The sequence below is a fragment of the Colwellia sp. E150_009 genome (assembly GCF_053543955.1).
The window spans coordinates 1-57,671 of sequence record NZ_JBHFOM010000002.1 but is presented as its reverse complement, the minus strand read 5'-3'; the positions used below and the strand labels follow the sequence as shown (position 1 = coordinate 57,671).

General features: G+C 36.4%; 44 protein-coding genes and 1 pseudogene (1 of these 45 running past the window's edge). 35 read left to right on the top strand and 10 right to left on the bottom strand.

Going from position 1 to position 57,671, the window contains the following annotated elements:
- Positions 1-417: the 5' portion of a methylglyoxal synthase gene (locus ACE1OF_RS01435; RefSeq protein WP_448892184.1), read on the bottom strand. 42 nt of this gene lie to the left of the window's left edge; only the first 417 of its 459 coding nucleotides appear in the window; its start codon is at positions 415-417; its stop codon lies off the left edge, out of view.
- Positions 418-436: 19 nt separating this feature from the next.
- On the bottom strand, positions 437-1,405 hold the full coding sequence (locus tag ACE1OF_RS01430; protein WP_448892182.1) for an AEC family transporter: 969 nt from the start codon (positions 1,403-1,405) through the stop codon (positions 437-439).
- 347 nt (positions 1,406-1,752) lie between these two features.
- On the opposite strand from ACE1OF_RS01430, the gene ACE1OF_RS01425 reads away from it, so the two are divergent.
- The 5 genes from ACE1OF_RS01425 (at position 1,753) to ACE1OF_RS01405 (ending at position 8,927) form a co-directional block, all read left to right on the top strand.
- Positions 1,753-2,934: a thiamine pyrophosphate-dependent dehydrogenase E1 component subunit alpha gene (locus tag ACE1OF_RS01425; protein WP_448892180.1), complete on the top strand. Its 1,182-nt coding sequence runs from the start codon at positions 1,753-1,755 to the stop codon at positions 2,932-2,934.
- Between the two features lie 2 nt (positions 2,935-2,936).
- Positions 2,937-3,914, top strand: a complete 978-nt coding sequence (locus ACE1OF_RS01420; RefSeq protein ID WP_448892178.1) for an alpha-ketoacid dehydrogenase subunit beta — start codon at positions 2,937-2,939, stop codon at positions 3,912-3,914.
- Between the two features lie 66 nt (positions 3,915-3,980).
- Positions 3,981-5,651, top strand: a complete 1,671-nt coding sequence (locus ACE1OF_RS01415) for a dihydrolipoyllysine-residue acetyltransferase (RefSeq protein WP_448892176.1) — start codon at positions 3,981-3,983, stop codon at positions 5,649-5,651.
- 353 nt (positions 5,652-6,004) lie between these two features.
- Positions 6,005-6,889, top strand: a complete 885-nt coding sequence (locus tag ACE1OF_RS01410) for an alpha/beta hydrolase family protein (protein WP_448892175.1) — start codon at positions 6,005-6,007, stop codon at positions 6,887-6,889.
- 139 nt (positions 6,890-7,028) lie between these two features.
- Positions 7,029-8,927, top strand: a complete 1,899-nt coding sequence (locus ACE1OF_RS01405; RefSeq protein ID WP_448892173.1) for a protein kinase domain-containing protein — start codon at positions 7,029-7,031, stop codon at positions 8,925-8,927.
- Between the two features lie 63 nt (positions 8,928-8,990).
- Here ACE1OF_RS01405 and ACE1OF_RS01400 read toward each other — a convergent pair whose 3' ends face one another.
- The 5 genes and pseudogenes from ACE1OF_RS01400 to ACE1OF_RS01380 all read right to left on the bottom strand — a co-directional run bounded on the left by ACE1OF_RS01400 (position 8,991) and on the right by ACE1OF_RS01380 (position 16,503).
- Positions 8,991-11,447, bottom strand: a complete 2,457-nt coding sequence (locus ACE1OF_RS01400) for a TonB-dependent receptor plug domain-containing protein (RefSeq protein WP_448892171.1) — start codon at positions 11,445-11,447, stop codon at positions 8,991-8,993.
- A gap of 196 nt (positions 11,448-11,643) precedes the next feature.
- Positions 11,644-12,716, bottom strand: a pseudogene (locus ACE1OF_RS01395) (patatin-like phospholipase family protein).
- Between the two features lie 212 nt (positions 12,717-12,928).
- On the bottom strand, positions 12,929-14,272 hold the full coding sequence (locus ACE1OF_RS01390) for an anti-phage deoxyguanosine triphosphatase (protein WP_448892169.1): 1,344 nt from the start codon (positions 14,270-14,272) through the stop codon (positions 12,929-12,931).
- A 180-nt stretch (positions 14,273-14,452) separates the two neighbouring features.
- Positions 14,453-15,397, bottom strand: a complete 945-nt coding sequence (locus ACE1OF_RS01385) for an alpha/beta fold hydrolase (RefSeq protein WP_448892167.1) — start codon at positions 15,395-15,397, stop codon at positions 14,453-14,455.
- Positions 15,398-15,477: 80 nt separating this feature from the next.
- Positions 15,478-16,503: a hypothetical protein gene (locus ACE1OF_RS01380; protein ID WP_448892165.1), complete on the bottom strand. Its 1,026-nt coding sequence runs from the start codon at positions 16,501-16,503 to the stop codon at positions 15,478-15,480.
- Between the two features lie 175 nt (positions 16,504-16,678).
- On the opposite strand from ACE1OF_RS01380, the gene ACE1OF_RS01375 reads away from it, so the two are divergent.
- The 13 genes from ACE1OF_RS01375 to ACE1OF_RS01315 all read left to right on the top strand — a co-directional run bounded on the left by ACE1OF_RS01375 (position 16,679) and on the right by ACE1OF_RS01315 (position 34,169).
- Positions 16,679-18,298: a carboxylesterase/lipase family protein gene (locus tag ACE1OF_RS01375; protein ID WP_448892163.1), complete on the top strand. Its 1,620-nt coding sequence runs from the start codon at positions 16,679-16,681 to the stop codon at positions 18,296-18,298.
- 621 nt (positions 18,299-18,919) lie between these two features.
- Positions 18,920-21,175, top strand: a complete 2,256-nt coding sequence (locus ACE1OF_RS01370) for a TonB-dependent receptor (RefSeq protein WP_448892161.1) — start codon at positions 18,920-18,922, stop codon at positions 21,173-21,175.
- Between the two features lie 273 nt (positions 21,176-21,448).
- Positions 21,449-21,991, top strand: coding sequence for a TetR/AcrR family transcriptional regulator (locus tag ACE1OF_RS01365; protein ID WP_448892159.1), 543 nt, complete (start codon positions 21,449-21,451; stop codon positions 21,989-21,991).
- Between the two features lie 78 nt (positions 21,992-22,069).
- Positions 22,070-23,794 (top strand): class I adenylate-forming enzyme family protein, encoded by a 1,725-nt coding sequence (locus ACE1OF_RS01360; protein WP_448892157.1) that lies wholly within the window; start codon positions 22,070-22,072, stop codon positions 23,792-23,794.
- Between the two features lie 31 nt (positions 23,795-23,825).
- A complete protein-coding gene (locus tag ACE1OF_RS01355) occupies positions 23,826-24,287 on the top strand; it encodes a MaoC family dehydratase (RefSeq protein WP_448892155.1) in 462 nt (153 codons plus the stop codon).
- 23 nt (positions 24,288-24,310) lie between these two features.
- Positions 24,311-25,207 (top strand): SDR family NAD(P)-dependent oxidoreductase, encoded by an 897-nt coding sequence (locus ACE1OF_RS01350; RefSeq protein WP_448892153.1) that lies wholly within the window; start codon positions 24,311-24,313, stop codon positions 25,205-25,207.
- A gap of 59 nt (positions 25,208-25,266) precedes the next feature.
- Positions 25,267-26,451, top strand: coding sequence for an acetyl-CoA C-acyltransferase (locus ACE1OF_RS01345; protein ID WP_448892151.1), 1,185 nt, complete (start codon positions 25,267-25,269; stop codon positions 26,449-26,451).
- Between the two features lie 74 nt (positions 26,452-26,525).
- Entirely contained in the window at positions 26,526-27,932 is a 1,407-nt protein-coding gene (locus ACE1OF_RS01340; RefSeq protein WP_448892149.1) for a DUF1254 domain-containing protein, read from the top strand.
- A gap of 61 nt (positions 27,933-27,993) precedes the next feature.
- Positions 27,994-29,184: an acyl-CoA dehydrogenase family protein gene (locus ACE1OF_RS01335; protein WP_448892147.1), complete on the top strand. Its 1,191-nt coding sequence runs from the start codon at positions 27,994-27,996 to the stop codon at positions 29,182-29,184.
- Positions 29,185-29,195: 11 nt separating this feature from the next.
- Positions 29,196-30,344, top strand: a complete 1,149-nt coding sequence (locus tag ACE1OF_RS01330; protein WP_448892145.1) for an acyl-CoA dehydrogenase family protein — start codon at positions 29,196-29,198, stop codon at positions 30,342-30,344.
- 85 nt (positions 30,345-30,429) lie between these two features.
- Positions 30,430-32,601 carry a 3-hydroxyacyl-CoA dehydrogenase NAD-binding domain-containing protein gene (locus ACE1OF_RS01325; protein ID WP_448892143.1) on the top strand — a complete coding sequence of 724 codons (2,172 nt, stop codon included), beginning with the start codon at positions 30,430-30,432 and terminating at the stop codon, positions 32,599-32,601.
- A gap of 58 nt (positions 32,602-32,659) precedes the next feature.
- Positions 32,660-33,157 carry a hypothetical protein gene (locus tag ACE1OF_RS01320; protein ID WP_448892141.1) on the top strand — a complete coding sequence of 166 codons (498 nt, stop codon included), beginning with the start codon at positions 32,660-32,662 and terminating at the stop codon, positions 33,155-33,157.
- Positions 33,158-33,398: 241 nt separating this feature from the next.
- Entirely contained in the window at positions 33,399-34,169 is a 771-nt protein-coding gene (locus ACE1OF_RS01315) for a substrate-binding periplasmic protein (protein WP_448892139.1), read from the top strand.
- Here the strand turns inward: ACE1OF_RS01315 and cmoB are convergent.
- On the bottom strand, positions 34,166-35,131 hold the full coding sequence (gene cmoB, locus ACE1OF_RS01310) for a tRNA 5-methoxyuridine(34)/uridine 5-oxyacetic acid(34) synthase CmoB (RefSeq protein ID WP_448892137.1): 966 nt from the start codon (positions 35,129-35,131) through the stop codon (positions 34,166-34,168). The genes ACE1OF_RS01315 and cmoB overlap by 4 nt on opposite strands.
- Before the next feature lie 89 nt (positions 35,132-35,220).
- Entirely contained in the window at positions 35,221-35,970 is a 750-nt protein-coding gene (gene cmoA, locus ACE1OF_RS01305) for a carboxy-S-adenosyl-L-methionine synthase CmoA (RefSeq protein ID WP_448892135.1), read from the bottom strand.
- A 468-nt stretch (positions 35,971-36,438) separates the two neighbouring features.
- Here cmoA and ACE1OF_RS01300 point away from each other — a divergent pair, with 468 nt between their 5' ends.
- From ACE1OF_RS01300 to ruvB, 11 genes are all read left to right on the top strand, one after another.
- The gene (locus ACE1OF_RS01300; protein ID WP_448892133.1) at positions 36,439-37,482 is read left to right on the top strand and encodes a porin; all 1,044 of its coding nucleotides are present in this window, start codon (positions 36,439-36,441) and stop codon (positions 37,480-37,482) included.
- A 61-nt stretch (positions 37,483-37,543) separates the two neighbouring features.
- A complete protein-coding gene (locus ACE1OF_RS01295) occupies positions 37,544-38,530 on the top strand; it encodes a TRAP transporter substrate-binding protein (protein WP_448892131.1) in 987 nt (328 codons plus the stop codon).
- Positions 38,531-38,629: 99 nt separating this feature from the next.
- On the top strand, positions 38,630-39,271 hold the full coding sequence (locus ACE1OF_RS01290) for a TRAP transporter small permease (protein ID WP_448892129.1): 642 nt from the start codon (positions 38,630-38,632) through the stop codon (positions 39,269-39,271).
- Positions 39,268-40,665: a TRAP transporter large permease gene (locus tag ACE1OF_RS01285; protein WP_448892127.1), complete on the top strand. Its 1,398-nt coding sequence runs from the start codon at positions 39,268-39,270 to the stop codon at positions 40,663-40,665. The genes ACE1OF_RS01290 and ACE1OF_RS01285 overlap by 4 nt, the downstream gene beginning before the upstream one ends.
- A gap of 90 nt (positions 40,666-40,755) precedes the next feature.
- The gene (locus ACE1OF_RS01280; protein ID WP_448892126.1) at positions 40,756-42,660 is read left to right on the top strand and encodes a sensor histidine kinase; all 1,905 of its coding nucleotides are present in this window, start codon (positions 40,756-40,758) and stop codon (positions 42,658-42,660) included.
- Positions 42,661-42,663: 3 nt separating this feature from the next.
- On the top strand, positions 42,664-44,022 hold the full coding sequence (locus ACE1OF_RS01275) for a sigma-54-dependent transcriptional regulator (protein ID WP_448892124.1): 1,359 nt from the start codon (positions 42,664-42,666) through the stop codon (positions 44,020-44,022).
- Positions 44,023-44,129: 107 nt separating this feature from the next.
- Positions 44,130-45,338, top strand: coding sequence for an MFS transporter (locus ACE1OF_RS01270; RefSeq protein ID WP_448892122.1), 1,209 nt, complete (start codon positions 44,130-44,132; stop codon positions 45,336-45,338).
- A 129-nt stretch (positions 45,339-45,467) separates the two neighbouring features.
- Positions 45,468-47,252, top strand: coding sequence for an aspartate--tRNA ligase (gene aspS / locus ACE1OF_RS01265; RefSeq protein WP_448892120.1), 1,785 nt, complete (start codon positions 45,468-45,470; stop codon positions 47,250-47,252).
- A gap of 86 nt (positions 47,253-47,338) precedes the next feature.
- Complete coding sequence (ruvC, locus tag ACE1OF_RS01260; protein WP_448892118.1) at positions 47,339-47,866, top strand: crossover junction endodeoxyribonuclease RuvC; 528 nt, start codon at positions 47,339-47,341, stop codon at positions 47,864-47,866.
- A gap of 90 nt (positions 47,867-47,956) precedes the next feature.
- Positions 47,957-48,595 carry a Holliday junction branch migration protein RuvA gene (gene ruvA, locus ACE1OF_RS01255; protein ID WP_448892116.1) on the top strand — a complete coding sequence of 213 codons (639 nt, stop codon included), beginning with the start codon at positions 47,957-47,959 and terminating at the stop codon, positions 48,593-48,595.
- A 15-nt stretch (positions 48,596-48,610) separates the two neighbouring features.
- A complete protein-coding gene (gene ruvB / locus ACE1OF_RS01250; RefSeq protein WP_448892114.1) occupies positions 48,611-49,621 on the top strand; it encodes a Holliday junction branch migration DNA helicase RuvB in 1,011 nt (336 codons plus the stop codon).
- Between the two features lie 6 nt (positions 49,622-49,627).
- Here ruvB and ACE1OF_RS01245 read toward each other — a convergent pair whose 3' ends face one another.
- Entirely contained in the window at positions 49,628-50,137 is a 510-nt protein-coding gene (locus ACE1OF_RS01245) for a DUF2062 domain-containing protein (RefSeq protein ID WP_448892113.1), read from the bottom strand.
- Positions 50,138-50,268: 131 nt separating this feature from the next.
- On the opposite strand from ACE1OF_RS01245, the gene ACE1OF_RS01240 reads away from it, so the two are divergent.
- The 6 genes from ACE1OF_RS01240 (at position 50,269) to tehB (ending at position 57,513) form a co-directional block, all read left to right on the top strand.
- Positions 50,269-52,764 (top strand): DNA internalization-related competence protein ComEC/Rec2, encoded by a 2,496-nt coding sequence (locus ACE1OF_RS01240; protein WP_448892111.1) that lies wholly within the window; start codon positions 50,269-50,271, stop codon positions 52,762-52,764.
- A gap of 84 nt (positions 52,765-52,848) precedes the next feature.
- Entirely contained in the window at positions 52,849-54,612 is a 1,764-nt protein-coding gene (gene msbA / locus ACE1OF_RS01235; RefSeq protein WP_448892109.1) for a lipid A export permease/ATP-binding protein MsbA, read from the top strand.
- A 39-nt stretch (positions 54,613-54,651) separates the two neighbouring features.
- Positions 54,652-55,674 (top strand): tetraacyldisaccharide 4'-kinase, encoded by a 1,023-nt coding sequence (lpxK, locus tag ACE1OF_RS01230; RefSeq protein ID WP_448892107.1) that lies wholly within the window; start codon positions 54,652-54,654, stop codon positions 55,672-55,674.
- Between the two features lie 57 nt (positions 55,675-55,731).
- A complete protein-coding gene (locus ACE1OF_RS01225) occupies positions 55,732-55,947 on the top strand; it encodes a Trm112 family protein (RefSeq protein ID WP_448892105.1) in 216 nt (71 codons plus the stop codon).
- Positions 55,948-55,950: 3 nt separating this feature from the next.
- A complete protein-coding gene (gene kdsB / locus ACE1OF_RS01220) occupies positions 55,951-56,790 on the top strand; it encodes a 3-deoxy-manno-octulosonate cytidylyltransferase (RefSeq protein WP_448892103.1) in 840 nt (279 codons plus the stop codon).
- Positions 56,791-56,946: 156 nt separating this feature from the next.
- A complete protein-coding gene (gene tehB / locus ACE1OF_RS01215) occupies positions 56,947-57,513 on the top strand; it encodes a tellurite resistance methyltransferase TehB (RefSeq protein ID WP_448892102.1) in 567 nt (188 codons plus the stop codon).
- The last annotated feature ends 158 nt before the right edge of the window (positions 57,514-57,671 follow it).

Genomic DNA, 57,671 nt, shown 5'->3' with positions numbered 1-57,671 from the left:
ACGAGCATGATAAGCTTGGTTTAAATGGCATGAATCTAAGATAAAGTCAGCTGTTGCTATGTTGGTTGCAATGGGAATATTCCAAACAGCAGCTAAGCGTAGTAACGCTTTAACATCTGGATCATGTGGCGCAGCATTCATTGGGTCCCAAAAAAAGATCAAAATATCTATTTTCCCCTCGGCTATTTTTGCGCCAAGTTGTTGATCTCCCCCCATAGGGCCTGACAGTAAACTTTCAATAGAAAGGTTTAATTTATTCGACAATAATGTTCCCGTAGTACCCGTTGCATAAAGCTGATGTTCTTTTAACATATCAACTCTCATTAAAGCCCAATTTAACAACGACTCTTTCATGTGATCATGAGCAACAAGCGCAATTCGCTTATTTTGAGGTAATTCACGGGTAGTATATTCCATTTGTATTCCTAACTAATGATTAAAATGCAATTGTCTTGGTTGAAACTAAAATAGCAAAACCAATGGTAACAGTGAAAAGTGACAATAAGGTTGAAAGTATAATTATTTTAGCTGCTAAGTCACTATTTCCGCGCATTGATTGTACCATAATTAAGCTAGCAGTTGCTGTTGGTGACGCAGTTAATAAAAAGAGTACTCCAGCAGCGGTGGGATCAATAGGTATAAAAAATAATAAAATAACTAGTACAACAGGGCTGATAACAATTTTCCACACGCTCGCCACAAAAGCTGTTTTTATATTTTGTTTTATTTGTAAAAAATTCAAAGAGCCACCAATAGCAATAAGTGCTAAAGGTAAGGTCATTTGGGCAATGTATTGATTACTTTGAATAATAATCTCAGGGGTGGAAAAATTAAGTAAATTTGCCAGCAACCCTGCCATTATGCCAATAATCAATGGGTTTTTTATAATGTCTACTAGGTTTTTTTTTAGTGATGCGCCTTGGTTGTGCAAACTATTATTCAAGGTATAAATAGATAACAAGTTATACATAATAATAGTTATAGCAGTTGGTATGGTGGCAATAGCGATACCTTTTTCAGGGTACGCATTAGCACAAAATGCTAAGCCGACAATAATTAAATTACCCCTAAATGCTCCTTGAACAAACACGCCTTTGTCTCGTTTTTCCATAATAAATTTACCTGCACTTAAGCTACTAAGAAAATACACCAATAGTGTGGTAATAGTTATCACTGTAATATTTGAAAGGTTAATGAGGTGTTTAAAGTCATGTGCGGCAGTGCTGGTAAATAAAATAACAGGTAAACCAATATTGAAAATAAATTTAGACGACACATGAATAAATGCGTCATTAATAAACTTTATGTGACATAACCATGCCCCTAAACTAATTAAAATAAAAATGGGGGCGGTTATTATCAATGCGGCAGGTAATAATGCAAAAATACCTTGGTTATAATCCATTGCTTGGTAAGTCTATATAATTTGTTATTGTGCCAAGTTTATAAGGCTCATTACATAACTGTAAACATTTTTGCTCACTTATTGCAAAAATGTCCCAATATCATTGTGCAATAATCTTGTTTATCAGTTTACGTAAAGGTAAAGTTTTGCGCGAATGTTATGCATTATTGTCTATACTTCTAATGTATATAAGTGTTTTAAGTTATCTAAATTAACGTAATTAAATAATAAGTAATAGGCATCCACCTTGTGTTGTTTTCGTTAGCTAACGACAGTGAATCGTTCAGTCATACAGCGTAAATACACAGTAGGCACACAATAAGCGTAAAATACAATAAGAGAATGTTATGAGTAGTGAACTTTATAATAATGGGCCGGTAGTTCATAAACCTACCTTTATTGATGGCACTAGTGTTGAAATTCCTGAGCTAAAAATCTTAAAGCAAGACGGCAGTGTTTATGAAAACAGTGACATGCCAATGATAGATCAGGCGCTTGCGGTTAAAGTATATGAAACGTTTGCATTTCATCGCGTGTTAGATGAACGCATGGTGTCATCTCAACGCCAAGGTCGGTTAAGTTTTTATATGGCAGCTTTAGGTGAAGAAGCCGCCAGTGTTGGTGGTGCGGCAGGTTTACAGCCACAAGATATGATTATGAGCCAATACCGCGAACAAGGTGCATTAATGTTTCGTGGTTTTAGTCTTGAAAATTTTATGAACCAAATGTTTTCTAATGAAAATGATTTAGGTAAAGGGCGTCAAATGCCTATTCATTACGGTTCGAGTGAACTGAATTACATGACGGTATCTTCACCTTTAGGTACCCAAATTCCGCAAGCAACAGGTTATGCTTACGGCCAAAAATTACAAGGTTTAGATGCGGTAACGTTATGTTACTTTGGTGAAGGTGCGGCTTCAGAAGGTGATTTTCATGCGGGTTTAAATATGGCTGCGGTGCAGCAAGCACCAGTGATTTTTTTCTGTCGCAATAATGGTTACGCTATTTCTACGCCGTCAGATGAGCAATTTAAAGGAAATGGTATTGCGTCGCGTGGTGTGGGTTATGGTATTAAAACCCTCCGGGTTGACGGTAATGATATTTTAGCAGTTATAAAAGCGACTCAAACCGCACGTACTTATGCGTTAAAAGAAAACGCACCTGTGTTGATTGAGGCGATGTCGTACCGTTTAGGGGCGCATTCTACGTCTGACGATCCTTCAGGCTATCGTACCCGCGAAGAAGAAGAAAAATGGCAGGAAAATGACCCTATTTTACGTATGAAAAACTGGATGTTAGCACAAAATTGGTGGGATGAAGCGAAAGATAAAGTGTTATTTGAAGGCTTAAGAGAAAAAGTCTTAGCTGCGGTGAAAGAAGCTGAAAAAATGAATAAGCCGCATATCGACACTTTAATAAGCGATGTTTACGATGTGCCAACAAAACAATTAGAAGCGCAGTTAGCGCAAGTGAAACTACACGTAAATAAATACCCAGAAGCCTATCCATTTACTGCGGGGAAATTCTAGTTATGGCACAAATGAATATGTTACAGGCGATTAATAATGCGCTTGATATTGCGATGAGCGAAGATGATAGCACCTTATGTTTTGGTGAAGATGTGGGGCATTTTGGCGGTGTATTTCGTGCAACCTCGGGTTTGCAAGATAAATATGGCAAGGCACGCTGTTTTAATACGCCATTGGTTGAGCAAGGTATTATCGGGTTTGCTAATGGGTTAGCAACACAAGGTTCTCGTCCCATTGCTGAAATTCAATTTGCTGATTATATTTTTCCCGCTTTTGACCAAATTGTGAATGAAGCAGCTAAGTTCCGTTATCGCAGTGGTAATGAATTTGATGTAGGTAAACTGACTATTCGTTCACCTTATGGTGGTGGTATTGCGGGTGGTTTATATCATAGCCAATCACCCGAAGCATATTTTGCCCATACGCCAGGGTTAAAAGTGGTTATTCCTCGTAATCCATACCAAGCAAAGGGCTTGTTATTGGCATCAATTCGAGATGACAACCCTGTTATATTTTTTGAGCCAAAACGTTTATATCGGGCGTCGGTTGGTGAAGTGCCAGAAGAAGATTATCAGTTGCCAATAGGTAAAGCTGAAGTTGTGCAAACGGGTACCGACATTACGTTGCTTGCTTGGGGGGCGCAGATGGAAATTTTACAAAAAGCGGCTGACTTGGCGACAAACGATGGTATTTCATGTGAGGTAATTGATCTACGCAGTATATTACCTTGGGATATTGAAACTATAGCGAATTCAGTGATTAAAACGGGCCGTTTGTTAGTTACGCAAGAAGCGCCATTAACGGCGGGCTTTGCCAGTGAAATAGCCGCAACGATTCAGCAAGAATGCTTTTTGCATTTAGAATCTCCCATTGAGCGTGTATGTGGTTTAGACACACCATATCCCTTAGCGCTTGAAAAAGAATATGTTGCCGACCATTTAAAAATTTATGAAGCCATTAAGCGCAGCATAAATTATTAATTTACTAATAGCTTTCTAACGGTTTGTTAATTTACGGGCTGTTTATGAAAAAATGTAGGAAAAAATATGAGTATTGATTTTATTTTACCCGATATTGGTGAAGGTATTGTTGAATGTGAGCTAGTTGAATGGCTGGTAAAAGAAGGTGATAGCATTGTTGAAGATCAACCTATTGCTGATGTAATGACAGATAAAGCATTAGTGCAAATTCCTGCCATGCATTCTGGTGTTATTGAAAAGTTATATTATAAACAGGGTGATATTGCTAAAGTGCATGCGCCGCTTTTCTCTATGATTACTAATGATGCGCAGCCGAACGCTGATTTGAACCAAAACACGAATACTGTTGAGGTTAAAGCGTCTGACTCTATACCTGAAGCAGCTCATATTGCTAAGCAAGTTCCAGTAACTAGCGGTGGTGCGATTGATTTTATTTTACCTGATATTGGTGAAGGCATTGTTGAATGTGAGTTGGTTGAATGGCTAGTGAAAGAAGGTGATAGCATTGTTGAAGATCAACCTATTGCTGATGTAATGACCGATAAGGCGTTAGTACAAATTCCAGCAATGCATTCTGGGGTGGTAGAAAAGTTATTCTATAAACAGGGTGAAATTGCGAAGGTACATGCACCGCTTTTTTCTATGGTAGTTGAGGGAGTTGCATCGAGCAGTGAAGCACGTGTGACAGCAGTTGAAGCGCCTAGCGCGATGGCTAACACAGTAGCAAGCCAGAAGGGGGGGGAGCCAGCAGCTAAGTCTGATGAAGCTAAACTTGTAGTATCTAGCAAATCGTCGACGGTGAAAAAAGCGCTTAGTAACTCAAATAGTGTTGAGCCCGCTCAAGCAGCAACTAAGGGTAAAGCTATTGCTAGCCCCGCGGTGCGTCGAGTAGCACGCGAGCTAAACGTTAATATTAGCGAAGTTGTTGGATCGGGTAAAAAAGGCCGTGTTTATAAAGATGATGTGCTAGCCTTTGAGCAAGAAGCTAACCATATTCCTAGCGCCGTATCAGCTGTATCAAGTGTTGTACCAGCAAGTTATGTTGAGAAAATTAAGGGGATTAAAGCGGTAATGGCTAAAGCCATGGTTGAGTCGGTTAGTACCATTCCTCATTTCACTTACTGTGAAGAAATTGACATGACGGAGTTAATTAAATTACGTTTAGAGTTAAAAGCACTTTATGCAACGCAAGATATTAAATTAACTATGATGCCATTTTTTATGAAAGCTATCTCGCTGGCATTAAAAGAATTTCCTGTAATTAATAGCCAAGTAAATGATGATTGTACTGAGTTAACGTATTTTAACGATCACAATATTGGCATGGCGGTCGATTCAAAAATTGGTTTGTTAGTGCCTAATATTAAGCAGGTACAAACTAAGTCTATTTTGGATTTAGCGGCGGATATTACCCGTTTAACTAATGATGCGCGAAGTGGCCGTGTGCAAAGTAGTGATTTAAAAGGTGGCACTATTACTATCTCTAATATTGGTGCTATTGGCGGTACTGTGGCTACACCCATTATTAATAAGCCTGAGTCGGCTATTGTCGCATTAGGTAAATTACAAACTTTACCAAGGTTTAATGATAAAGGAGAAGTGGAAGCTCGTAGCATTATGCAGGTTAGTTGGTCTGGTGATCATCGTGTTATTGATGGTGGAAGTATTGCCCGCTTTTGTAACTTGTGGAAATCGTTCCTTGAAAAACCAAGTAATATGTTAGTTCATATGAGCTAAGTCATATAAACTATTAACTTGAACAGCATATAGGTTAGCGTAACAGGTATTAAAACTTGTAACGCAAACTTGCTAAGCTAGGTTAAGTACTACTATTTCTTGAAACTGGTGCTGACACCGGTAATACCAGTTTCATTAATTAAGTGATCTATTTTATACGTAGAAAAAATTGCCAAATACAAGGCATTTATTGCAACAACTAGTTGTTCTAATTATTAAATAAATAACAATGTAGTTGGTGATTTTAGCAAGTAGAAATGATCACATAGTTAGTGAGATTAGTATAAGTATCATTTAAGAAAATATGAAAAACTTTCCTGACTTAAATAATCACATTTCATATAAGGTTAACGATGAGAACACAAATTAATTCCCTGATTTTTGCTTTTTGTACTTTGTTTAGTGTCTTTTTTAGTACGCTGATGTTATCGAATGATGTTTTTGCCAAAGCGCAAGGGGAACATCCTGCAGGTATAACCGAATTAACCATTGAGTCGTCAGGCCAACGTATGTCGGGCATTATTTATACGGCGGCGGGTGAAGGGGTGCATCCTACCATGGTGTTGTTACATGGTTATCCTGGTAATGAAAAGAATTTAGATGTTGCTCAGGCAATGCGCAGAGAAGGTTGGAATGTGATTTTTTTCCACTATCGTGGTGCGTGGGGAAGTGAAGGCGAATTTTCTTTTCAAAATGCAGAAGCGGATGTTCAAGCCGTTTTACACTATATTATGGACAGTAACGTAGCTAAAAAATTGGCGATAGATACCCATAAAATTTCAATTGTTGGTCATAGTATGGGGGGCCATATGGCCTTGGCAGGTATTTTAGACAACCCCAATGTTAGCTGTGCGGTAAGTTACGATGGCGCGAATATGGGTAAAGGATTACTAAGTGACCCTGCAATCATAAAAATGTGGTCTGATTACAGTGATCAATTGTTTATGTTAAATGGCTGGTCTGGTAAAAAAATGCTTACAGAAGTTAGTGAGCATGGTGAAGCGCTAGATTTAGTTAGTCGAGTGGATTCAATTAACGGTCGACCTGTGTTTATTATTGCAGCTAATAGTGATGTTATCCCCTTAGCTACACAAATCATACCGTTAGTTTCTGCTTTAAAAGCGACAAAAAATAGCAAAATTTCTTATTTATTAATTGAAGATGATCATAGTTTTTCATCATCACGTTTGCAGTTAATATCAGCAACTGCATCATTTTTAAATACTAATTGTAGATAGTGATACTGTTGATAATAAAATTTTTGAAAATTATACGGTTAACTTGAGTGTGTTTTTTGTCAGTTAATTATTTTTCAGTATCAATAACAGGTAATATGTTTATTTAGTTAAACCGTACTTTTGAAATAGGCTTTAATTTGTGACAGAAAACTTATCTGAAAAATGTACAGAGAAAAAACTTCAGCATTTTTATATTGCTGAAGAACAGTCTATTTATCTACTTAACCATAAAGATGCGACCAAATTAAAAAAATGGGTAGAGCTTTGTCAGCAACAACTTAAGCAGCTTGGTTACAGTAATATTGCGTTATTAGGTAAGGGGGCATACGGTTTTGTGTTTTCAGCCGTGAATATGTCTGGAGAAGATGTTGTTTTTAAATTTTCCCGTTCAAACCTACCGCAGCATGTGCAAGACAGGCTAAGTGAAGAAGCTGAAATTCAAAGCCAGTTACATCATCCCAAAATCCCTACTGTTATTGATTATCAGAAAATAAAACGACAATCTATATTGCAAATGAGCCGAGCACCCGGAATCGACTTAGAACAACTCTCACATCAAAAAGGCCCGTTGGCACCTGAATTAGTGGTAAGTATTGCTATTCAGTTGGCTGACATTTTATTGTATTTACGTGATACTCACTCTCTTCAACAAAGTCATCAGCAGGGACAATCTCATGGGAAGCCATACGTGCACGGTGATATTAAACCCTCTAATGTTGTTTTTGACGAGAAAACGGGTTTAGTACAACTGATTGATTGGGGATCATCGGTTGTCGCTCAGCTTGATGTTCATGGGCAAACCACCAGTAATAATGTGATGGATTTAATGAGCAGTGATTTACAGCATACTAACGCTCGGTTAGGCGATGTATATTTTATTGGCCCAGAACAAATTGAAGGTGGTTTATCTTCGCCTCGGTTTGATGAGCAAGGTTTAGCGGCTACCTTGTACGCCATTGCTTCTGGGCAATCGTGCCGATACGGTACTAAAGTTATTGCACCTACCGCGTTAGGTTTACCAAAAATGTTAGCAAATGTGCTAACAGTGATGTTAGGTGATGATCAGCAAAAACGTTATCAAGCTGGTGATTATTTTTTCAATAACTTGTCTTATTTGAAACAGTTGGTATTGTCAGACAAGCCAACGGTAATCAATAGCGTGTCTCTTATTCCTGTATGGGTTAAGCAGAAACCATCAGGAAAAGAAGGAGAAATAGACACCGTTGTTTATGGCTCACGTAAATCATTTCTTAGGGAAGAATCAGACGCTGATCAGTTAAGTGATATTGATGATGTGCAGTTAGAAAAATATTATAAAAATTATTTAATGGGCATGGGCGATACCGAGAAAGCATTTATTGCGGCATTAAGTCGTTTGGGAAATTTTCCTGTGGTTGGTGGTTTAGCTATTCGATGGGCAAAAGAGGGAGTATATATTGATTCTAATTTGACACTGTTTGACCCTACACTAAAAACATCGTTTGTGAGTGCTGTGAATAATATGATTCATCTAGCTCAGGGAATTTTCCGAATTGGTGTATTTAAAAGTTGTTTGTTTAATGCCCGTAATACGCTGCATGTTGAACGAAAAAGCCCTAGTTTGCCTTTTGTTGCTAAACCTAAGCAAGCGATTCTGTTTGAAGTAAGTGATGTGGCTGATATAGATGATATTACTAAGTTACATTCTTATTTTGAAGATGGTAAAGACCCAGATGAATATTTATATTTGCCTGATGAAATGATGGCAGTTTTAGCTCGTTTGAATTTGATTCATCATACGGGGTGTATTATTTTTGAGGTGTTACCAACACATTTAAAAATACACAGTTATTTAATGTTGCTTAATCACGATAAAGAAACTGAGTTTAGACAATGTTTAGCTGAGCTTTTAGCCTTATTACCCAAAATTGATGGTATTGGTATTTCAGGGTTTATGAAACTTCCTTATAAAGATACGCGTTTCTTTGAACATATTAGTAGCTTACCTGAGCGTTTTTATCCGAAAAATCCTAAATTAACAGCAGAGTATCAAACATAAAAAAGCCAACTAAATAATAGCTGGCTTTTGGGAATATTATTGCTTATTAACTTAAGTAGTTAATTAAAAACGATAGGTTGCTCTTAAGTAATATTCGCGCCCAGCAAGTGAGAACGGAAAACTTGTCCAACCATATTTAAAACCAAGCTCATTAAATGGTGCGCCGTTAGAACCCCATTCATCTGGGTATTCATCAGTTAGGTTTAAAATACCACCGTTAATGTCTAATTCATCATTTACATGCCATTGTGCGGTTACATCAAATAAACTTTTTGCGCTCCATGTATTTGGTAATGTTCCGTACGATGCTGTGCTTACTTCACCGTAATGGGTCATTCTACCTGTTACTGTCCATGTATCTAAATCAACCATTGCAGACAGTGTTACTCTGTCTTGCGGTTGGCCTTTTTCTATTAACAACGTTTGAGCAGCATCATAGATAATTGCATTTGGCACAATAGATGAAGACGTATTGATGTTGCTCACTTCAGTGTCGTTATGGTGATAAGAAAGTTCATAAACAATATTGGCAAAATCTTCAACTTCTTGCGTATATTGGTTTACCCAGTCTAAACCAAACGTTTCTGTATCAATAGCGTTTGTAAACAATGAAACATTTTTAACACCATCTAAAGCGCCACCAGCGTTAGCATGACGGTCAAAGAAGGCATCTATGTCGCTGTTAATGCCACGTTGAATATTGCCAGAGTAGGCAATACGGTCATCAATATTTATTTGGTAAACATCAAGAGTCGTTGAGTAATTGCCGTTGCTGTAAACCAAACCTACAGATATGTTAGTTGATTCTTCTTCTTTTAAACTTTTGAATTCAAGTTCTTGTGCAAGCGAATCATCAGGGCGTAAAGTAACTAAATCAGCTAATTCACCGTTATCAAGAGAAATAGAACGTTGGGTAAAGTTTGCTTGTTGCATACCTGGCGCTCTATAACCTGTTGAAGCTGAACCACGTACAGAGAAGTTATCAGTAATACTTAAATGTGCTGATATTTTTCCAATAAGTGTGCTGCCAAAATCATCATAATTTTCATAACGTACAGCAGCTGCTACTAATAAGTTTTCAGTTAAAAATGCTTCGGTATCTAAGTAAAAAGCAAAGCTATCTCTATCTTTATCTGTTGCCATTGCTGGGCTATAACCTTGGAAGCCTTGCATACCCGGAGTGGTAATGTCACCGCCAGAGCATGATGTCATTAATGGGTCACCTGTTGGATTAACTGATTCTGCACAAAGGGTGTCGCCACGGGCATAGGTTACTTCATCCCCCGCTTTTTGTTCGAAGCTGTCTATTCTAAATTCGTAACCAATAGCAACAGAAACTTCTTCGTATAGACCTAAATCAAGTGAGGTTACTGCGTCTAAATTAAAGGTGGTTTGCGTGAAAACTAAGGCACCATCATAAGCTGATGTTGGGCTATCAGGACCATAGCTAGCGTTTAGTGAGTTTAGATTACTAAATTCAAAACGGTTTTCACCCGTTACAACACTGGCATCAATTTCCCAATCTTCAATGTTGGTTCTGTAACCAGCGGCAATTGAGAAATCTTCTGATTTTGAACCTAAACTTGGGGTGACTCCTTCAGGAAATAATGTACTCCATACACGATTATCAGCGGCTGGGCGATAAAAGCCTAATGATTCACCTTCTTTTTCCGTAAAGCCACCAAAAGCGTAAAGTTGACCGTTGTCACCTAAATCGTAAGTGAAGTTAGCCCATAGGCTAGTCATTTCGGTTTCTGCTTCACCCACCAGTAATAATTGTTTAGGTGTATCAATTGAACCACCCCATGTTGTTGGGGTAGCTCTATTCATTTCACCGTTGTCAGCATATTCAAAGGTGAGGTTTAACATGCCATTATCGCCAATGTTTAAACCATAGTTAGCGCCTAGTTCAAAGCTTTCACCATCGTTTTCGTCGGTTTGGCCATATTGACTCCAAACAGTTCCACCGTCGCTATCTTTAAGCACAATGTTTATTACGCCCGCGATTGCATCAGAGCCGTATTGTGCCGCAGCACCATCACGTAATATTTCAATATGAGAAATAGCGGTCATTGGAATTGAGCTTAAGTCAGTGCCCGCGCTACCACGACCAACGTTTTCTTGTACGGCTACAACCGCTTGTTGATGACGGCGTTTACCATTGATCAATACAAGAACTTGATCTGGCCCTAAGCTTCTTAACGTTGCAGGGCGCATTAAATCTTGACCATCTGACGTAGTGGTGTTGTTCATATTAAATGATGGTGCAAGTTTACGCAGCATATCAGGCGTGCTGGTTGCACCAGAATTTTTAATGGCTTCAGATGAGATAATGTCAATAGGAGCTGGACTGTCTGCTACCGTACGATTAGACATACGGGTACCAACAGTGATTATACGTTCAATGTCAGTGTCTTTTGCACTATCAGAAATAGCTTCTTCTTGCGCAAAAACGGTAGTATTTGATAGCGACAAGCATATCGCTATGGCTAACGCGCTTTTATTTAAATTAAGTGTCATGTTTTATTCTCTCTTAGTGCATGCCGTTTTAGTTTGATTTGGTTGGGTGGCAGCTAGGGGGAAGGTAGAGGAAAGTGTTTCAGTTTCCAATAGATTGTTTAGAACTTTAAGTGCTAAGGGGTTTTGTATCTGTTATATGATTTCGTATTGCAGCAATATGACGTAACAGGTATTTTTAGCTAAAATTAACCATAAATTATGTAACAAAGGGTTTTATACGACTTAAATCTTGTTTCACAATGCAGTCATTTAAGCTTTCTGCTAGTTGCTCAGTTGCATTCAATACCGTTAACCAGTACTTAATGCGAGTTGCTGCGTCTAATTGTTGAAAGTCTGTTCTATCTGGTATTTTTTTAAAAGGTAATGAGGTAATAAATTTAGCTGAGGGCACTAACAACACGGTGTTAATATAGTTTTTTGCTAATACTTGGCGTGACGAGTTTTTATCAAACCAGCCTGCTTTTGGAGTGGCACTAAAGTGTGGATAAAGGGTTAAACCTTGATTTGAGCTAGAATTCCCCCCGTGTTTTCTACTGAAAAGTCAAAGTGATAGTCAATAATACCGCCATCACGATATGTGCCATTTGGTGAATTAGGAATGTTGTTAATACCTGACATAACTATAGGAATTGAGCCAGAGGCTAATAAAGCAAAGCCAATGTTTTCTTTGGTAAAATCTACATAGTGACTAGAGAAATGGTAAGGGTCATTTATTTTTATATGGCTGGAAGCCGGACGATAAACAAAACGTTGGTATTGCCGTGCTAATAATTTACGGTCAATTTTGTTTAAGAGCATGCTGGTGAGCAAACCCGTTCCTTGTATTAATTTGTTTTCGTAACTTGTTAGTCCTTGGCTTTTGGCAACAATAAAATGGGCTTTGAATATAGGATTGTTTATTATTTCGTTGATGCCTGTTTTACCGAAAATGTGGTCAAGCATTTCAACAGCTGAATTTGATATATCTTGGGTCGTTGGTTTATTATTATAAACAGTATGGGCGTATTTGTTTGCAAGCCTTGATATAGCTGCAACAGGATCATTTTGTGATAGGCATGCCGCACGAAATGCACCAGCGCTAGAGCCAATAAGGTTTAATTCTGTGGTACGGCCTTTAAAAAAATCACCAAATAGGTATTTATCTAAGCCAAACAAAGTAAACCATTTTGGGCCGCCAGAAGCACCTAAAAAATTTGTGAAAAGTGATTGTTTAAAGCCGTGCTCTTGAATGGTTTTTAAGGCGTTTGTGCCTGCGTATATGTCTAGCATTATTTTAGTACATTATGTTTTTAAACTGAGTTTATTAAGCGACTTTATGGGGCGATTTTTTTGAATTACCCTTTGATTATACATTATTTTTTTAGAATAAACATTATTCACCACAAAGGATTAAAGGCCGCTAAGGCACTGATCAGTTTACAGAAAGGAAGATAATTATTCTCACTTCTGTGTGCTTAAACGTGATATTTTAATATTATTTGTTAGCTTAAATGATAATTGGTGCTAGTGTTGGGGGTAAATAATGTTTGGTATAACCGTGTGGCATAATCATCTGTCATACCAGCAATATAATCAGCAATGATCCGATAAGCATTTTCATTATTATCTATGGCTTGTTGCCAACGTTTAGCGCTGTTACTAGGTAATAACCGTAAAGGATCAGAAGATAAAGCTTGAAATAATTCCATTACAATTTGCTGACCCCGATACTCAAGTCGTTGAATATTAGTTTGTTTGATAACGAAATTATAAACAAAGTCTTTAAAAATCTTAAGCGCCTGCATCGTGACTTTAGGTAAAGTTGCATTATACTGCAATAAAGGTTCTTGAAAATTAATATCACTATTATCTTTGTTTAAGTCAGTTAATTCTACGGCTGTTATGAGATAATTAACTAAACCGCCAATAGCATCTTTTTGTAAATAATGCTGTTCGCTAAATAGTTTACCAGTTAGTGATTGACAATAAGTTGAGAGCCAAGAGTCGTTTAATGTCAGTAGTTTATCAATAACGTGATCGTTAAAATCATGTTGATTAACAACCCCTGTCACAATGGCGTCTTCAAGATCATGAATGCCGTAAGCAATATCATCTGCAAGTTCCATAATTGAACAGTCTAGTGATTTAAATTGGGTTCTATGGTGATTATTTTCTTGAATATTAACTGATTGAAATAACGCTTTATCTGCTGAAGATAATGGGCTTAATAGCCACTCTACTATGTCTTGATCATCAAGATATAAGCCTTTTGGTGGGTGCCATTCGCTTGCTTTAAGTTGTCTGAAATTATCAATGCTTGTGTTATTACCTGGATTACTAAGTAGGTTTAGCGTTTGTGGGTACTTCAATAAACCAAGTAAGGTTCTACGGCTTAAATTCATACCGTGGTTTTCACTAAAAGGTTCTAATCGTGCAACAATTCTGAATGTTTGTCCGTTGCCTTCAAAGCCACCATGTTCACGCATCATATAATTTAGTGCTACTTCACCGCCATGGCCAAAGGGAGGGTGGCCAATGTCGTGAGCTAAACATATCGCTTCAACTAAGCTGTCGGTAGCGGGAAATAATTTTTGGCAAAGTTCTGGAAATTTACAACGAAGTTGAGCAGTAATCCCAGAGCCTATTTGTGCCGCCTCAAGAGAGTGAGTTAAACGGGTGCGATAAAAATCACTTTGCCCACTTCCCATGACTTGCGTTTTAGATTGTAAGCGTCTAAAAGCTGCTGAATGGAGGATTCGTGCGCGGTCTCGTTGAAAAGGGTCACGATGATCTTGCTGCCTTTTAGATACTTTTTTTAAACGTCTTTCAAGCCAAAATTCACTCATATATTTCTCATACTGTATTTTATCCAGATAAAAAACTATTAATTTAAATAATATCAATTAAATTATACAAATTGACACTATATTAATTGATACTATAGTGTTTTCATATAGTATCAAATAGTCTTTGTATATTAAGAGGTTCTTTTGGTGATTAAGTAAAATTGAAGATATTACAAATCATTAATTAATTTCTAGCTGTTTATTAATAAACTCAGACACAGCTTTATTGATCAGGTCAGGTTTTTCAGGAAGTAAGGCGTGTCCAGCAGGTGAAACCAGTATCACTTGGACTTTATCTCCATATTCTGATTTTAATAATTCAGAAGTGTGCTTTGAAGGCGCTATAGCATCTTCATTGCCCTGAATTACTAAGATAGGAACCCCACCTGCTGACCACCATGTTGAGTAATCTGTATTTAATGTTGCGTAAACTTGGGCCATTGCCAAAGTAGGGTTCCAACCAATTAGCCAATACGTAGGTATTGTATTTTTATTTGAAAAAAAGGCATGTTTAACTGCCTTATAATGATTTAAATAGGAAATTTTTGGATCGAAAGATTGCTTCATTGACAGTTTTATATCGGGAGCAATATCAACTTTTCCACCTGCGGCTAGTAGCACAACAGAATTTACCTTTTTTGTATATTTAGTAGCGTAAGCTCGAGCAAGTCTGTTACCAAAGGCATGGCCAACAACAAATACTCTTTCATTTTTTTTTAAAGATAAAGAGCCTATTAATTCATCAACTTGATCTGCCATTTGGAATAAATTGAGTTCAATTTTAGAATTATTATTTGTAGATTGGTTCAAATCAATAGCGATTGTTTTAAAGCCAGAAGAAGACAGAAACGTTGTTAATTCATTAAAATCACTCGCTGGTCTACCTAGGCTTGGTAGCAAAATAACAGTTGGCCCGTTGCCCCTTTCGTAATAATTATGATAGATAATATTACTATTTTGGTTTGTAGATATTGTGTGTTGAGTTCCTAAGCTATTTCTTCCTGGTGAATTAGGTGACAACCTTAATTCATTTCCATAGCAGGTAATGTGTATTGCTAACGAAGTAACAAATAAAAGAATGATGGATGCTCTATAAGTTATAACGCTATTATTTTTAGTGTTCATGTCGACTCTTTGCATAAATATTTAAATGAATAAAAAGTGCCTATTTTACAAAGGCACTTGAACAAACTAACTATATGCGTCTAATTTCTTGTTCCGCAGGCAAATGCACGAGGATTGTCGCTATCATTACATGGAAACATATAGAAACTTTGAGGATTAGAAGGTAAAGGATTTATTGGTGTTGCAATTGGTAAATAGTCTCTTCCTGATGACCATTGTCCCCAAAATACTTGCTCAACAGAACCATTACCAAGTGCAATATTTTTTGCAGTAAGGTTTCCTGTAAAAGTGTAATCTAACAGTGCATCCATATGCGCCCAATTCCAGAAATCTAAACCATCTAATTCTCCGTTATTAGTCTCCATAGGCATAGAATGATCAGCTTCTAGAGTACACCCATTTTCAGTGTCTTCTGAAAGAATGTAATAGGCTTTATTCTCATCGTCTAAAGCTAAATTATGGAAAATATCAATAGCCATTTCATGATCATTTGTATCGTCATCTTCAGTTACTAGTATAATTGCATTAGTCTCTTCAGGAAAGCTTGATAAATCGCTATTAGTTAGATCATATGCATACCATGGAGCCATTAAATACATTCCTATGCCATTATCTCCCCAACCCTGACTAATACCATTAAGTGCCATTCTTGGGGTTGCACCACCGCCAAATGAATGACCAAAAAAAGCGACTTTATCAGTATCAATATACTGTGGATAACGACTGGCTGCTTCTTCAAACCCTCGCCAAAGAATATTGTATCTTTCACTAACTGTAGCGAAAAAAGTGGGGTATTCGCTAAATACAACGGTATATCCAATGCTATTTAAATGTTCAATTGTTCCACCATACACGTCTGGATCATTAGCGCCATAGGCATGAGAAAAAAATACAGTAGGTGATGGAACACCTGTTGAAGGGTAAAAAACATGCGTTTTTCGAGTACGTTTTAAAGGATTTCTAAAGGACACAACATTCTGAGTAAAACTCCCATTGGAGCCGTATCCAGATGTTGCTTGAGGCAATGAGTTTATAGAACAGGCAGCATAAAGATCTACTGACATTAATAAAGGTATTGCAAATAAGAGCATACTTAACTTTTTCATATTTAAAGCCTTTTTAAATTTATTTTAGTTATTAATTTCTTTTAATAAGAAAGTATATACTTTCATATGTTACTTGAAAGTAACACAGTTATACTATAAGGTAACGTCATGGTCAAATTTCAATCTATAGATTATTAGTCTATCTTTATAACTTACAAATTTTGGAAGAAAATAAATGTTTAATTTAGTTATGAATAAAATAAAAAGAAATATGAAAGCTTTAATAATATTTATATTTGTGCTGCAAGCTTTTATTCATTCCAATGCAACTGAGCTGCATGAGTCATTACAAGTAGTTCAACTACCTAAAGGGAAGGTGAAAGGTAAAGTTGAAGATAACATTGCTTTTTTTGGAGGAATTCCATATACAAAAGCGCCTGTTGGGGAGTTAAGGTGGCGTGCACCAGTTGCAGTGGAACCATGGGATAACATACATGATGCAACTAAATTCGGTGCTGTTTGTTTGCAACCTGAACATAATAAACAATTTATTAAATACGTTAAAAATCAAAGTGAAGATTGTTTAACATTGAATGTGTGGACTCCTTATGGCGTTAATAAAAAGGCAGTACCTAATATGCCAGTAATGGTGTGGATTCACGGTGGAGCTTTTGTTATAGGTTCAGGCTCCTTTCCAATTTATAATGGCACTGAATTTGCGAAAAATGGGATTGTACTCGTAACAATTAACTATAGGCTAGGAAACTTAGGTTTTTTTGGGCATCCAGCGATAACAACGGGTGATAATGGCGAAAGAACAGGAAATTTTGGCTTATTAGATCAAATTGCCGCCTTAAAATGGGTGCAAAATAATATATCTGCATTTGGTGGTGATAAAAATAATGTTACCATTTTTGGTGAGTCAGCTGGAGCGGTAAGCGTTAATTATTTAATGACATTACCCGAAACTAAAGGGTTATTTCATCGGGCTATTGCTCAATCAGGCGGTGGGCTCCAAATACCTACGGATAAAAGTATAAGTCGAAGAAGAAAACCATCAGAAGAAGAGCGAACAAAAGATCTATCAGGTTATTGGAAAATTGAAGGACACCAGATTGCTGATAAACTAAGAAACCTTCCAGCCAAGACAATGTTGAAATCGAACAAAAAAATAGGCATAGGCGGTGGTCCTTATACCGATGGTACTTTAATTTCCATGACTACTGCTAAAGCGTTTTCTAAAGGATTACAGCACGATGTACCATATTTAGCAGGATCTAATTCGTTTGAAGGAAGCTTAATGAATAAGATAATGAATGATAGAAACCCTGAGTTAATATTCTGGACCTTTGGTGATAAAAGAAAAGCAGCAAAAAAACTATATACTAAAAATGGTACATCTGCATACGATGCCTCCTTTGAATTCTTTGGCGATACTCTCTTTACGTCTGGTGCGCAGTTTTTAGTAGGAAAAATGGAGGCAAAAAAGTCTAAAGGTTGGTTATATTACTTTTCATATATAACTCATCATAAACGTGATAAAGCGAAAGGTGTTCCTCATGGTGGCGAAATTATATATGTGTTTGATACGCTAGAAAAGTGGAGCGACAAGGAGCTTTCTCGTATTACAGACAAAGATAATAACGTGAGTAAAACAATTCAATCTTATTGGATTAATTTTGCCAAGAAAGGAAACCCTAATTCAACGAATTTAGCTGACTGGCCTGAATATAATAAAGCATCACCTATAACGTTAGAATTTTCAATGGATGGGAAAGTTAACACAATAAAAAACTTTAAATCTGAAAAGCTAGAGTTCGTAACCAAGCATTTATTAACTAAAATTGAGTATTAGTTTATATTTTTGAGGCGAGGAGTATTATTTTTAACTTCTCCCTCACTTTTAATTTTCAATAGCTCAGATTTGACATGACAACTCTCTATTATTTTAGAAATGCGTGTTAGCTTATATTTGAGTTAAATACTTTTTCTATTTCTATTTCTATTTCTATTTCTATTAATTTATGCATATACCCGTTCCTCTTGAATATGCTCGTTTCAGGAAGTCTGAGTGATTCATTCATAATCAAGGCGCATTTTTTTATTAAGGGTTGTTTCTTTAAAAAGAAATTCTTGGCTAAATTTTAACCAGAATGTTTTCTTTTTGTATTAATTACACCTCTCAAAAAATCAAAATCTATCTTAAATTATTTTTAATTAAAAATAATATTCTATTTAATGATCCACGTAACTCATTGAAATATATTTGTTTTTATTGTTTTTGTGTCAGGCAATATTTTTATAATTTTACTTGAAAAATAAATAGAACAAGGTTATAGTCTGTAACCACTTGGTTACACCTTGTTTATTTTAGGTAACGGTTGTTTGTGGGGACACTAGAAAGTTAATGTAATAGCTAATTCAATAATAAATATTTTTGATGAGGCTGAATTAAAATGAAAGAAGAGGAAAAATAATGAAAAAAAATAATTCTCCAAGAATTTCAGTTTTAGCGCTTGCTATGATTTCAATATTCTCTAGTAATGTATTTGCTGAAGAAGCAAAAGAAAATGAGTATCTAGTAATTGAAAGAATAGAAGTGACCGCTCAAAAAAGAATTCAGTCAATTCAAGATGTGCCTATTGCACTATCAGCATTTAATGGTGATGAGTTAGAAGAAGCTGGTGTGATAACGTTTCAAGATTTAGAAACGGTAACCCCAAGTTTGAATATTAGAAGCAGTACTAATGAAAGTCGTGGTTCATCAATTAGAATACGTGGTGTAGGAACAACAGGTAATAATACAGGGCTCGAAGGTTCAGTTGGTATTTTTATTGATGGCGTTTACTTAAGTAGAGCTGGCATCGCAATGAATGACTTGATGGATATAGAAAGGGTTGAAATTCTAAGAGGGCCTCAAGGAACTCTCTTTGGAAAAAACACATCAACAGGTGCTATATCAATTAGTACTCGTTTACCTGACTTTGATTATGAAGCAGAGCTAGGATTGCAATATGGCTCTAATAATGATCAAAAAGTTAAAGGTTCAGTTACTGGAGGTTTAATTGAAGATAAGCTTGCAGGTAGATTTTCATTTACTCATCATACAAGTGATGGTGAAATTGAAGATATAAATACTAATATCTCATACAATGATAAAGATCGTTGGACAACTCGTGGCCAGCTTTTGTTTACACCGCAAGAAGATGTGAGCCTTAGAATTATTGCTGACTATGGTGAAAAAGATGAAAATTGTTGTGCTTCACCACACCTTCAATATGGTCCTACTGCTGCTTTACTTGAAGCTTTAGGCGGAACCCTTGCTGGTGCAGATCCATTTGAAAGAAAAGTAGCAGTTAATGGTGAACATTATAACTACGCAAAAGAATATGGTACGTCTGCTGAATTAAATTGGGAGCTTGATAGTGCATTACTTACCGCTATTTCAAGTTATAGAAATTATTCTTATGATATCGCAACTGATGGAGACCGTTCAGATTTAGATCTTAATAATACTAGTGTCTCTTCGGAAGTAAAAGCAACTACACATGAATTGCGCCTGCAAGGTGAAAAGGGCATCATGAACTGGATGCTTGGGTTATACTTTTTTGAAGAAGATATTGTTGAACAATCTAACTCTCTTTACGGAAGTATGCTTGGTGAATATGTTTCTAACTTAGCTCCTTTGCCTGATAATATTAAAGCCTATGTAGCGTCAACATATGTTGAAGGAGGAGGGGCTGTTTTAAATGACTTTAGTCAAGAAACTGATGGTTGGGCTATATTTACGCATAATGATTTTACACTTACAGAAAAATTAAATTTAACTGCTGGTTTACGTTATAACTCAGAGAAGAAAAAAGGAAGTGGTAAGTTTACTACTGAAAGTAGTTCACTGTGCGGTCATGCACAGCTTGGAGCATTAGGTTTTCTTTGCCCTGTAGATGATTTTGATTCAAACACTAAGTATGAAGAAGTGACAGGTACATTAAAATTGTCATACTCACTTAATGATGATGCTATGTTATTTGGTGGTTACAGTCATGGCTTTAAAGCGGGTGGTATTAACTTAAGTCGCGATGCTAAAATATATGAATTTCTTCCTGAAAAAGTTGATTCATGGGAGCTAGGCGTCAAGTCAGAATTTTTTGACAATTTGGTAAGAACCAATATTTCTACTTACTACTCAGAATTTAAAGATTACCAACTTAATACTTATGATGGAACGAGTTTTACAATTTCAAATGCAGCGGGTGTCATATCAAAGGGTATTGAATTAGATGTAACAGCGATAGTTTCTGAAAATTTAATGATTCAAGTTGGTTATGCTTATAATGATGCACGTTATACAAATGATACTATTGATGGTGAATTAGCAGGTCGACAAATCAATAGCGCTCCAAAAAATACAGTAACACTTGCCTTTTTATACTCTAAGGAATTAACTGAAAATACAGATATTTTTGCCAATATAAATGGTAGAAATCAAAGTGGAGCAAATACTGGTTCTAATTTAGCACCAGAAAAATATCAAGATGCTTATACAATTATTAATGCGCGAGTGGGAATTCGAGCTATGGACGATAGTTGGGAGTTAGCGTTATATGGGAAAAATGTATTAGATGAAGAGTATATGAATGTGGCTATTGATACGCCTGCACAATCTGGAAGTTTGAACGCATATATTGGTCAAGAAGCTAGTTATGGTATCTCGGCAACGTTTAGATTTTAGAGGTTTGCTGTAATGTGCTTTTGCAGTACCGAAAATAATTAGTACGTATATTTTGAATAAATTAAAATGTTGGTTGTTGCTTATTATGACGGTACTTTAAATAATACCTTATGAAAATGTCTAATATTTTATAGTAATGAAGTATTATTTAATGAAAATTAGTTACATGCTTAATTAAATTATGGAAATAGTAAAACTATGAGTACTGATCAAATCGAAGATATTTCTTATGAAGAGAGTGTTGAAAGGCACCGTAAAAATAGGCATCGTAAATTGCTAAGACAGTCTGCAGCAGTCTTCGCTAAATCAGGGGCTTTACGGATGTCTATGGATAAACTTGGTAAAGAGTTAGGTATTAGTAAAGTGGTTTTATATCGATACTTTAATTCTAAGGATGATTTAATTAACTTAATGCTTTCTGAGTTTTCAGATCAACTTTTGGATACCGATTCACGTGATTTAGGATGGGGACGAAAGGTTGTTTCTGCCAATCTTACTGTGGTACGACAAAATCAAGACGCATTTTTATTTTTAATGCGACATACTATTCATGACCCTAAATTTGGACATCATTATAAAAGGATTCATGATCAGTTAGTTGAGAATACAATAGAAAGGATCACAAAAGATTATAGCGATATTGAAAACGATGTTATTGATGTTGAATTCTTTTCAAGGCGATTATGTACTTTCGTTCTTGACTCTATCAAAGGTTGGGTAGAAACAGGAAACAAAGATAAAGATCGAGAATTTGTTCGATGGGTTGTTCAATCCATGGCAGGACTAGGGCGCTCTTGGAGCGAACCACCGAGTTAAATCTAAAGTTTAAACCTTGTATTACCTGCAAGGTTAAGAATTACTCCTATTACATAAATCTTTTTAAAGGTTAACAAAATGAAAGAACTCTCACCCTCTATGGATGCAGTGATGGATTCGCTGATTAAAAATTTGACTGCAAAAGGCAGTATGTTTGAAACTGAAAATAGAAATTTAGATGGTATAGATTATCCATTTTTTAAAAATTTATTACCAAATTTGAATAGCTTATATCAAATGGGTGGTCAGTTTTCTGACAAAAAATTTCTTGTTCATCATGATAAAAGCTTAACATTTAAGGGAACATTAGAAAGAGTTGAAAAGTTAGCTAAGATTTTAGTGGCAGAGTATGGTTTAAAGAAAAATGATCGCGTCGGTATTGCCATGCGTAATTCTCCAGAGTGGTGCATTGCATTTATGGCAATAACTGCCGCAGGTGGTGTTGCTGTAGCAATGAATTCATGGTGGAAAAAAGATGAATTAATTTATGCCATTAAAGATACAAACCCAAGAGTAATGTTTGTAGACGATAAGCGTTGTTCATATATAGAACCGTTTATTGAAGAATATGGTTTTAATGTGGTTATAGATAAACTTTCAGATAACTTTTCTTATACACATTCTCACCGTTCCATAGCGTGTTTTGATGAATTAATGAATAAAAAATTAGAAGACTCAATTCTTTTACCAGAAGTAAATCAAAATGATAACGCAGTAATTTTTTATACATCAGGCTCTACAGGTTTCCCTAAAGGGGCGCTATCTACTCATAGAATGTTATTAAATACAATTTTTACCTGGGCTTTAACCGCAACGGCTTTTGGGTTGTTAAATCAGAAAAAAGATAAACCGACCGAACATCAATTGTCAGCACTTCTTTGTTTACCTCTTTTTCATGTAACCGCATGTTATAGCGCATTTTTACTTTCTTTAGCTATTGGGAGGAAAATTGTTTTCATTGATAAGTGGGATGTTGAAATAGCCATGCAAAAAATCGAAGAAGAAAAAGTCACTCATTTTATTGGTGTTCCAACTATGAGTTATGAACTATTGCATTGTACTAAACGAGAAGAATACGACTTATCAAGTTTGGCTGAAATTGGTGGAGGTGGATCGGCTAGGCCCTCTTCACAAGTAAAAGAAATTCAAGAAGCATTTCAAATTCCTTTAACAACTGGCTATGGAATGACCGAAACTAATGGTGTTGGTTGTATAAATGGTGGTGACAATTATCTTGAAAAACCTGATTCAGTAGGAAAAGCAACAGCACCTACTACGTTGATTAAGATTGTTGATGATAATGGCGTTGAGGTTTGTACAGGCCAACGAGGTGAAATATTAATTAAATCAGCATCTAATATTAAATGTTATTGGAATGATGAAAAAGCAACCGATGAATTGTTTGTGGATGGCTGGGTAAAAACGGGTGATATAGGTTTTCTTGATGAACAAGAATATTTATTTATTGTTGATCGAAAAAAAGACATTGTTATTCGAGGTGGCGAAAACATCAGTACTCAAGAGGTTGAATCTTCGATTGCGGCACATCCTTCGGTTAAAGAAGTGTGTGTGTTTGGTATCCCAGATGAAAGGTTAGGAGAAGTCCCTATTGCTATTGCTGCACTACATGACAAGGCAGAGCTTAGTAAAGAATCCTTAATTCATTTTTTAAATAATAATATTGCCCATTTTAAAGTCCCAGTAGATATTCAAATTATGTGTGGTGCTTTACCTCGCGGTGCAACAGGAAAAATGGATAAATTAAATATCCGTAAAGAATATCTAAATTCGCTTCTTAAGTAACTTTTAATAGGCAAAATAAGGAGACAAATATATGAAGATTATAAAAACGCTAGCAGAAGCAAAGGAAACAATTGGAATTGCTGAGAAGCCAACTAACTGGCTGAAAATAGAGCAATCTCAAATAGATCTATTTGCTGATGTTACGCACGATCATCAATTTATACATGTTGATCCTGATAAAGCTAAATATACGCCATTTGAAAGCACTATTGCGCATGGTTTTTTAAGTTTGTCACTCATATCTCACTTTGCTAAAGAGTTTGGTTTTTCTTTTTTAAACGCTGTTATGGCGTTTAACTATGGTTTAGATAAGGTTCGGTTTATCTCGCCTGTTAAGTCTGGCAGTGAAATACGTGCTGTCGCAACAATAATGGATATCACTGAAAAATCACCTAATCAATATTTGGCTAAATATGAAATAGTGATTGAAATTAAAGGTGAAGAAAAACCCGCACTGATCGCCCAATGGCTTGTTCTGCAAGTTACTAAATAACTAAAAAAATATAGGAATAAATGATGAATATTATGTTTGATGAACAGGTTGCTATTGTTACTGGCTCAGGAAATGGTCTCGGTCGCTCTCACGCTGTCGAGTTAGCTAAACGTGGTGCTAAGGTTGTCATTAATGAACTAGTCAAGGATGACCCTTCAGCATTAGAAACCGTTGATATTATTGAAAAATTAGGTGGTGAAGCCATTGCGCTTCATGCCAATGTTGCAAATTATGATGAAGTTGAACAAATGGTTCAAAGCACTATGGATAAGTGGGGACGAGTAGATATTTTAATTAACAACGCGGGAGTTTTACGAGATAAAAGCTTCTCCAAGATGACACTTGATGATTTTAAATTAGTTATAGATGTTCATTTGATGGGGAGTGTTAATTGTACAAAAGCAGTTTGGGAAATAATGAAACAACAAAATTATGGCCGTATTGTTATGACTACATCATCTAGTGGTATGTATGGAAATTTTGGTCAATCAAATTATGGTGCAGCAAAAATGGCTGTGATTGGTTTGATGAATACTCTTGTTATTGAAGGGGAAAAATCAGATATCAAAGTGAATGCTTTATCTCCATCGGCTGGTACCCAAATGACAGAAGGGCTAATTCCACCAGCTGCTTTTGATTTAATGACGACAGAGTCAGTGAGTGCAGCATTACTCACTTTATGCCATAAAGAATCGCCTAATCGCACTATTTTATGTGCAGGTGCAGGTGGTTATGCATCTACACATGTTTTTGAAACTGAAGGTATTTACTTGCCAAAACAAGAACAAAACCCAGAAACCATTGTGGCTAAATGGACTGGAATACAAGATATGTCATCTCAAAAAGAATTAACCAGTGGAGCTCAACAAACAGAGAAGTTTCTATACAAAGCTATGGCTGCTTCAGGGGTAAAGCTGTAATCAACACAAAGCTTATCTATTTACTTAACTTAGCAAAATAAATTTTATAGGACAGGATCATGACAAAAGAAGCAGTAATTGTTTCAACAGCCCGCACCCCTATCGGAAAAGCATACCGAGGCGCATTTAATATTACTAATTCTCCCACACTAGGTGGATTAGCTATAAGAGCTGCTATTGCAAGAGCAGGTATAGATGCAAAAGAAATTGACGACGTAATTATGGGCTGTGCCGCACCGCAGGGAAGCTCTGGCTATAATGTTGGGCGTTTGGCTGCTCTTGCTGGTGGTGTTCCTGTTAGCGTTTCTGGTATGACAATAGATCGTCAGTGCTCATCTGGTTTGATGGCCATTGCAACGGCAGCAAAACAAATTATTTGTGATGGAATGAATGTCACAGTGGCTGGTGGTTTAGAGTCTATTTCATTAGTACAAAATGAACATATGAATACTTATAAAATGATAGATAAAGAACTTGAACAAGTTCATCCCGATATTTATATGCCTATGTTAAATACGGCTGAGATTGTGGCAAATAGATATGGAATTTCACGAGAAAAACAAGATATTTACGCTTTTTCATCGCAACAAAAAACATGGATGGCTCAGCAAGCTGGTCATTTTGACCAAGAAATTGTTGAAGTTGAAGTAACTAAAGCAGTTTTTAATAAAGACACTAAAGAAACTTCGTTCCAGAGTGTTTCCTTAGCCAAAGACGAGTGTAATCGTCCTGAAACAAGTTTAGATCGATTATCTAATTTATCTCCAGTGATTGAAGGCGGTTCAATCACTGCTGGTAATGCAAGTCAATTGTCTGATGGTGCTTCTGCAATGGTACTTATGAATAGAAAATTAGCAGAACAGAGGGGGCTTTCACCTTTAGGCATTTATAGAGGCATTGCCGTAGCAGGTTGTGAACCAGATGAAATGGGTATTGGCCCTGTTTATGCTATTCCTAAGTTACTTAAAACTCATGGGCTAAAAATTGATGATATAGGTTTATGGGAGTTAAATGAAGCGTTTGCCGTTCAAGTGCTCTATTGTTGTAATAAATTAGGTATTCCAGAAGACCGATTAAATGTGAATGGAGGCGCTATTGCTATTGGTCATCCATATGGCATGAGTGGTGCTCGTATGGTAGGGCATGCGCTCATTGAAGGCCGACGTAGAGGCGTTAAATATGTTGTTATAACTATGTGTATTGGCGGTGGTATGGGAGCAGCAGGCTTATTTGAAGTTTGCTAATTAGCTATAGATAAAATGATGAGTAAAAAGCTTACTCAATTTAAATTTGTTATTTAACAAATCGGAGAATAAGAATGTTTAAAATACTATATAAGTGGAGTTTTATAATTATTACTGTTTTTTCAATACAAGCTCAAGCGAATGCAAAAAATAGTGATGTTGATTTAATCCAACAAATACAAAGTATAACCGAAGAGGCTTATATTTTTGCTTACCCTATGTTACAGAATTATAAATCACTATACTCGCGAACAGTATTGGGTAAAAAACCAATTAATGTGTTCTCGCATAGGCAAAAATTACTCGGACCAAAGTTTACCGCTATTGTTGGTCCCAATAACGATACATTGTATTCAGCAAGTTGGTTAGATTTATCTGGCGGTCCTTTGGTTATCAGGGTACCAGAGGTAGAAAAGAGTCGATATTACTCCATACAGTTAATAGATATGTATACTCATAATTTTGCATATATAGGACAACGTTCTACAGGGAGTAAGGCGGGCTCTTACGTTATTGTTGGACCTAATCATGATTTGGGTGATTTAGCGTCTAAGTATAGTGGTGTTTTTCAATCTGAAACGAATTTTGCATTTGCAATCGGACGTATGTTAGCAAAAGGAAGCAAAGATGAAAAAGTTGCAGCAAACTTATTAAAACAATATCAATTATATCCATTAAACCCATTGTCAGACAACAATATATCAAAACTATCTGAAGAATTACCACCTTATTCATTGGATATAGTACAAAGCTATAAATTTATAGAACTTTTTAACTATCTTTTAAGTCATGTTTCTATTCATCCATCTGAAGATAAATTAGTTTCTAGCTTTTCCAAAATAGGCATTGGTGCTGGTAAAACATTTGATATGGCAAGTTATTCTCCTGAAGTTCAAGCGGCAATAAAAGCAGGAGTAAAGTCTGCTTTATCAAAAATTTCAGCAGAAAGTAAATTGATTGGCGCTCAGGTAGCTGGTTGGAATACGACATACCTAGGCTTTGGTTCAAGAAATGTTATGCAAGGAAAGTACTTGTTGCGTGCTGCTGCGGCCATGATTGCACTTTATGGAAATGACAGAGAAGAGAACAGTTCTTTTTCTCGTCAGGTCGATCAAAAAAGGCAATCTTTAGATGGTTCACTTAATGATAATTCGTCGGTATACACACTTCGCTTTGAAAAAGGCCATTTTCCTCAGTCTGATGCTTTTTGGTCTTTAACAATGTATCGCTTACCAGAAGTATTGCTATATGAAAATGAAATACAACGCTACTCCATTGGTGATAGAACGAAGAATTTAAATTATGCAGAGGATGGTTCTTTAACATTTTATATTCAGCATAAAGCACCAGAGGGGGATAAATTAAAAAATTGGCTACCAGCGCCAGCAGGACCATTTGCGTTAGCTTTACGAACCTATTTACCTAAACCTGCTGTTTATTTAGGTGAGTGGTTACCTCCTGAAGTTAAAAGAGTGCGTTAATAAATACACTTAGTTTGTGTCATTAATCATACGTATAAAAGTGAAAAATTTAGGAATAAAAATGAATATTGATTTTAGTGAAAGTGAAAAATTATTTCAGCAAGAAGTAAGAGAATTTCTAGCTAATAAATTGCCAAAAACGTTAAAAGAAAAAATAGCTAACGGAATTAATTTAACCAAAGAAGATCATGTTGAATGGCAAAAAGTATTATATGAAAAAGGCTGGGCAGGTGAAAATTGGCCTGTAGAGCATGGTGGAACAGGTTGGACCTCGACAGAAAAGTATATTTATAACATGGAATGTGCTGCTGTTGGTGCGCCAATGGTTGTTGCATTTGGCTTAAAAATGGTTGCTCCTATTATTTATCAGTTTGGTAATGAAGAACAAAAGAAGCGCTTTTTACCTGATATCCTTTCAAGTAAAGTTTGGTGGTGTCAAGGTTATTCTGAGCCCAATGCAGGCTCAGATCTAGCAAGCTTAAAAACTAAAGCTGTACGGCAAGGAGATTATTATATAGTCAATGGGGTTAAGACATGGACAACATTGGCACAATACGCTGATTGGATTTTTTGTCTTGTTCGTACTGATGATAGTGGTAGAAAGCAGGAGGGGATAAGTTTTTTACTTATTGATATGAAAACGCCAGGAATTACAGTAAAACCTATCATTACTCTAGATGGGCGTAGAGAAGTTAATGAGGTATTTTTTGATAATGTTAAAGTGCCTGTAAATAACTTAATTGGTGAAGAAGGAAAAGGCTGGACTTATGCAAAAGTTTTGCTCACACATGAAAGAACCAATATTGCGGGTGTTGTTTCATCAACTAATAAAATTGCTGCTATGCATAAACTGCTTGAAACACCACCTAAAGGTATGCCTAATTTACGAAACAATAATGAATTTATGACTAAACTGGTTGAAGCTGAAGTTGAGCTTAAAGCTTTGGAGTATACCGAACTGAGAGTGCTATCTTCAATTTCAATAGGAAAAGCCCCTGGTCCTGAATCATCTATTTTGAAAATTAAAGGCACGGAGGTACAACATATGATTGATGAATTGTATGTTGAATTAGCTGGCGTATATGCGCTTCCTTTTGTTCCCCATCAATATGATGAAGTCGTTGAGTCGGTAGGGCCGCACTTTGCTGCCGATACGGCACCTTATTATTTCAATAATAGAAAAGCCACAATATACGGCGGCACTAACGAAGTTCAAAAAAATATTATTGGTAAACAAGTTTTAGGTCTTTAGGAGAAATTATTATGGATTTTTCATTAAATGAAGTTCAACAAATGCTGCAAGATAGTGCTTCAAAGTTTATTCAAAATGATTATGATTTTGAAACTCGCCAACATTATTCAAAATGTGAAGTAGGGTTTAACCCTGACAATTGGGGCGTTTTTGCCGAACTTGGTTGGTTAGCACTGCCATTTGAGGAAAAATATGGTGGTCTTAATGGAAGTTTAGTTGATTTAGTTGTTTTACACACCGAATTAGGAAAAGGCTTGATAACAGAACCTTTGATGTCAACGGTGGTTTTATCAGGCAATATAATTCAACGACATGGCACCGAAAAGCAAAAAGAACAATTATTAACAAAAATTATTGCTGGTGAAATGAAGTTGGCCTTAGCCAGTACAGAGTCTGATGTGCAACATGATGTTACTCGAATTTCGACCGTTGCTAAACCCGTATCAGATGGTTATATGATTGATGGTTTTAAGTCTGTTGTTTTAAGTGCTTCTGTGGCGGATAAAATTATTGTTGTTGCTCGCACAAGTGGGGAATTAGGAGATACCGAGGGTTTGTCGTTATTTCTTGTCGATCCAGAACAATCAGGTGTCATTATTAATAGCTATCCAACAAATGATGGTGGTTTGGCTGCGGATATCACTTTACAAAATGTTTTAGTGTCTAGTGACCATGTGTTAGGTGAAACAGATACAGCTTATCAAGCCATTAAAGCGGTTCTAAATGACGCTATGGTTGTTATCTCTGCCGAAGCGGTAGGTGCAATGGAAAAATTATTACACTCAACTGTTGAGTTCACGAAAGTTAGACAGCAGTTTGGGAAACCTATTAGCAGTTTTCAGGTTTTACAACATCGCATGGTAGATATGTTTGTTGAATATGAACAAGCGAAATCAATGCTTTATTTTGGTGCTATTAATATTAAAGGTTCAGACAAAGATTCAAATAAAGCCGCTGCCATGTTGAAAATAAAAATTGGCAATGCGGGTAAAATAATTGGTCAATCTGCCGTACAGCTTCACGGAGGTATGGGGATAACTGATGAGCTTGATATCGGACATTTTTTCAAGCGATTAACCATGATTAACACTTCCTTTGGTTCTAATTACGAACACTTGGACTACTTGGCTAAACAACAGCAAAAGTTGCTTAACCACTAAGCAGTTTACATAAAAAACCGATGAACTTTATTTTCAGGTTTTTGTGATTTCTAACTTGAACTGTAATTGAATAAGGTTCACCGTAATGAAAGAAAAATTGAGTGGTATAAATTACCAAAAAGACAGTGCTGGTATTGTTGTTTTGACTTTGGATTTAGATGGTCCTGTAAATATGATGAATGCTCAGTACTGTCATGAAATATCAGATGCGCTTTCTCAGCTGGAAGCAGAAGAAAACTTGTCTGGTGTTGTAATAACGTCAGCAAAAACTACTTTTTTTGCAGGAGCTGATTTAAGTGCATTTGCTTCTGTAAGAAAAGAAGAAGAATATCAGCAGTTTAGAATTATCGAAGATGCTATTAAAGCACCTTTACGACGATTAGAAAAATTGCAAGTTCCTGTTGTTTCAGCAATAAATGGTTCAGCATTGGGCGGTGGTTTAGAGATATGTTTAGCATGTAATTACCGCTTATTAATTAATTCAAATAAAGCATTAGTTGGGTTACCTGAAGTTAATTTAGGTCTTTTACCGGGTGGTGGTGGCATTGTACGTGCTATTCATATGCTGGGTGTTGAAAAAGCATTACCATTGTTATTGGAAGGCAAGCAATTAAAGCCAGCTCAAGCTTTAAAAGCTGGTTTTGTAGATGAACTAGTTGAAAATGTTGACAGTTTACTTGATGTTGCTAAGGCTTGGATTAGAAATAACCCTAATAGATTTGTACAACCTTGGGATGTTAAAAATTACGCTATTCCTGGAGGAGATGTAAATAATGCCTATATTGTACAATTACTGTCAAATACTCGAACATTAATTCAGCAAAAAACGAGAGGTTTATTACCTGCACCATTACGAATATTAGATGTTGTATATGACGTCATTAGTGCTAGTTTTGACATTGCGTTAACTGAAGAATCAAAAGGGTTTGCTCACCTTGTCACTACGCCTCAAGCTAAAAATATAATTGCTTCAAGCTTTTTTCAAATGAATAGTATTCGAGGTGGTATTAGTCGGCCCAAAAATTATCCCTATTCAAAGATTAAAAAGGTAGGTGTAATTGGTGCAGGAATGATGGGACAAGGAATTGCTTATGCATCAGCTATTGTAGGTATTGAGGTAGTACTTAAGGACATAGAACTTGATGAAGCAGAGAAAGGAAAAGCATATTCTGCAACCCTATTCAATAAACAAATTAAACACGGTTTAAAGTCTGAAATTGATAAAGAAAAAGCGTTAGATTTAATAAAGACAACCGATGATTACGCAGATCTTGAAGGCTGTGATTTAATTATTGAAGCGGTATTTGAAAACCTAGCACTCAAAACAAAAATCATTCAAGATGCTGAAAAATATTTATCTAAAGACTGTGTATTTGGGTCTAATACATCAACACTTCCGATAACAACATTAGCAAAAGCAAGCGGTAATCCAGAAAGTTTTATCGGTGTTCATTTTTTTTCGCCTGTTAATAAAATGCCATTAGTAGAAATTATTTGTGGCGAGAAAACAAGTGATGAAACGTTGGCAAAGGCATTTGATTACGCTTGTCAAATACGAAAAACAGCTATTGTTGTTCGTGATTCTGTTGGTTTTTTTACTTCGCGTGTATTTGGAACTTATACCGACGAAGGAGCTCGTTTACTTGTTGAAGGTGTTGACCCTTTACTTATTGACGCAATGGGGAAATCAATTGGTATGCCTGTTGGGCCTCTGGCCGTTCAAGATGAGGTGAGTCAGGAGTTAACACGTAAAATTGCTGAAACACATAGAGAGATGGGGTTATATGGTTCTTCTGTTGATAACTCTTGTTGTACTGATTTAAGTGAAAAAATGATCAGTGAATTTGGACGCGGAGGACGGTATCACGGTGGTGGGTATTATGAATATCCACCAGATAGCGAAAAATTTATTTGGCCTAAATTATATGAGTTATTTTACAAACCTGAATTGAGCATGAGCGAAAACGATATTAAAGAACGTCTTTTATTTAGACAAGTGCTTGAAAGTTTAAAATGTTTACAGGAAGGTGTTTTATGCTCTGTTGCTGACGGTAATGTTGGATCATTATTAGGGATAGGAGCCCCATTATGGACGGGTGGGTTTATACAGTTTGTTAATACCTATGAATATAACGGACATATTGGTTTGAAAGCTTTTAATCAACGCTGTTATGAATTAAAGACGTTATATGGCACGAGATTTACTGCACCCACTATTCTGCTTGATAAGCAAAATGCTAACGAAACTTTTACTTAATTAACCTAATACCATTTTATCAATTGGTATAACTATCAATGTATACAACGGAGTCATTATGGAACTTTCTAGAGCACACTTTAAATATATCTTTATTAATCAAGGGGTAGTGGCATCAATATTTAACTTTTTATTAAATGGTTTAATAGCTTGGCTGGTTTTTGGTTCACTTGATTTGATACCATCATGGGGTGATCCCAGTGTAGGTGTCGATATTATAGTAACAGCATTTTTATTACCTTATTTAATTACAGTTATTGTGAGTGCTATTGTTAAAAAAGAAGTTATTCATCATAAAGCACCAAAGCTAGTAATACCTAGTATTGCACAAACTAAATGGCTTTTAGTTTCGCCACTCAAATTTGGAATTTTTATGGGAGGATTAGGTTTGTTTTTCTTTGCTTTACCGCTTATTTGGGTTTTAAATATTGCGGGACTTGAGTTTGTTTCGTCTGAAAAATTTATTATTTTTAAAGGTGGTTGGACAGCGATCATGGCATTATTGTTTACTCCTATTGTTGCTTTGTGGGCCACTGTAAAATTTTCTAACAAGTAATACCATATATGGTATTACTTCGATTTTAAGACAATTTGAATCGTTGAAATTGAAAGCATTACCCCCATGATTTAATACAATACCAATAAAAATTAATCGTTACAAAGCTTATTTAAGGATACTACAATAGCAACTATTTAAAATAGGTTATTAATTGAAATTTACTCAATTGAAATTGTATCAATTAAACCAAATTAATTGATACAATAGTATTTCAAACGGTCTTTATTGGGGATATCTTTTGGCGACTTCTTTAGTCAAAATTAGTTTTTTTATTATTGTTTTCGTTTTTTTACAATGTAAGGTATTGGGTGCGCCAAATCAGTCAATTCAGTTAATTGCTGGCTTATCAAAACCACCATTTATCCTGTCAGGTGATAAAGGTATGCAAATTGAGATAGTCAAAGCTGCATTTGCAGCAAGCAGTTATGATGTTAGTTTTATGCACTTACCATTAGGTTTGCATATGGGGGTTTATAAGCGGCGCGATGTTGATGGACTTATCACGTTAACAAGCAAAACTAATGAGGTAGGCTTGTACTTATCTAAGCCTTATATTGACTATCAAAATGTTGTTGTGACGTTAGCAAAAAATAACTTTTATATAACGCAATTATCTGATTTAGCAAAACTACGCGTTGCTGCATTTCAAAATGCGGGTCTATTTTTAGGTGACGATTACGCTAATATTTTCACCGGTTCTAATGGCTACATTGAAATTGCGGATCAAAAAAGCCAGTTGGCATTACTTTTTACTGACCGGGTTGATGCGATTATAATGGATGTGAATATTTTTAAGTATATGTTGGTTGAATTACAAAATAGAAAAAAGTATTTAAACATTTACTCAAAGGACGTCGTTATTTACCCTTTGTTTGAGCCAAATAATTATGTAGCAGGTTTTAATACTAATGAACTTAAAACACTGTTTGATAAAGGTATAACAGAGATTAAGGGCACGGGACAATATCAAAAAATAGTGAACAGTTACCTTAAGCCTCATCCGCTTTAGATATTGGCGATAAAAATAGCACGTTGTGGGGCAGGGTAGCCTTCAATGGTTTTGTTATTATTGTTAGGATCAAGAAAGTCAGATAATGACTCGGTATCAATCCATTGTGTTTTTCGTTGTTCGTCTATCGCCGTAATGTCAGTATTAACAACGCGTATATTTTTAAAGCCGCAGCGTTCCATCCATGCACACATTGCTTTTGCACTAGGTAAAAACCAAACATTACGCATTTTTGCGTAGCGTTCGCCAGGGACTAATACAGTGTTTTCATCGCCGTCAACAATCAGAGTTTCTAATATTAATTCTCCTCCTTGTGTTAACTGTGATTTTAATTGATATAGAAAATCAATGGGGGAGCGGCGGTGATATAAAACCCCCATAGCAAATACTGTGTCGAATGCTTTTAATTCTGGTAAGTCTTCAACGCCTAGTGGCAACAGGTTCACTTTATCGTCTTGAATAAAATGTTGAACGGCATTAAATTGCATTAGAAATAATTGGGTTGGGTCAATACCCACAACAAATTTAGCACCAGCTCCGCGCATGCGCCACAAATGATAACCGCTACCACAACCTATATCGAGTACATATTTATTCGACAAGTCGCTAATGTGCTCTGCTAGTCGGTCCCATTTAAAATCACTACGCCATTCTGTATCTATATGTAAGCCGTGAATATGGTATGGCCCTTTGCGCCACGGTTTGAATTTTTTGAGTAAGTTTTCTAAGCGTTTGCTTTCACCTTCATTTAAGTCACCTTGGTTACCTACACTAACGCTGTGGACTAAATCCACTGAGGTTTGTTGTGCTGCAGGCAGTGCGTCTAGTGTTTTTTGCCAATGTTTATATTCTCCATGTAAGTTGTTTTTTTGCCAAAAATCAAGCTGGGCAGGCAGTGTTGTTAGCCAAGAGCTTAAGCGATTGGTGGCAATTTGTTGATAAAACTTACTGAAGTTTGTCATAAAATAGTGTCTTAATATCTTTTGTTTATAGGGTACTTATTTTGGTTTTAATTAATCTGGAATTCATTAATAGTGCTTGTCAGATTAGGTTATTTTATTGCAATGAAAGAAATAAAATTAAAACACTGAAACCAAGGAGATACATGGCTAAAACCAGCATCGGTTAAGCGTTGAATATGTTGCTCAACTGAGTCAGTGCGCATTACGTTTTCTAATGCGGTACGTTTTTGGGCTACTTCTAATTCGCTGTAACCATTCGCTCGTTTAAAGTCGTGGTGTAAATCAATTAACTTTTCGTCAATAACCGGATCGCCATAGGATACTTTTTCTGAGATAACTAAAATACCCCCTGGGTTAACACCTTGGGCTATTTTGTTAATCAGGGCTTGGCGATCTTGTTTATCAATAAATTGCAGGGTGAAGTTTAGTACCACCATTGAGGCGTTCTCTATGGTTACGTCTTGAATATTGGCCTCAATCACGTCTATAGCTGTCTTGCCTTTAAAGGCATTGATATGCATTTTACAGCGTTCAACCATGGCGGATGAATTATCAATGGCAATAATTTTACATTGTTCATTATTAATACCCTTGCGCATGGCTAATGTGGCAGCACCTAATGAACAACCTAGGTCGTAAACTAGGGTGTTTGGTTTTACAAAACGTTGGCTTAAACGACCAATGGTATCAATGATTGTGTTATAGCCAGGCACTGAACGTGTAATCATATCAGGAAAAACTTCCACAACTTGTGCATCAAAGGTAAAGTCTTTTACTTGAGCATGTGGGTTTGAATAGATTAAGTCAGTATTACTTACGTTTGAGTCAGAAGGGTGCATGGCTATAATTTTATTTAATATTCGTAACGGTTTTATTTATTTTAACCGATATTTATTCGATATATAAGCAAATATATCAGCAATTATGCTGTCATTTGTGAAGTTTTTTCATTTGATCTTATTCGTAAAGCCTGTTGCGCTTTTATTTATACTTTATTGGCACACTTATTAATAGTGAGATTGTTTATCTGTTAACTATAATGTGTGGATATCCACCCTTATTGTTTTTGCTTTGGGTCAAAACCCGCAAAAAACGTTATAGTCGTAATTTTTTATCTGTTGTAACTATTCCTTGTATTTAGCTGTTTTAATTCGTTTTTATCTTGAAATTTTTTACTTTGTTTAATTGGCACCAACCTTGCGATATAGCTTAGGAACATCCTTTTGAGTTTTTCTAGGGTGTTAATTCAAAAATACTGGTTAAAAAAGTATTAAAAAATAACAAGTCAAAAAATAGTAGGAATAACAATGAACAACAAAAAATTATTTAACAAGTTATGTGCAACAACCTTATTAATTACTGCTGCCACAGTTGCTTCAGCCGCTGAGGGAGACGTGAAAACTTCATTTTATGGATCGTTAAGATTAGGCGCTGATTATGTTGATTCAGGTACTGATGATGATGCACTAAATGGTCGTGATTATCTCAGTAGAATTGGTACTAAAGCCTCAGTTGATTTGGGTGATGGACTTACAGGTTTAGCCGTTGTGGAATACGGTCTTCGTGGTGATGATAATGTAAATTTCAACCAAAATAACAAACCTGGATTACGCCAAGTATTGGTAGGCGTTCAAGGTGACTTTGGTAAAGTTACTTATGGTTCTCAAACTATTCTTTGGCATAAATTTGTTCGCGGTGCTTATTTCTCTGATGGCTTAGATTCTTTACGTCAAGGCGCGATTCGTGACGATGATTTTTTGCAATGGGAAATGAAAAGCGGTAACTGGAAATTTGGGGCAGCATTACAAACAGAAAAACAAGATGGCGATTCATTTGACCAATACCAAGGCGCAATTGAATACAAAGCAGGGCCTGTAAAGTTGCAAGCCGCAATTGCTACCGATAAACAAGGTGATAACACAGGGAATCTTTATGGTGTTCGAGGCTGGTACAATATTTCGGATCAAATAACTATTTCTGCTTTTCATCATCAAGCCGATGCGGATTTTGATATTTATGGCGGCAATTCTTCAGGTAATGTTACGTTAAAATCTACAGCAAGCGGTAATAATGTTGGTGGTGCTACGTCTTGTACCGATGAAGAGCGCTCAACCACAGGAATTTATGGTAAATGGAAGCAAGGAAAAAATCAAGTGCATGCACGTTATGCGGTAAATGCGTGTGATATTAAGGGCGATCTTAGTTCTGTAAAAGTGGAGTATATTCGTCATTATTCTAAAAATTTCAAACTTTGGACATCTTTCGAGCAATTTGATAGCGATGATACGCGTTTACCTTCAACAGGTGAAGACATGTCAGAATTTCAGCTAGGCGCGCGTTTCGATTTTTAAATTTATTGTTTAAAAGTAATTCTAAAACCTAAAACTAACTATAACTAAAATTAGGAAAATTATGTCATTAACTAAAAAATTATTTGGATCAATTTGTATTTTAGCCTGTGCTGTGTCAATGCAAGTAAGTGCTGAACCGATAGAAATTAAATTTTCACATGTGGTTGCAGAAAATACCCCCAAAGGGCAAATGGCACTTAAGTTTAAAACCTTAGTTGAAGAAAGATTATCGGGAAAAGTTTCGGTAAAAGTGTTCCCTAATTCACAACTTTTTGGTGATAACAAAGTGCTTGAAGCAATGCAATTGGGGGATGTGCAATTAGCGGCTCCATCATTGTCAAAGTTCAAAAAGTACACGAAAAAACTGCAAATTTTCGACCTTCCTTTCTTGTTTAAAGATTTAGCTGCGGTTGAGCGTTTTCAACAAGGTGAAGAAGGACAAAGACTACTAAACTCTATTAAACGTAAGGGGTTACAAGGTCTTGGATACTTGCATAATGGTATGAAGCAGCTTTCTTCTAGTACTGAAATGAAAGTACCCACTGACTTAGCAGGGAAAAAGTTTAGAATAATGTCTTCTGACGTATTAGCTGCTCAGTTCCATGCTGTTGATGCGGTACCTGTTAAAAAACCTTTTTCTGAAGTGTTTACTTTATTACAAACCAAAGCGGTTGATGGCCAAGAAAATACTTGGTCAAATATTTATTCAAAGAAGTTTTTTGAGGTACAAGATTATATTACTGAAACGAACCACGGGGTATTAGATTATTTAGTGGTGACTTCGCGAGATTTTTGGCATTCAATACCTAAAGATATTCGCAAAGATGTAGAGAAAGCATTAGCTGAAGCAATTGTATACGGTAATACTATTGCAGCACAAAAAGCTGAGGAAGATAAACAGCGTATTGTTGATTCAAAACGTTCAACCGTTCGAACACTTTCACCGAGCGAACGTCAACAATGGGTCAATGCAATGAAGCCCGTATGGAAACGCTTTGAAGACCAAATAGGTAAAAATGTTATTGATGCTGCTATTGCTGCTAATTAATACATTTTAATTAACTTAATAGGGGCTACGCACAATTTGTAGCCCCGTATTTTCTGTACTCAGTAATAGAGAATACACTGTAATTTATAGGTAATTATTATGTTTTTAAAAAAATCTAGCGCATTAGAAGAAGGCGTGATTTGTCTTCTTTTAGTTAGTATGACGCTATTAGTTTTTGCAGAAGTCATCTCTCGATTTGTCTTTAATGTTGGTTTTATGTGGATGGAAGAAGCGACCCTAACGTGTGGCGCTTGGTTTGTTCTTTTTGGTATGTCTTATGGTGTGAAGGTAGGCGCACATATAGGAGTTGATGCGTTTGTTAAAAGTTTACCACCTAAAGCGAAAAAGCTGACTTCTATCGCTGCTGTTTTTATTTGTTTGTGTTACTGCGGCATGTTTTTTTATGGCAGCATGGTTTATTTAGCCAAAATGTATGATATTGGCCTCGCTATGGAAGATATTCATATGCCTGCATTCATCATTAATGCGCTTAACCCTGATTCAGCATGGGATCTTTTTAAAATTGATGTTGAAGATCCAGTAATGCCTATTTGGATAATACAATCTATTTTATTATTTGGTTTTGCACTGCTTTTTTATCGTTTTTTGCAATTATTAATAAAAATAATGCAAGGAAAAGAAGATGGTTTTCAGTTTGCTGATGAAGCCAAAGAAAGCATGCACTTAATAGAAGAAGATTCTGCCGATAAAAATGTACCCACGCAGGAGCCTAAAAAATGACTATTGCTGCCTTATTTTTAACACTGTTTGTATGTATTTTGATTGGTATGCCAATTGCCATTGCACTGGGTTTCTCTAGCATGGTGACCATCCTGTTTTTCTCTAATGATTCCATTGCTTCCATCGCTTTAAAAATGTATGAAGCAACATCAGAGCATTACACCTTGCTAGCCATTCCTTTTTTTATTCTTTCTTCTGCTTTTTTATCTACAGGGGGCGTTGCTAAAAGGATAATTGATTTTGCTGTTGACAGCGTAGGTCATATTCGTGGTGGCTTAGCGATGGCTTCAGTGCTAGCTTGCATGCTTTTTGCGGCAGTTTCAGGATCTTCGCCTGCAACGGTTGCAGCAATAGGTTCTATTTGTATTGTAGGTATGGTACGTGCTGGTTACCCTGAAAGTTTTGCCGCGGGTGTAATTACTAATGCAGGTACGTTAGGTATACTTATACCCCCTTCAATTGTTATGTTGGTTTATTCTGCGGCAACAGAAGTTTCGGCATCGCGTATGTTTATGGCGGGTTTAATACCAGGTCTTATGATGGGCTCTATTTTAATGTTGGCAATTTATATTGTTGCTCGTTATAAAAATTTGCCATCAAAACCTTTTCCTGGTGTTAAGCAATTATTGCGCTCGGGCTTCATTGCAACAGGAGGTTTAGCACTGATATTTATTGTGTTAGGTGCTATCTATGGTGGTATTGCAAGTCCTACTGAAGCGGCTGCCGTTGCTGCTGTTTATGCTTATTTTATTGCTGTTTTTGGCTATCGTGATATTGGACCATTAAAACATATACAATGGCGAAATACTAAGGAATCACTCGGTCAAGCCATTACTCGCAATGTTATGTTAATGGGATTAGCTTTACCTAAAAGCGTAACAGATAAAGAAGTAAAGCGTGTTATTCTTGATGGGGCTAAAGTCAGTATTATGTTGCTATTTATTATAGCCAATGCAATGCTGTTTGCTCATGTGTTAACCACAGAGCGAATTCCCCATATTATTGCTGAGACGATTATTGGTTGGGGTTTAGAGCCATGGTCATTTTTGATTATTGTTAATATATTATTATTACTTGCTGGTAATTTTATGGAACCCTCAGCAATAATATTGATTATGGCGCCTATCTTGTTTCCAATAGCAACGCAATTGGGGATTGATCCTATCCATTTAGGCATTATTATGGTTGTGAATATGGAAATAGGCATGTTAACACCACCCGTTGGTCTTAATTTATTTGTTACCGCAGGTATTACAGGTAAAAGCATGGGGTGGGTAATTAAAGCGTGTTTACCATGGTTAAGTTTATTGCTGTTGTTCTTAATGTTAATTACTTATGTACCGCAAATATCATTGGCGTTTCCTGAGTATATTGACAAGTTAAATGGCTATTAATCAAAACTAGTTATGTGGAGAGGCTAAAATTGTTAGCCTCTCATTTTCTATTGTTAGTAAAAGTTATAAAGAAGGTGAACTCACTTGCGAATGAACAGCCATCACTTCAAAAAAATGTTTGTCACATTGTTAGTGTTGTTTGGGCTGTTGTTTACGCTAGCACTAGTGAAGCAATTTGGTTTACGCTTGGCTTACCAAGATTTGCAACGACAATCGACACTAAATTTAAACAATTTGATCAGCTATATTGATAATACGCTTGGACGATTTGAAAAAATCCCCGAAGTATTGTCAAAACATCCTTTACTACAAGCGGTACTTACAACCCCTCTAGATACAGAAAAAAGTCAACAACTTAATGTATTACTTGAAGAAATGAGCGATGTTACTCAGGCGTCAGATGTGTATTTAATCAACAAATCGGGTATTACAATTGCAGCGAGCAACTGGCGTAAAGAAAGTTCGTTTGTCGGTAACGACTTCAGTGTTCGCCCTTATTTTTATCAAGCGATGAAAGGTGAGTTATCACGTTATTATGCGGTGGGCCTTATTAGTAATAAACGTGGGTATTATTTTGCCTACCCTGTAAAAAATGAAACAGAAGTACTGGGTGTTATTGCGATAAAGCTTAGAGTAGATGAAATTGAAGAGCAACATGCGCGAGATGTGGGTAGTGACAATTATAATTTTTTGATTGTCGGGCCTGATAATGTTGTTTTTATGTCAGATAACGAAGAATGGCGGCTTAATAAAATTACAACACTTTTAGACGATACCCCCTTTTTTAATGCCACTAAGCCTCCCGAACTAATAGATATAAAACGTTATGCAGAAAGAGAAGTGCTTAAATTGGAAATATCACCAATTGAAAATAATTATTTGCCCATTACACCTAATGTACAACTTTTTCGACTGTTAAATAAGCAAGAAACTGTTTTTGCTCAGCAAGCTAAAATGCGTTTAAATGATTGGCAGGTACATATATGGAGTTCTTTAAAGCCGATAAATGAATACACTGTTTTTTTGATGATTATAGGCACAGGTGGCTATTTTTTAATGGTGATTCTGGTGTTATTCACAAAAGAACGTATTCGTAATACACGTCAGCAATTACAAGCCAATATACTGCTTGAAAAACGAGTGAAGGAGCGGACGGAAGATTTAACCACAACCAATAAAAAATTAGTTGAGGAAATCGCGCAAAGACAAAAAACGCAACTTGAATTGAAGGCAACTCAAGAAGAGCTAATTCAAGCGGCTAAGTTAGCTGTGGTTGGAAATATGTCGGCAAGTATTAATCATGAAATTAATCAACCATTAACTGCGATAAAAAGTTATTCGCAAAACGCATTGATTTATCAAGAACGAGATATGCCCGAAAAGGTTAACGGAAATTTAAAGCATATTATTGGTTTAACAGACCGACTTGCCAATATTGTGAGTCAATTTAAAAGTTTTACTAAGAAAAGTAGTGGTGTGCAAGCCCCCGTGTTAGTGCAGACTTCAATTAATGAAACGTTGGCGATTATCAAGCACCAAGCTCAAAAAGCATCGGTGGAAATTATCACCGATGTCCCTAAAGAAGAGTTGTATATTCTTGGGGATGGTATTCGGTTAGAGCAAGTGTTTGTCAATATTATTAGTAATGCTATGCAAGCCATGAAAAACATGAGTTCTAAAACTATTTATATTAATGTTACCCAAGTAAATGCTACACGTATTACTGGCACTCAAGAAAACCCACAGGTAGATATTACTTTTAGGGATACAGGACCTGGAATTTTAGCGGATAATATAGAAAAGATTTTTGAGCCTTTTTTTACCACCAAAGAGAGTTTTGGCTTAGGAATTGGTTTGTCAATTTCTCAACGTATAATTGAGTCTATGCAAGGTGTGTTAGTGGTTAATAATCACGAATTAGGTGGCGCAATCTTTACTATTTCATTACCCTTGCATTCACCTTCTAATTTACAAAAAAACAATCCACAGGATTAAGTTATGGCTGAAATTAAATTAGGATCTGTTTTTATTGTTGACGACGAAAAACATATCCGTAGTGCTATTGAACAGTTGCTCGAATTAGAAAATTACGAGGTACGCAGTTTTGTCAGCGCAAAAGAGTTATTAGCCAATATTGAGCAAGGCTGTCCAGATGTCATTATAAGTGACATTAATATGCCCGTGATGGATGGGCATCAATTAATGGCAAATATTTTTCAAATAGATCGCGAATTACCCATTATTTTGTTAACAGGCTTTGGTGATATATCAATGGCAGTTAATGCGATAAAAAATGGTGCCTATGATTTTATTGAAAAACCATTTAATAATGAACATCTCATTGATAGGGTAAAACGTGCCATTGATAAGCGAACGTTAACTCTAGAAAATAGAGCGCTTAAAAAGCAACTTGAAACGCATGCCTCCCCAGGACCTAGAATATTAGGTAATTCACCTGTTATTGTTAAAATGCGTAATATCCTCGATAGCATTATGGACGCGCCTGCCGATATTATGCTTAATGGTGAAACGGGTACTGGCAAGGAGCTTGTAGCGCGTTATTTACATGATCACAGTATTCGTAAAGACCATAACTTTGTTGCATTGAATTGTGGGGCAATTCCTGAAAATATTATAGAGAGTGAATTGTTTGGTGCTGAATCGGGTGCTTTTACTGGGGCAGATAAAAGACGCATTGGTAAATTTGAGTATGCCAATGGCGGCACAATCTTTTTAGATGAAATTGAAAGCACGCCCATGTCTTTGCAAGTAAAATTGTTGCGTGTATTAGAAGACAGACAAGTGGTACGTTTAGGCTCTAATCATAGTATTCCTTTAGATATTCGTGTCATTGCAGCAACTAAAATAGATTTATTAGCGTTATGTGATCAAGGCGAATTTCGCCATGATTTGTATTTCCGTTTGAATTTGGTTGACGTTAATATTCCTCCTTTAAGAGAGCGCAAAGAAGATATTCCTTTGCTGTTTTTACATTTTGCCAGAATTGCTTCTACACGGTATAGCCGCGAACTTATTCCATTGTCGCAGCAAAACCGTACAATTTTGCTAAGTAATGATTGGTTAGGTAATGTACGAGAATTACGGAATTTAGCGGAACGTTATGTTTTACTAGGTGAAGATGCAGCTTTTGAAACACATCAAGATAATTCAACCACATTACATTCAAACATGGGGCTTTCTGAGCGGGTTGGTTTTTTTGAAAAAACGCTGATACAAGATGCGCTACACACTACCAATGGCTGTATTAAAGATACTATGGAAATGCTTTCGCTGCCAAGAAAAACCCTTTATGACAAAATGAAAAAATATGATCTACAACGTAAAGAAACTGACTAGGGCAAGTTAACTATCAGTATTGCTATTAATTATAGGTGTTAATGCGTTTATTCATAATAAGTAAATGCTTTCTTTGTTAAATATTATCTCTTCTAAGTATTATCATTATGATTGAAATTAAAACAGCGGCATACCGTCGTGCAAGTTTTGCGTTAGCATTTGGTTCGTTTATCGTATTTTGTAACTTATACATGTTCCAGCCTATGTTGCCTTTAATGGCGCAAAAATTTAATGCGAGTGCTGTTGCCATCAACTGGTTACTTGCCGCAGGTACGTTAACCTTAGCACTAACCCTAGTACCATGGGCCATTGCATCAGAAATGATCGGACGTCGTACCGTGATGATGTTAAGCCTTTTTTTATTGCCATTTACAGGCATGGCAATGTTGTTAACTGATTCATTGTTGATGTTAACGCTGGCGCGTGGAGTAATGGGCGTTTCACTTGCAGGGTTTGCCGCTGTTGCTGTTGCCTATATGGCGGAAGAATTTACTCCGAAAGCGTTAGTTCTTGCGGTAGGTGGTTATATTAGTGCTAATTCATTAGGGGGTATTACTGGTCGTTTATATGGTGGTTTTGTGAGTGAATATTGGGGGTGGGAAATGGCTGTTATTGGTATGGCTTTGTCTAGTTTGATAGGCGCCTTTATTGTTAATTTATTATTACCTCATCAGCAATATTTTACTCCGAAGAAAGGACAATTTCGCACTCATAATAAACAAGTTGTTGAGCACTTAAAACGCCGAGAGTTATGGTTAGCAATGCTCATTGGTGGTTTTAATTTTGCTCTGTTTGTTAATCTTTATACTGTTATGGGGTTTCGTCTTGTTGCGCCGCCTTATTCACTCTCTATTAGCTTAACTTCAATGATTTTTCTCTGTTATCTTAGTGGTACCGTTACCGCAAAACTTAGTGGTCGATGGGGGCAAGTGTATAGCCCCATTAAGGGAATGGTGTTAGGTACAACGGTGAGTGTTATTGGTATGTGGATCGCATCTTATGATTCGTTGTTTGCTATGGTTCTTGGTTTACTACTGATTAGCTCAGGTGCTTTTTTTACTCATTCATTGGCCTATGCATGGGTAAGTCAAAAGGCAACAACCGCAAAAGCAACGGCAACTGCGTTGTACCTTGTGCACTATTATGTTGGTGGCAGTTTAGGTGGTTTTTACTTAGTTGCTTGTTGGCAATATGGTCAATGGCATGGAGTGCTTGCTGGTGGAATGGCGTTGTATATTTTGGTTTATATACTGTGCTGGCGGTTACATCGTTGTACCTTGGTAAAAAATAGGAAGATGCGTGTTAAAAGAAACTGATAATAATCATTCTTCCTTAGGGTGACTTTACTAATCTTTGCTTTATAATATGCGGCATTTACAAGTTTCGCTAAGTTATTCGTAACTTAGATGTAAGCTGCAGTTCATATTATTATCAAGGCAAAATCTATGCGTAGTCTTTATTGTGGTGAGGTTAATGAATCTCATATTGGTCAAGAGGTCACTCTTTGTGGCTGGGTAAATCGTCGTCGTGACTTAGGTGCTGTAATCTTTTTGGATCTTCGTGATCGCGAAGGTTTAGTGCAAGTGGTTTATGATCCTGATTTACCAGAAGTACTTGCTAAGGCGAATACATTACGCAACGAATTTTGTGTGCAGCTAACGGGCAAAGTACGTGCTCGTCCAGAAGGCCAAGTAAATAAAGACATGAAAACCGGTGCTATTGAAGTACTGGGTTTAGAGCTGACCATTTTAAATAAATCAGCACCGTTGCCATTAGATTCAAATCAAGTTAACTCAGAAGAGCAACGTTTAAAATATCGTTACCTTGATTTACGTCGTGCTGAAATGACTGAACGGTTACGTTTTCGTGCCAAGGTTACCTCAAAAGTACGTAGTTCACTAGAATCGCAAGGTTTTTTAGATATTGAAACGCCAATTCTTACTGCGGCAACGCCTGAAGGTGCGCGTGATTATTTAGTACCAAGTCGTACGCATAAAGGAAAGTTTTTTGCTTTACCACAATCACCACAGTTATTTAAACAATTGCTGATGATGTCAGGTATGGAGCGTTACTATCAAATTGTAAAATGTTTTCGTGATGAAGATCTACGTGCCGACAGACAACCTGAATTTACGCAAATTGATATAGAAACATCATTTATGTCCAGTGATCAAGTTATGGAAGTCACTGAAACAATGATCCGCGAACTGTTTAAAGAAATGTTAGATGTTGATTTAGGTGAGTTCCCGCGTATGCCATTTTCTGAAGCGATGGCACGATATGGCTCAGATAAACCTGATTTACGTAATCCATTAGAGATAACAGATGTTGCGGATATTTTAAGAGATGTTGAATTTAAAGTGTTTTCAGGCCCCGCAAATGATGAAAAAGGCCGTGTTGCGGTTATTTGTGTGCCTAATGGCGCAGCGAAGTTTTCACGAAAAGGTATTGATGATTTAACCAAGTTTGTTGGTATTTATGGTGCTAAAGGTATGCCATGGATGAAAGTAAATGATATTGACGCTGCGTTATCAACAGGTGTTGATGGTTTACAATCACCTATTTTGAAATTTTTATCTGCTGATGCAGCTAAAGCACTACTTGAGCGTACGAAAGCTAAAACTGGCGATATTATTTTCTTTGGTTCAGACACGTATAATGTTGTTACAGAATCATTGGGGGCTTTACGTCTTAAAATTGGTGAAGATTTAGATTTACTTAAAGGTGACTGGAAACCTTTATGGGTTGTTGATTTTCCAATGTTTGAAGAAATTGACGGTCGCATGCATGCATTGCATCACCCGTTCACAGCACCAACAGGTTTAACACCTGAAGAGCTTGAAGCGAATCCTCTTGGCGCATTATCAGACGCTTACGACATGGTATTAAATGGTTGTGAGTTAGGTGGTGGTTCGGTACGTATTCACAAACAAGATATGCAATCTGCCGCGTTTAGAATTTTAGGTATTGATGAAGCTGAAGCACAAGAGAAATTTGGTTTCTTACTTGAAGCGTTACAATATGGTGCGCCACCACATGCAGGTCTTGCCTTTGGTCTTGATCGATTAGTGATGTTAATGACAGGCACAACATCAATTCGTGAAGTAATGGCTTTTCCAAAAACCACAACTGCAGCTTGTCCATTAACGAATGCGCCTGGTAATGCTAACCCAGCACAATTAGCTGAGTTGGGTATACAGAAACTTGAAAAACCTTTTGATGATGAATAAGGTGTTATAAGCGTGATGTTAATCGCGCTTAACCGCTTGTTTTTGAAATTAATAACTGAGCGCGGGCAAACTCCCACCTACTCTTTATGGCTATTATTTTAGGAATAGACCCCGGGTCACGCTTTACTGGCTACGGGGTTATAAAGCATGAAGGTCGCTCTTTTACTTATCTTGGAAGTGGCTGTATCAAAGCACTGAGTCAAGGTGATGAGCTAGGTTTACGCTTGCAAACTATTTTTGCAGGGGTTTCTGAAATTATTTTACAATTCAAACCTGATCTGTTTGCCATTGAGCAAGTATTTATGGCGAAAAATCCTGATTCTGCACTTAAACTTGGTCAAGCGCGTGGTGCGGCTATTGTTGCGGCCACGAATAACGGCTTGCCCATTGCTGAGTACTCAGCACGGCAAATTAAACAAGCTGTAGTCGGTACTGGTAGTGCCGATAAATCACAAGTGCAACATATGGTAAAGAGCATTCTTAAACTTCCTGGTACACCACAAGCCGATGCAGCTGATGCGCTTGCGGTTGCTTTATGTCACGCTAACAGTCATGAAATTTTAGCAAAATTAACTGGGCAAGCACAAAAAACAGTGCGAAAAAGGTTAAGGTAGCTCAGTATTAAGTGACCAAAAAATAGTTTACTGTATAAATATATAGTGCTATGATTTTGCCATAATTATTGATTTTTGTAGGTTTATGCTGTGATTGGTCGTTTATCTGGCACGTTAGTTGAAAAATTTCCACCTGAAATTCTTATTGAATGCGCTGGCGTTGGCTATGAAGTTACTATGCCAATGACTAGCATTTATGCATTACCTGAACTTAATGAACCAACAGTTATTTATACCCATTTTGTTGTTCGTGAAGATGCACAATTGCTGTATGGTTTTGTTAATACGACTGAACGAAAGTTATTTCGATTGCTTATTAAAGTGAATGGTGTTGGTCCTAAGTTGGCGTTGGCAGTACTATCTGCGATGTCTGCAGATCAATTTGTGAGTTGTGTTGGTCATGATGATATTTCTGGAATAGTAAAAATTCCAGGGGTTGGTAAAAAAACGGCAGAACGTTTACTCATAGAAATGCGGGATCGTTTAAAAGACTGGCAAATGACTTCACATACTCCAGCAACTGACGCTATGCCTGTACAATTAGGAGCAGAGCAAACGTTTGTAAACGGCTTTAGTGACACTTTTCGTAATAATAAAGGTGATGCCATTAATGCACTTATTTCATTAGGCTATAAACAAGTTCAAGCAGATAAGGCTGTAAAGCTAGTTTATAATGAAGGTATGACAAGCGAAGAAATTATTAGGCTTTCGTTAAAATCGATGCTGTAAAAACAGGGAACAACAATGATAGAAGCTGATCGTTTAATAGAACCTATAGCCACCCTTGAAGACGAAGGCGTTGATCGCGCTATTCGTCCTAAAATGCTTGTTGATTATACGGGACAAGCACACGTAAAGGCCCAAATGGAGATATTTATTCCAGCGGCAAAACAGCGTGATGAGCCATTAGACCATTTACTTATTTTTGGCCCGCCAGGTTTAGGAAAAACTACGCTTGCTAATATTGTTGCTAATGAAATGGGCGTGAATATTCGCACTACTTCTGGGCCTGTATTGGAAAAAGCAGGTGATTTAGCTGCATTACTTACTAACCTAGAAGAAAACGATATTTTATTTATTGATGAAATTCATCGATTAAGCCCTGTTGTTGAAGAAATACTTTACCCAGCCATGGAAGATTATCAACTTGATATTATGATCGGTGAGGGGCCTGCAGCACGTTCAATTAAATTAGATTTACCTGCCTTTACACTGATTGGTGCAACGACTCGAGCTGGTGCATTAACGTCACCGCTTAGAGATAGGTTTGGTATCGTGCAGCGTTTAGAGTTTTATAATGTACAAGACTTAACCTCAATAGTGAAAAGATCGGCGCATTTCTTAAACTTAAATATTGATGGGGACGGGGCGTATGAAGTTGCTCGTCGTGCTCGCGGAACGCCACGTATTGCGAATAGATTATTACGTCGAGTGCGTGATTATGCCGATATCAAAACACATGGTTTTGTTAATCAAGCAACTGCAGCAGCCGCGCTTGATATGCTAGAAGTAGATAATGAAGGTTTTGATATTATGGATAGAAAACTGCTGCATGCCATTATTGATAAATTTATGGGAGGACCTGTGGGTCTTGATAATGTTGCAGCGGCAATTGGTGAAGAGCGAGAAACAATAGAAGATGTGCTTGAACCCTTCTTGATTCAACAAGGTTTTTTACAAAGAACACCTCGTGGCCGAATTGCCACTGATAGAGCTTATCAGCATTTTTCAATAACTCGGCCTGTACTCAAGTAGTATTTTTTACTTTTTTCTACGGCTATGCCAAGCTTTTGTTGCACTATAGCGCCATAATAATTGAATGCCATAGTAACCTAGAATTGAAAACAATATTGCTAAAACACCGCAACCTAATAAAAATGCAGGGCCAATGGTTGATAAACTATCAATTATCCACTGCCAACTTGCTTCAAACAAAAACTCTTTATGAGGGGTATGTAATAACCAAGCTCCTACAACATAGCACGCGTAAAAAATTGCAGGCATGGTAAGTGGATTTGTTAACCAGACTAAGGCAACTGACAGTGGTAAATTTGAATGGACTAAAATTGCTGTACCAGCAGCTAAAATCATTTGAAAAGGGACAGGGATAAAAGCAAAAAATAAACCAACAGCAAAAGCTTTTGCTACAGAATGACGATTCATGTGCCATAAATGTGGGTTATGTAATAAATTACCAAAAATTTTTAAGTGTTTATTGTCTTTAATACGTTGATGATCTGGCATAAAGCGCTTAATTAGTTTTTTTGGCATATACTTACAATGATCTTTATATTTAGTTATCTTAAAGGTTTATTAATCAATATTAAATTTCTATCGTTGCTAGTAAAATTTAACGATAGAACAATCATACTATATCGGATACAGGAAGTACTTCATTCACTATGGACTGGTGGCTAGCTAATTTTTTTCTTGGTGCTATATTCTCACTATTTTTACCTGTAGTGCCAGATCTTTTTGTGTTAATTTCACTTCTTTTGCTCTCATTCTTCTTTTTTTACTTTCCTTTCAAGCAACCTATTATTCATTTTGTTAGTTTATCTGGGTTTTATTACCCTTTACGATTAAGCTCTGGGCTGTTATTTGGGGCAAGTTGGATGCTATTTAATGCGTTTACTTTTCAACACCTTTGGCAAGAGAACAAGTTAGATGTTATTGAGTTATCAAATAAAGCTCAGTGGATTCAAGGTGAGGTATTAAGTTTACATGCCCCTACAGAACAACCTGAATCTACAGAAAATACATTAAAAATTAGCTCGTTAATAAAAAGTGAAGATAAATTAAGCCAAATAAACCGTTCAAATAGTCAGTTACGTTTCAATCTTTCTGTCACTCACCTTAATAATATTAAGCTAGCTAGCGCTATCCAATTTCGGTTAAGTTGGAAAAAAGCCAATTTAGCATTACAACAAGGTCAAAGTGTCAATTTGTACGTGAAATTTAAGCCTGCTCACGGCCTAGCTAATCAAGGAGGTTTTAGTTACCAAACTTGGTTAAATAGTAAAATGATCAGTGCTACGGGTTATGTTATTAACCATAAAGATAACCGCCTACTTAATGGTGAAAGTTCGCTACGACAACAACTTTTCAATGATTATACCGCATTACTAACTAAAAATAGTGATAAAAATGCATTAGCCCCTTTATTATTGGCATTAGGATTTGGCTCGCGTACGGCCTTAACACAAGATTTATGGCAGGTGTTACAAGTTACAGGTACGGGGCATTTAATTGCGATTTCAGGTTTGCATATTGGTTTAGTGGCAACGGGCTGTTTTTATAGTGTTATGTTGTTACTGCGTTTATTACCTTTGTTATTATTTGTACAAAGTTACAAGCTACAAACAACTAATTTTCGTTATTATGCTATTGGGTTAAGTATGATGGCGGCTTTTAGTTATGGGTATTTAGCTGGTTTTTCTTTACCCACAGTGCGCGCTTTAGTGATGTTAAGTTTTTATTGGCTAATACGATTATTAGCCCTAAATATTTCAGTGACACGTTGGTTGCTCCTGACATTATTTATCATAACACTAACCACTCCTTTTAGTTTGTTTACGGCAAGTTTTTGGCTGTCGGTTTATGCTGTTACGGTTATTTTTTTAACGCTTTGGCGTTTTAAAAACATACTCAACACGGGTCATATATTTTGGCGCTTTATTAAAGGGTTAATTGTTATTCAATTAAGTTTAACGGTTATGCTTTTGCCTATTAGCGCCGTATTTTTTCAACAAGTTACGTTAGTTGCCTTATTCGCGAATATTATTGCGGTACCTTGGATGAGTTTTATTAGTATTCCTTTGTGTTTATTGTCAGTACTTACGATGCATGTTTCAGACACTTTGTCTCATTATTTGGTTCTATTATCTTTAGCATCTCTAGAGGCTATTTGGAGTTATTTAACTTATTTGTCTACCACCTGGTGGGCAGTTATTCCATTGTCATCAATTGACATTCAGTTTTTATTTTTTTGTGGTCTAGCAATTGTATTATGGGCATTTCTTCAACCTAAATTTTCATACCAAATTAAAGGTAAAAAACGTATTGTTATGCTTTGCTTTTTGCTAATTTTTATCAGCTTAATTCCAGCGTTAAATAAAAAGCTAAATAAGCAGTTACCGCATTGGCAGTTAGTTGTTTTCGATGTTGGTCAAGGACTATCAATACTGATACAACGTGATAATAAGGCTATTTTATACGATACAGGCGCTGCTTATGATAGTGGTTTTAATATGATAGAAGCTGTAGTGCTACCTTATTTACAATTTGCAGGCATACAGCGTTTAGATAAAGTAATTATTAGTCATGGTGATAATGACCACGCGGGAGGGTTAAAGGTTTTACAGCAATCTATCGTGGTTGATGAATTGATTTACAATACCAGTAAAGACGTTGAAAGTAGTACTTGCCTGCAAGGTGAATTATTTTTCTGGCAAAATTTAACAATAGAAATGCTGTGGCCAGACCAAAAAATAGCACAAGAAAATGATGACTCTTGTGTATTACTAATTACAGACAATAAACACAAGGTATTGTTAACAGGGGATATTTCCAAAAAAATTGAAAGTAAGCTAATGCAAAAATACCCATCGCTTCAAGCTGATGTATTGATTGTGCCGCATCATGGCTCTAAAACATCATCAAGCAAAATGTTCATTGAACAAGTAAACCCTAAAATAGCGGTGGTTAGCGCTGGTTTTTTAAATAGATGGCGTATGCCTGTTACTGAAGTGGTAAATCGTTACCAACAATATAATATACAATTGCTTAATAGTGCTAAATTAGGACAAGTTACAATCAATTTTTCGGAAAATGATGTTAGTTATTATACCTATCATGATAATTTATGGCCTTTCTGGTTTGCAAAGTCACCTTGGTAAAGATATTTAGTTGGTTGTTTAACTAATTCACGTTAAAATCAAATGATTATAATGTCAGTCAGATGCAGTGAAAGAATTTCTTCTATGGAAAACTCAATAAACGCCACTACATGGCACAATTTCAAGCGTCTTCTTGGTTATGCCAAACCTTATAAATTAGGTTTTATTGCCGCTATTATAGGTATGTTAGGCTACGCCGCTATCGATGTGTATTTTTTATCTCAACTTAAACCGTTAATAGATGAAGGTTTAGGTGGTGCAAACCGTGAATTTATGAAATGGGCACCATTATTTGTTGTTGCAGCCTTTATATTTCGTGGGTTATTCCACTTTATTGCTAATTACTGTTTAGCATGGGTGGGAAATAATGTGGTGACCGATTTAAAGCAGGCATTGTTTGAACATATTATGAGTATGCCTGTGACTTTTCATGACAAAGAATCAACGGGTGGTTTAATTTCTAAGCTGACTTATGACACTGAACAAGTTTTAAATTCTGTGAGTAAAGCGGTCTTAGTTATAGTGCAACAAAGTGCTTTTGTGCTAGGTTTAATTGGTTTGATGTTTTATATCAGTTGGCAGTTATCGCTTATTTTTGTTTTTATAACACCTATAATTGCCTTTGTGGTGCATTTTGTTTCAAAGCGCTTTCGTAAAATAAGTAAAAATATTCAAGGGGCCATGGGCGAAGTTACCTCGGCTGCTGAGCAAACCTTTAATGGCCATAAAGTGGTGCTGACTTTTGGTGGGCAAGAAAAAGAATTTGCTCGTTTTCAACAAATTAATAATCAAAATAGACATCAACGAATGAAGTTAGTTGCTGCGAAAGCAGGCAGTGTCCCTATTATTCAAATTATTGCTTCCTTTGCTTTAGCTTTTGTTTTTTATGCGGTGAATTCTGACGCTTTACGCGAAAGTATTTCTGCTGGTAGTTTTATTAGTATTATTACTTACATGGTGATGTTGTTAAGACCACTAAAAATGTTGACTGATGTTAATAGTGAATTTCAACGAGGGATGGCTGCTTGTACGAGTATTTTTTCTGTTTTAGATCAAGAGAGAGAAAAAGATACGGGTGTTAAACATCTTGATAAGGCACAGGGAAAAATTGTATTTAAAAATGTTAAATTTGCTTATGATTATCAAGATGATGATTTAGTTAATAACAAATGGGCGCTCGACAATATATCGTTTGAATTAAATTCAGGTGAAACATTGGCCTTTGTTGGCCGTTCGGGTAGTGGTAAGTCGACGGCTAGTGCGTTGTTATTACGCTTTTATGATGCTAATCAAGGTGAAATTCTAATTGATGATACAAATATTGAAGAGTATTTTTTGAAGGATTTACGTCACCAGTTTGCTTATGTTTCACAAGATGTGGTGCTTTTTAACGACACCCTCGCCAATAATATTGCTTATGGTAAACCTGAAGCGACAAAAGATGAAATTATAGCGGCCGCTAAAAGTGCTCATATTCTAGAATTTGCTGATAATATGGAACAAGGATTACAAACAAATATTGGTGAAAATGGTGCTTTGTTATCGGGCGGTCAACGTCAACGTGTAGCCATTGCACGAGCGTTATTATGTGACGCACCATTTTTGATTTTAGACGAAGCCACTAGTGCGTTAGATACTGAATCTGAACGTCATATTCAAGATGCATTGCAAACATTACAACAAAATAGAACATCAATTGTTATTGCTCATCGGTTATCTACTATTGAAAATGCAGATAAAATTGTTGTGATGGAGCAGGGTAAAATAATTGAGCAGGGTAATCATCAAACGCTACTTGATAAAAATGGTGCTTATGCTCAACTACATAATTTTCAATTTGAGTCTTAAGATGAATAATCTCAATGATAACGTTACGACGGAGTTAGCGTGCGTTTAATTGAACAAGTTTGGTTTAAAAAGCACCGTGCAAAATATTGGTTAGTTCCTTTATTATTGCCTTTAAGCGCCTTGTTTTACTTATTAAGCTTACTGCGTAGGCTCGCATTTAAGTTAGGTGTTTTAAAATCATTTAACGTTGATGCGCCCGTCATTGTTGTAGGGAATATTGGTATTGGTGGTAATGGTAAAACACCTGTAGTTGTTCATTTAGTAGAATTAATGAAAACATTAGGTTTTAAACCGGGGGTTATTTCTCGTGGTTACGGTGGCAAAGCTGATACTTACCCTTATTTACTGGATGATAGTAGCACGAGTATACAAGCAGGTGATGAGCCGATACTAATATATCAACGTTGTCATGTGCCTGTGGTGGTAGGCGCTGACCGAGTGGCTAATGCACAGTGGTTAATTACACAAGGTTGTAATGTTGTCATCAGTGATGATGGTTTACAGCATTATCGTTTACAGCGTGATATAGAGTTAATAATTGTCGATGCTAAACGCCTTTTTGGTAATGGATTGCTATTGCCTGCTGGGCCTTTACGCGAAGGTAAATGGCGTTTACAACAAGCAGACCTAGTTATTTTTAATGGTGCTTATGTTACCAGTAACAATAATAAAAATATTGAGTCATTATTAATGACACTCACAGGAAATGAATTAATTCATATTAAAAGTGGTGAAAAGCTGTTGTTAACTGAGTTTATTAAAACATGGCACAGTGTGAATGCTATTGCTGGCATTGGTGACCCGCAACGTTTTTTTGATACTTTAAAAACGCTGGGTTTTAACATAATCAAACAGCAAGGCTTTATTGATCATAAAAATTTCACCCTTGATGATTTTAATCAGTTTAAAACTGATTTACCGCTGTTAATGACCGAGAAAGATGCGGTAAAATGCCAGTCATTCGCGCAAGATAACTGGTGGTATTTACCCGTTAGGGCGCAGTTTTCAGAACAAGATGAACAAGCATTGATGCAATACATAAAGAAGAAACTATCTAGGTAGGTTGAATATTTTCAATTTATACACAAATAAAACAACATCAACAAAGAGAATCAAATTATGGCTTTTGATACAAAATTAATGGACATTTTAGCGTGTCCTGTATGTAAAGGTAAACTTGACTACAATAAAGAGCAGCAAGAGCTTATCTGTAAATTTGATAAACTTGCCTATGCAATAGAACAAGATATTCCTGTGTTGTTAGAGAGCGAAGCGCGTCGTATTTGCCAAGATGATTCGGGCGAAGTATTACATAATGTAAATCAAGAAGGCTAAATAATGACAGTTGCCATATTGCCTATCGATACCACTCCTTTTATTGTTGTAATTCCTGCACGTTTTCAATCTTCAAGACTACCTGGCAAAGTGCTTGCTGATATTGGCGGCAAACCTATGATTCAATGGGTTGTAGAAAAAGCAAAACTGAGCGGCGCAAGTAAAGTGATTGTGGCGACGGATAATGATGAAGTTGAGCAAGTAGTTAAGCGTTTTGGTGGCGAAGTATGTAAAACACGAAGTGACCATCAATCTGGCACTGAGCGCTTAGCTGAAGTGATGGAACTATACCAGTTTCATGATGATGAAATTATTGTAAATGTTCAAGGTGATGAGCCTTTTATTCCGCCTGAAAACATTGCTCAAGTAGCAAATAATTTAGCGCATCAAAAAGCGGCGCAAGTGGTTAATAATTTAGATATGGGTAAAGTTTCTCGTATGTCCACGTTAGCGATTAAAATTGACTCTGTTGCCGAAGCATTTAACCCTAATGCAGTAAAAGTATTAACCGATAAAGACGGCTATGCTTTGTACTTTAGCCGTGCGACTATTCCTTATGACAGAGCCCTGTTTTTAGGTAATGACAGTGTTAATAGTATTGGTGAATTCTATTTACGTCATGTAGGTATTTACGCTTATCGCGCTGGTTTTATTAAAGACTATGTTAATTGGCCAACGAGCCAATTAGAGCAAGTTGAAGCATTGGAACAGTTAAGGGTGCTTTATCAGGGGGAAAATATTCATGTTGCTGTAGCAAAAACAAATGTGCCAGTTGAGGGGGTTGATACCCCAGAAGATCTCGAAAAAGCACGTGCTTATGCGGCATCTATCAATTTTTCTTGAATGGAAAAATTTAATAGGATTGGTATCGGTTAATATTTTTGATAAACCACTATTATTATTGTTAGTGGGGTAAAGTTTATTAAAGGCGGCTATTCATTTTTATTCAGTATAATTAGTAGTATTATATAGTTCTTATTTTCAAACAAAGTAGTGACCATGACAATTGATCTTAACAGCCAATATGGCTTGAATCCTGCGCATAGTGAAGTGGTAGAAGCGTGTAAAATTATAGAACCATGTGATGTGTTAGACATGGGGTGTTCTAATGGCCGTAATGCATTGTACCTAAGCCAACTTAAATTTAATGTTAGTGCAATTGATGCTAACTCTGCTGCGGTTGATACGCTGAAGCGTATTATTGATGAAGAAAAACTCACCAATATTACGGCACAAGTGTACGATATTAATAATGCCAGTCTTGATGACAATTACGGCTTTATTGCTTGCACAGTTACCTTGATGTTTCTTGACCCTGCTCGTGTGGATGCTGTTATTGCTAACATGCAAGCATGTACTTTGCCAGGGGGGTATAACTTAATTGTTTGCGCCATGAGTACAGTTGAACATCCATGCCCTGTTGGCTTTCCATTCACCTTAAATGAAGGTGAATTGCGCGAAGCGTATCAGGGCTGGGAGTTAATTAAGTATAATGAAGACGTTGGCACTATGCACAATGGAGTAAAGTTGCAGTTTGCGACTATTTTAGCGAAAAAGCCTAATTAACCTGAGCTCGGCTTAACAAATGTTTCTCTAGCTGCTGTTTTTCCTTACTTCTGCGTTAAATTTACTTGCAATAGGCCAGCTATTGACGCGAAATTTGCCTTGAATTAAGAAAAACTATCAAGCTAGAGATATATCAAAAATAATTTTTACTGGTATTT

Coding starts and splice junctions, on each gene's coding strand:
- ACE1OF_RS01350 (WP_448892153.1), top strand. CDS start 24,311: ATGAATATTATGTTTGATGAACAGGTTGCTATTGTTACTGGCTCAGGA.
- ACE1OF_RS01335 (WP_448892147.1), top strand. CDS start 27,994: ATGAATATTGATTTTAGTGAAAGTGAAAAATTATTTCAGCAAGAAGTA.
- ACE1OF_RS01325 (WP_448892143.1), top strand. CDS start 30,430: ATGAAAGAAAAATTGAGTGGTATAAATTACCAAAAAGACAGTGCTGGT.
- ACE1OF_RS01425 (WP_448892180.1), top strand. CDS start 1,753: ATGAGTAGTGAACTTTATAATAATGGGCCGGTAGTTCATAAACCTACC.
- ACE1OF_RS01280 (WP_448892126.1), top strand. CDS start 40,756: ATGAACAGCCATCACTTCAAAAAAATGTTTGTCACATTGTTAGTGTTG.
- ACE1OF_RS01380 (WP_448892165.1), bottom strand. CDS start 16,503: ATGAAAAAGTTAAGTATGCTCTTATTTGCAATACCTTTATTAATGTCA.
- ACE1OF_RS01410 (WP_448892175.1), top strand. CDS start 6,005: ATGAGAACACAAATTAATTCCCTGATTTTTGCTTTTTGTACTTTGTTT.
- ACE1OF_RS01300 (WP_448892133.1), top strand. CDS start 36,439: ATGAACAACAAAAAATTATTTAACAAGTTATGTGCAACAACCTTATTA.
- ACE1OF_RS01370 (WP_448892161.1), top strand. CDS start 18,920: ATGAAAAAAAATAATTCTCCAAGAATTTCAGTTTTAGCGCTTGCTATG.
- ACE1OF_RS01285 (WP_448892127.1), top strand. CDS start 39,268: ATGACTATTGCTGCCTTATTTTTAACACTGTTTGTATGTATTTTGATT.
- cmoA (WP_448892135.1), bottom strand. CDS start 35,970: ATGCACCCTTCTGACTCAAACGTAAGTAATACTGACTTAATCTATTCA.
- aspS (WP_448892120.1), top strand. CDS start 45,468: ATGCGTAGTCTTTATTGTGGTGAGGTTAATGAATCTCATATTGGTCAA.
- ACE1OF_RS01360 (WP_448892157.1), top strand. CDS start 22,070: ATGAAAGAACTCTCACCCTCTATGGATGCAGTGATGGATTCGCTGATT.
- ACE1OF_RS01240 (WP_448892111.1), top strand. CDS start 50,269: ATGGACTGGTGGCTAGCTAATTTTTTTCTTGGTGCTATATTCTCACTA.
- ACE1OF_RS01320 (WP_448892141.1), top strand. CDS start 32,660: ATGGAACTTTCTAGAGCACACTTTAAATATATCTTTATTAATCAAGGG.
- kdsB (WP_448892103.1), top strand. CDS start 55,951: ATGACAGTTGCCATATTGCCTATCGATACCACTCCTTTTATTGTTGTA.
- ACE1OF_RS01270 (WP_448892122.1), top strand. CDS start 44,130: ATGATTGAAATTAAAACAGCGGCATACCGTCGTGCAAGTTTTGCGTTA.
- ACE1OF_RS01430 (WP_448892182.1), bottom strand. CDS start 1,405: ATGGATTATAACCAAGGTATTTTTGCATTATTACCTGCCGCATTGATA.
- ruvB (WP_448892114.1), top strand. CDS start 48,611: ATGATAGAAGCTGATCGTTTAATAGAACCTATAGCCACCCTTGAAGAC.
- msbA (WP_448892109.1), top strand. CDS start 52,849: ATGGAAAACTCAATAAACGCCACTACATGGCACAATTTCAAGCGTCTT.
- ACE1OF_RS01390 (WP_448892169.1), bottom strand. CDS start 14,272: ATGAGTGAATTTTGGCTTGAAAGACGTTTAAAAAAAGTATCTAAAAGG.
- ACE1OF_RS01330 (WP_448892145.1), top strand. CDS start 29,196: ATGGATTTTTCATTAAATGAAGTTCAACAAATGCTGCAAGATAGTGCT.
- ACE1OF_RS01345 (WP_448892151.1), top strand. CDS start 25,267: ATGACAAAAGAAGCAGTAATTGTTTCAACAGCCCGCACCCCTATCGGA.
- cmoB (WP_448892137.1), bottom strand. CDS start 35,131: ATGACAAACTTCAGTAAGTTTTATCAACAAATTGCCACCAATCGCTTA.
- ACE1OF_RS01355 (WP_448892155.1), top strand. CDS start 23,826: ATGAAGATTATAAAAACGCTAGCAGAAGCAAAGGAAACAATTGGAATT.
- ACE1OF_RS01385 (WP_448892167.1), bottom strand. CDS start 15,397: ATGAACACTAAAAATAATAGCGTTATAACTTATAGAGCATCCATCATT.
- ACE1OF_RS01295 (WP_448892131.1), top strand. CDS start 37,544: ATGTCATTAACTAAAAAATTATTTGGATCAATTTGTATTTTAGCCTGT.
- ACE1OF_RS01225 (WP_448892105.1), top strand. CDS start 55,732: ATGGCTTTTGATACAAAATTAATGGACATTTTAGCGTGTCCTGTATGT.
- ACE1OF_RS01275 (WP_448892124.1), top strand. CDS start 42,664: ATGGCTGAAATTAAATTAGGATCTGTTTTTATTGTTGACGACGAAAAA.
- tehB (WP_448892102.1), top strand. CDS start 56,947: ATGACAATTGATCTTAACAGCCAATATGGCTTGAATCCTGCGCATAGT.
- ACE1OF_RS01245 (WP_448892113.1), bottom strand. CDS start 50,137: ATGCCAAAAAAACTAATTAAGCGCTTTATGCCAGATCATCAACGTATT.
- ACE1OF_RS01340 (WP_448892149.1), top strand. CDS start 26,526: ATGTTTAAAATACTATATAAGTGGAGTTTTATAATTATTACTGTTTTT.
- ACE1OF_RS01415 (WP_448892176.1), top strand. CDS start 3,981: ATGAGTATTGATTTTATTTTACCCGATATTGGTGAAGGTATTGTTGAA.
- ACE1OF_RS01400 (WP_448892171.1), bottom strand. CDS start 11,447: ATGACACTTAATTTAAATAAAAGCGCGTTAGCCATAGCGATATGCTTG.
- ACE1OF_RS01290 (WP_448892129.1), top strand. CDS start 38,630: ATGTTTTTAAAAAAATCTAGCGCATTAGAAGAAGGCGTGATTTGTCTT.
- ACE1OF_RS01420 (WP_448892178.1), top strand. CDS start 2,937: ATGGCACAAATGAATATGTTACAGGCGATTAATAATGCGCTTGATATT.
- ruvC (WP_448892118.1), top strand. CDS start 47,339: ATGGCTATTATTTTAGGAATAGACCCCGGGTCACGCTTTACTGGCTAC.
- ACE1OF_RS01375 (WP_448892163.1), top strand. CDS start 16,679: ATGTTTAATTTAGTTATGAATAAAATAAAAAGAAATATGAAAGCTTTA.